This is a genomic window from Brachybacterium atlanticum (genome assembly GCF_025669985.1).
Lineage (GTDB): Bacteria > Actinomycetota > Actinomycetes > Actinomycetales > Dermabacteraceae > Brachybacterium > Brachybacterium conglomeratum.
In genome coordinates, this window is sequence record NZ_JAKJJW010000003.1 from 1 (window position 1) to 57671 (window position 57671).

The 57671-nt window shown below is 71.4% G+C and carries 48 protein-coding genes and 1 riboswitch (1 of these 49 running past the window's edge); of the genes, 27 read left to right on the forward strand and 21 right to left on the reverse strand.

From position 1 onward, the window contains the following. The 3 genes from L3K22_RS01965 to L3K22_RS01975 all read left to right on the forward strand — a co-directional run. Window positions 1-1370, forward strand: a 1370-nt coding sequence (locus L3K22_RS01965; protein ID WP_263309917.1) for a proton-conducting transporter transmembrane domain-containing protein, incomplete at its 5' end; no start/stop codon positions are given. Continuing rightward, window positions 1367-2863 carry a complex I subunit 4 family protein gene (locus L3K22_RS01970; RefSeq protein ID WP_234695638.1) on the forward strand — a complete coding sequence of 499 codons (1497 nt, stop codon included), beginning with the start codon at window positions 1367-1369 and terminating at the stop codon, window positions 2861-2863. The genes L3K22_RS01965 and L3K22_RS01970, both read left to right, overlap by 4 nt. A 15-nt stretch (window positions 2864-2878) precedes the next feature. After that, window positions 2879-4300, forward strand: a complete 1422-nt coding sequence (locus tag L3K22_RS01975) for an NADH-quinone oxidoreductase subunit N (protein ID WP_245348810.1) — start codon at window positions 2879-2881, stop codon at window positions 4298-4300. Window positions 4301-5177: 877 nt separating this feature from the next. Here L3K22_RS01975 and L3K22_RS01980 read toward each other — a convergent pair. Next, on the reverse strand, window positions 5178-5804 hold the full coding sequence (locus L3K22_RS01980; protein ID WP_263309918.1) for a TetR/AcrR family transcriptional regulator: 627 nt from the start codon (window positions 5802-5804) through the stop codon (window positions 5178-5180). Window positions 5805-6007: 203 nt separating this feature from the next. Here L3K22_RS01980 and L3K22_RS01985 point away from each other — a divergent pair, with 203 nt between their 5' ends. The 9 genes from L3K22_RS01985 (at window position 6008) to L3K22_RS02025 (ending at window position 16902) form a co-directional block, all read left to right on the forward strand. Further along, window positions 6008-7537 (forward strand): MFS transporter, encoded by a 1530-nt coding sequence (locus L3K22_RS01985; RefSeq protein WP_263309919.1) that lies wholly within the window; start codon window positions 6008-6010, stop codon window positions 7535-7537. A 124-nt stretch (window positions 7538-7661) separates the two neighbouring features. Next, window positions 7662-7874, forward strand: a complete 213-nt coding sequence (locus tag L3K22_RS01990; RefSeq protein ID WP_209886454.1) for a heavy-metal-associated domain-containing protein — start codon at window positions 7662-7664, stop codon at window positions 7872-7874. Window positions 7875-8074: 200 nt separating this feature from the next. Then, window positions 8075-8821, forward strand: a complete 747-nt coding sequence (locus L3K22_RS01995) for a DUF8832 domain-containing protein (RefSeq protein ID WP_263309920.1) — start codon at window positions 8075-8077, stop codon at window positions 8819-8821. A gap of 48 nt (window positions 8822-8869) precedes the next feature. Next, complete coding sequence (locus L3K22_RS02000) at window positions 8870-11143, forward strand: heavy metal translocating P-type ATPase (protein ID WP_373317968.1); 2274 nt, start codon at window positions 8870-8872, stop codon at window positions 11141-11143. Between the two features lie 36 nt (window positions 11144-11179). Continuing rightward, window positions 11180-11443 (forward strand): hypothetical protein, encoded by a 264-nt coding sequence (locus L3K22_RS02005; protein ID WP_263309921.1) that lies wholly within the window; start codon window positions 11180-11182, stop codon window positions 11441-11443. Between the two features lie 72 nt (window positions 11444-11515). After that, window positions 11516-12709: an NAD(P)/FAD-dependent oxidoreductase gene (locus L3K22_RS02010; protein ID WP_263309922.1), complete on the forward strand. Its 1194-nt coding sequence runs from the start codon at window positions 11516-11518 to the stop codon at window positions 12707-12709. Between the two features lie 66 nt (window positions 12710-12775). Then, entirely contained in the window at window positions 12776-14914 is a 2139-nt protein-coding gene (locus tag L3K22_RS02015) for a heavy metal translocating P-type ATPase (protein ID WP_263309923.1), read from the forward strand. Window positions 14915-14940: 26 nt separating this feature from the next. Next, window positions 14941-15270: a metal-sensitive transcriptional regulator gene (locus L3K22_RS02020; protein WP_263309924.1), complete on the forward strand. Its 330-nt coding sequence runs from the start codon at window positions 14941-14943 to the stop codon at window positions 15268-15270. 486 nt (window positions 15271-15756) lie between these two features. Further along, window positions 15757-16902, forward strand: a complete 1146-nt coding sequence (locus tag L3K22_RS02025) for a dioxygenase family protein (protein WP_263309925.1) — start codon at window positions 15757-15759, stop codon at window positions 16900-16902. Window positions 16903-17103: 201 nt separating this feature from the next. Here the strand turns inward: L3K22_RS02025 and L3K22_RS02030 are convergent, their stop codons facing one another. Continuing rightward, window positions 17104-17577 carry a DUF3592 domain-containing protein gene (locus tag L3K22_RS02030; protein WP_263310018.1) on the reverse strand — a complete coding sequence of 158 codons (474 nt, stop codon included), beginning with the start codon at window positions 17575-17577 and terminating at the stop codon, window positions 17104-17106. Between the two features lie 143 nt (window positions 17578-17720). Between L3K22_RS02030 and L3K22_RS02035 the strand changes: the two genes are divergently transcribed. The 3 genes from L3K22_RS02035 to L3K22_RS02045 all read left to right on the forward strand — a co-directional run bounded on the left by L3K22_RS02035 (window position 17721) and on the right by L3K22_RS02045 (window position 20431). Beyond that, a complete protein-coding gene (locus tag L3K22_RS02035) occupies window positions 17721-18719 on the forward strand; it encodes a dihydroxyacetone kinase subunit DhaK (RefSeq protein WP_263309926.1) in 999 nt (332 codons plus the stop codon). Window positions 18720-18730: 11 nt separating this feature from the next. Next, entirely contained in the window at window positions 18731-19402 is a 672-nt protein-coding gene (locus L3K22_RS02040) for a DAK2 domain-containing protein (RefSeq protein ID WP_263309927.1), read from the forward strand. Between the two features lie 186 nt (window positions 19403-19588). Continuing rightward, on the forward strand, window positions 19589-20431 hold the full coding sequence (locus L3K22_RS02045) for a sulfite exporter TauE/SafE family protein (protein ID WP_263309928.1): 843 nt from the start codon (window positions 19589-19591) through the stop codon (window positions 20429-20431). Between the two features lie 32 nt (window positions 20432-20463). Here the strand turns inward: L3K22_RS02045 and L3K22_RS02050 are convergent, their stop codons facing one another. Next, on the reverse strand, window positions 20464-21381 hold the full coding sequence (locus L3K22_RS02050) for a hypothetical protein (protein ID WP_263309929.1): 918 nt from the start codon (window positions 21379-21381) through the stop codon (window positions 20464-20466). Between the two features lie 111 nt (window positions 21382-21492). Next, window positions 21493-21861 (reverse strand): WCX domain-containing protein, encoded by a 369-nt coding sequence (locus L3K22_RS02055; protein ID WP_263309930.1) that lies wholly within the window; start codon window positions 21859-21861, stop codon window positions 21493-21495. Window positions 21862-22016: 155 nt separating this feature from the next. Here L3K22_RS02055 and L3K22_RS02060 point away from each other — a divergent pair, with 155 nt between their 5' ends. Next, entirely contained in the window at window positions 22017-22526 is a 510-nt protein-coding gene (locus L3K22_RS02060) for an SRPBCC domain-containing protein (protein WP_263309931.1), read from the forward strand. A 94-nt stretch (window positions 22527-22620) separates the two neighbouring features. Here L3K22_RS02060 and L3K22_RS02065 read toward each other — a convergent pair whose 3' ends face one another. Continuing rightward, on the reverse strand, window positions 22621-23208 hold the full coding sequence (locus L3K22_RS02065) for a MarR family winged helix-turn-helix transcriptional regulator (RefSeq protein ID WP_263309932.1): 588 nt from the start codon (window positions 23206-23208) through the stop codon (window positions 22621-22623). A 23-nt stretch (window positions 23209-23231) separates the two neighbouring features. Here L3K22_RS02065 and L3K22_RS02070 point away from each other — a divergent pair, with 23 nt between their 5' ends. Then, window positions 23232-25430: an MMPL family transporter gene (locus L3K22_RS02070; RefSeq protein ID WP_373317969.1), complete on the forward strand. Its 2199-nt coding sequence runs from the start codon at window positions 23232-23234 to the stop codon at window positions 25428-25430. Between the two features lie 67 nt (window positions 25431-25497). Continuing rightward, entirely contained in the window at window positions 25498-26853 is a 1356-nt protein-coding gene (gene mgtE / locus L3K22_RS02075; RefSeq protein WP_263309934.1) for a magnesium transporter, read from the forward strand. A 9-nt stretch (window positions 26854-26862) separates the two neighbouring features. Here the strand turns inward: mgtE and L3K22_RS02080 are convergent, their stop codons facing one another. The 7 genes from L3K22_RS02080 to L3K22_RS02110 all read right to left on the reverse strand — a co-directional run bounded on the left by L3K22_RS02080 (window position 26863) and on the right by L3K22_RS02110 (window position 33995). Continuing rightward, on the reverse strand, window positions 26863-27654 hold the full coding sequence (locus L3K22_RS02080) for an IclR family transcriptional regulator (RefSeq protein ID WP_263309935.1): 792 nt from the start codon (window positions 27652-27654) through the stop codon (window positions 26863-26865). A gap of 23 nt (window positions 27655-27677) precedes the next feature. Then, entirely contained in the window at window positions 27678-28643 is a 966-nt protein-coding gene (locus L3K22_RS02085) for a sugar kinase (protein WP_263309936.1), read from the reverse strand. Beyond that, window positions 28640-29293: a bifunctional 4-hydroxy-2-oxoglutarate aldolase/2-dehydro-3-deoxy-phosphogluconate aldolase gene (locus L3K22_RS02090; RefSeq protein ID WP_263309937.1), complete on the reverse strand. Its 654-nt coding sequence runs from the start codon at window positions 29291-29293 to the stop codon at window positions 28640-28642. The genes L3K22_RS02085 and L3K22_RS02090 overlap by 4 nt, the downstream gene beginning before the upstream one ends. 38 nt (window positions 29294-29331) lie before the next feature. Beyond that, complete coding sequence (locus tag L3K22_RS02095; RefSeq protein WP_263309938.1) at window positions 29332-30336, reverse strand: L-idonate 5-dehydrogenase; 1005 nt, start codon at window positions 30334-30336, stop codon at window positions 29332-29334. Continuing rightward, on the reverse strand, window positions 30336-31859 hold the full coding sequence (locus L3K22_RS02100; RefSeq protein WP_263309939.1) for a mannitol dehydrogenase family protein: 1524 nt from the start codon (window positions 31857-31859) through the stop codon (window positions 30336-30338). Before L3K22_RS02100 ends, L3K22_RS02095 begins: the two co-directional genes overlap by 1 nt. Window positions 31860-32123: 264 nt before the next feature. After that, window positions 32124-33413, reverse strand: a complete 1290-nt coding sequence (locus L3K22_RS02105) for an MFS transporter (protein ID WP_263309940.1) — start codon at window positions 33411-33413, stop codon at window positions 32124-32126. Between the two features lie 48 nt (window positions 33414-33461). Beyond that, the gene (locus tag L3K22_RS02110; RefSeq protein ID WP_263309941.1) at window positions 33462-33995 is read right to left on the reverse strand and encodes a MarR family winged helix-turn-helix transcriptional regulator; all 534 of its coding nucleotides are present in this window, start codon (window positions 33993-33995) and stop codon (window positions 33462-33464) included. Between the two features lie 326 nt (window positions 33996-34321). Between L3K22_RS02110 and L3K22_RS02115 the strand changes: the two genes are divergently transcribed. Continuing rightward, a complete protein-coding gene (locus L3K22_RS02115) occupies window positions 34322-35896 on the forward strand; it encodes an HNH endonuclease signature motif containing protein (protein ID WP_263309942.1) in 1575 nt (524 codons plus the stop codon). Window positions 35897-36146: 250 nt separating this feature from the next. On the opposite strand, the gene L3K22_RS02120 is transcribed toward L3K22_RS02115, so the two are convergent. Then, on the reverse strand, window positions 36147-37235 hold the full coding sequence (locus L3K22_RS02120; RefSeq protein ID WP_263309943.1) for a Gfo/Idh/MocA family protein: 1089 nt from the start codon (window positions 37233-37235) through the stop codon (window positions 36147-36149). 287 nt (window positions 37236-37522) lie between these two features. On the opposite strand from L3K22_RS02120, the gene L3K22_RS02125 reads away from it, so the two are divergent. Further along, window positions 37523-39094: an aspartate:alanine exchanger family transporter gene (locus L3K22_RS02125; protein ID WP_263309944.1), complete on the forward strand. Its 1572-nt coding sequence runs from the start codon at window positions 37523-37525 to the stop codon at window positions 39092-39094. Between the two features lie 132 nt (window positions 39095-39226). Then, window positions 39227-39778: a thioesterase gene (locus L3K22_RS02130; protein WP_263309945.1), complete on the forward strand. Its 552-nt coding sequence runs from the start codon at window positions 39227-39229 to the stop codon at window positions 39776-39778. Between the two features lie 12 nt (window positions 39779-39790). Here L3K22_RS02130 and L3K22_RS02135 read toward each other — a convergent pair whose 3' ends face one another. From L3K22_RS02135 to L3K22_RS02160, 6 genes are all read right to left on the reverse strand, one after another. Beyond that, complete coding sequence (locus tag L3K22_RS02135; protein WP_263309946.1) at window positions 39791-40879, reverse strand: Gfo/Idh/MocA family protein; 1089 nt, start codon at window positions 40877-40879, stop codon at window positions 39791-39793. Beyond that, entirely contained in the window at window positions 40876-41637 is a 762-nt protein-coding gene (locus L3K22_RS02140; RefSeq protein WP_263309947.1) for a ThuA domain-containing protein, read from the reverse strand. The genes L3K22_RS02135 and L3K22_RS02140 overlap by 4 nt, the downstream gene beginning before the upstream one ends. Beyond that, window positions 41634-42797, reverse strand: a complete 1164-nt coding sequence (locus tag L3K22_RS02145; RefSeq protein WP_373317974.1) for a Gfo/Idh/MocA family protein — start codon at window positions 42795-42797, stop codon at window positions 41634-41636. The genes L3K22_RS02140 and L3K22_RS02145 overlap by 4 nt, the downstream gene beginning before the upstream one ends. Before the next feature lie 100 nt (window positions 42798-42897). Beyond that, a complete protein-coding gene (locus L3K22_RS02150; protein WP_126988752.1) occupies window positions 42898-43710 on the reverse strand; it encodes a carbohydrate ABC transporter permease in 813 nt (270 codons plus the stop codon). Between the two features lies 1 nt (window position 43711). Beyond that, window positions 43712-44686, reverse strand: coding sequence for a carbohydrate ABC transporter permease (locus L3K22_RS02155; protein WP_263309949.1), 975 nt, complete (start codon window positions 44684-44686; stop codon window positions 43712-43714). A 2-nt stretch (window positions 44687-44688) separates the two neighbouring features. Further along, window positions 44689-46017: an extracellular solute-binding protein gene (locus L3K22_RS02160; protein WP_263309950.1), complete on the reverse strand. Its 1329-nt coding sequence runs from the start codon at window positions 46015-46017 to the stop codon at window positions 44689-44691. A gap of 312 nt (window positions 46018-46329) precedes the next feature. On the opposite strand from L3K22_RS02160, the gene L3K22_RS02165 reads away from it, so the two are divergent. Beyond that, complete coding sequence (locus L3K22_RS02165; protein ID WP_263309951.1) at window positions 46330-47373, forward strand: LacI family DNA-binding transcriptional regulator; 1044 nt, start codon at window positions 46330-46332, stop codon at window positions 47371-47373. 125 nt (window positions 47374-47498) lie between these two features. Here L3K22_RS02165 and L3K22_RS02170 read toward each other — a convergent pair whose 3' ends face one another. Then, window positions 47499-48662 (reverse strand): ROK family transcriptional regulator, encoded by a 1164-nt coding sequence (locus tag L3K22_RS02170; protein WP_263309952.1) that lies wholly within the window; start codon window positions 48660-48662, stop codon window positions 47499-47501. 203 nt (window positions 48663-48865) lie between these two features. On the opposite strand from L3K22_RS02170, the gene xylA reads away from it, so the two are divergent. From xylA to L3K22_RS02190, 4 genes are all read left to right on the forward strand, one after another. After that, window positions 48866-50059, forward strand: a complete 1194-nt coding sequence (xylA, locus tag L3K22_RS02175) for a xylose isomerase (protein ID WP_263309953.1) — start codon at window positions 48866-48868, stop codon at window positions 50057-50059. 310 nt (window positions 50060-50369) lie between these two features. Further along, a complete protein-coding gene (gene xylB, locus L3K22_RS02180) occupies window positions 50370-51761 on the forward strand; it encodes a xylulokinase (RefSeq protein ID WP_263309954.1) in 1392 nt (463 codons plus the stop codon). A gap of 325 nt (window positions 51762-52086) precedes the next feature. Beyond that, window positions 52087-52180, forward strand: a riboswitch (TPP riboswitch). A gap of 212 nt (window positions 52181-52392) precedes the next feature. Beyond that, window positions 52393-53196, forward strand: coding sequence for a 3-oxoacyl-ACP reductase (locus L3K22_RS02185; RefSeq protein ID WP_263309955.1), 804 nt, complete (start codon window positions 52393-52395; stop codon window positions 53194-53196). Continuing rightward, on the forward strand, window positions 53196-54566 hold the full coding sequence (locus tag L3K22_RS02190) for an LLM class flavin-dependent oxidoreductase (protein WP_263309956.1): 1371 nt from the start codon (window positions 53196-53198) through the stop codon (window positions 54564-54566). The genes L3K22_RS02185 and L3K22_RS02190 overlap by 1 nt, the downstream gene beginning before the upstream one ends. Before the next feature lie 101 nt (window positions 54567-54667). On the opposite strand, the gene L3K22_RS02195 is transcribed toward L3K22_RS02190, so the two are convergent. Then, a complete protein-coding gene (locus L3K22_RS02195; RefSeq protein WP_263309957.1) occupies window positions 54668-55585 on the reverse strand; it encodes an ATP-grasp domain-containing protein in 918 nt (305 codons plus the stop codon). Window positions 55586-56032: 447 nt separating this feature from the next. Between L3K22_RS02195 and L3K22_RS02200 the strand changes: the two genes are divergently transcribed. Beyond that, window positions 56033-57671 carry the 5' portion of a sodium:solute symporter family protein gene (locus L3K22_RS02200; RefSeq protein WP_263309958.1) on the forward strand. Its footprint extends 77 nt past the window's final position, so only the first 1639 of its 1716 coding nucleotides appear in the window; the start codon lies at window positions 56033-56035; its stop codon lies beyond the right edge, outside the window.

Genomic DNA, 57671 nt, shown 5'->3' on the forward strand with positions numbered 1-57671 from the left:
TGGGGATCGATCTTCTTCGGCATGCTGTCCATCCTCTCGGACTCAAACAGCAGCGGCATCAAACCTGGGCCGATTCACTGGGGAAGGCCGCACAGCTGCCCTTCTCGTTCTGGCTCTCCGGGGCGATGCAGGGTCCCAGCCCGGTGAGCGCGCTGCTGCACTCAGCGGCGATGGTGGCCATGGGCGGCTTTCTGCTTCTGCGCATGGAGCCGTTGTTGGCTGCGACCGGGTGGGCCGGGCCAGTGGCCGCCTGGCTCGGGATGCTCACCGCGGTGCTGATGGGCATCGTGGCGCTGGCCCAGCGGGAGCTCAAACAGCTCCTGGCCGCCTCCACGGTCGCCCAGCTGGGGTTCGTCGTTCTCGCTGCCGGCGTCGGCGCGGTCAGTGGCGGCGCGGCCCATCTGGTGGCGCACGCCTCCACCAAGGCCCTGCTCTTCCTGGCTGCCGGGGCATGGTTGACGGCGGTGGGCACCGAAGAGCTCGCGAGACTACGCGGAGTGGGGCGTCGGTGGCGGGTTGTCGGGGTCTGCGCGAGCGTGGGGGCGCTGGCCCTGGCGGGGATCGCCCCGCTGTCCCTGTGGGCGACCAAGGACGCCGTGCTGGCTGCTGCGCTCGAGGCCTCCCCGTGGCTCTATGCCGCCGGGTTGCTGGCGTCCGCCCTGTCGGCCGCCTATGCCGGCAAGGCCCTGTGGGCGATCTGGCGCCGCGGGGACGGCGCGGGAGTCCGTGCGGGCGGCACCGGCCAGGTAGGGGCCCTGGAGCAGGCGCCGCTGGTCGTGCTGGCCGCCGGCGCGGCCGGGCTCGTCGTGCTGGCTCTGCCCCCGCTCAGCCGGGCCCTCGCCGAGACACTGGGCGGGCACGGCGAGGTCTCGGCCGTCGAGCTGGCTCTCTCGGCCGTGATCGCGGCCGCCGTGCTGCTGCTGATGCTGCGGCTACGCGCCCCCGAGCCGAGATGGGCCCGTGAGTGGCTGGGGCTGGAGAGGATCGCGCATGCCGTCGCCGTCCGCCCGTCCCTGTCCCTGGCGCACGCCCTGGCTCGGTTCGATGACCACGTCCTGGACCGCACCGTGATGGCCGCCGCCGGGGCGGTGCCTGTGCTAGCGCGGATCGCCGCCCGTGCCGACGACCGGATTCTCGACGCCGGGGTCGACGCCACCGCGCACGCCGCCGACGTGACCGGTCAGCTGGCGGCGAGGGTCGATGACGACGGAGTGGACCGTGGGGTGGAGATCCTCGCCGGTCGGGTCCGCCGGCTCGGGCATCTGGCCCGGATCCCGCAGACCGGAGCCATCCACCAGTACTTCCTCCAGGCCGTCGCGGTCCTCGCGATCGGCGTCGTGGCCTGGTCCGTCTATGCCGTGATGGGATGAGCATGCTGAGTCTGATCGTTTTCCTGCCCCTGGCCGCCGCCGTCGTCCTGGCGGCGATGCCGGCGATCGGCCCTGCGGTCGCCCGCTGGGCCTGGGTCGCCGTGAGCGCGGTCGAGCTGGTGCTCGTCGGAGTGCTGTGGGTCGGTTATGAGGACCCGGGGCAAAACGCACTGGCGTACGAGCAGCAGGTGCCGTGGATCCCGGGGGTGAACAGCAGCTATCACGTGGGCGTGGATGGTCTCTCGTTACCGCTGGTGGCCATGACGACGATCGTTTTCCTGGCCTGTGCCGTCTACGCCCTGCGCCAGCCCGACCGGCCCCGGATTCAGACGGCCCTGTTCCTGTTCCTGCAGGGCGTGAGTCTGGGGGTGTTCGTGGCAGCCGACCTCATCCTGTTCTTCGTGTTCTTCGATCTCTCGATCGTGGGCATGTACTTCGTGATCGCCGGATGGGGCCATGGCAACGCTGCCCGCTCGGCCCTGAAGTTCTTCCTCTACACGTTTCTGGGATCACTGGCCCTGCTGCTGGGCTTTATCGGGCTCTACGTGGCCGCCGCACCGCACACCTTCGACATCCCCGAGCTTGTCGCGGCCACCCCGCTCGATGACAGCCCGCTGACCGGGGGGCTGGTGCTGGCGGCGATCGTGGTCGGTCTCGCGGTGAAGACCCCCACCGTTCCCTTCCATACCTGGTTGCCACCGGCCCACACCGACGCCCCGGCGACCGGTTCGGCCGTGCTGGCTGCGGTGTTGCTGAAGATGGGGACCTATGGGTTCGTGCGCATCGCCATGCCGATGCTCCCGGAGGCGTGGCGGTCCTGGGCCTGGGTGATCGTGGCGATCGGTATCGTCTCGGTGCTGTACGGAGCGTTCGTGGCGCTGGCTCAGACGGACCTCAAGCGGATGGTGGCCTACACCTCCGTCAATCATATGGGCTACATCGTCCTGGCCCTGGGTGCGGCGGGTCTGGTCGCCGAGGGCGCCGAGCAGGCCCGCTCGGTGGCGGTCACCGGTGCGGTGGTGCAGATGGTCAGCCACGGGTTGATCACCGCCGCGCTGTTCCTGCTGGCGGGGGTGATGCAGGATCGGGCCGGCACCTATGACATGGGTTCCTACGGAGGCCTGGCCGGTCCCGCGCCGCGGTATGCGGCGCTGTTCGCGGTCGGTGCCTTCGCCTCCCTGGGCCTGCCCGGGTTCTCCGGATTCATCGCCGAGTTCCAGATCTTCGCCGGCAGCATCGCGGTCGCCCCGGTCACCGCCATCGCCCTCCCGGGCATCCTGGTCACGGCCGCCCTGTTCCTGCGGGCGCTGCAGCAAGTGTTCACCGGCCCCACGGAGGGCCGATCGCCCGGGTTCGCGGATCTGCGCGTCCGGGAGCTGTGGTCGGTCGGTCCGCTGCTGGCCCTGTCCGTGCTCATCGGGGTGCTGCCTCGAGTCCTGCTCGAGGTGATCGAGCCGGCCTCCGCGGCCCTGGTCTCCTTGGTCGGGAGGTAACCGGTGGAGGCCTCGATGCAGATGCGGCCCGCCCTGCTGCTGCCGGAGATCCTCGTCTTCATCGGCGGCCTGGTGGTGCTGCTGGGCGGCTCATTCCTGCCCCGCCAGCGGCAGTGGATCGCCCGCGCCGTCGCCGCGGTAGCCCTGCTCGGTGCCACGGTCGCCGCCGCCGTGGCGATGACCGGCCCCGAACAGAGCGCGTTCTCAGGCACCTTCGCTGTGGACGTCGCCACCGGAGCCGCCCGGATAATCGCGGCCCTGACGACCCTGTTGGTCCTCGGGGTGGCCTCCGGGGAACTCGCCGGCTCGCCGCGAGAGTCCGACACCTACGCGCTGCTGCTCTTCGCCACCACCGGGGTGATGGTGCTAGCCGGAACCACCGACCTGCTCGTGCTCGTAGCCGGATTCCTGCTGGTCAGCATCCCCTTGTACGGGATTATCGGCCTGACCGGCGGCCGGGCCGGGGCCGAAGCGGCGATGAAGACCTACCTCATGGGCGCGTTGTCCGGGATCCTGCTCATGCTCGGGGTCACCGTGCTCTACGCCGTGGCCGGGGGCACCGACTACGCCCTGCTGCGGGACGTGCTACCCGGGGCCCCGGCCGCAGCCGTGGGGGTCGGCGTGCTGGGCGTGCTCGCCGGGTTGCTGTTCAAGGCCGGCGGCGTGCCCCTGCACTTCTGGGTACCCGACGCCACACAGGGCACCGGCGGCACCGCCGCGACGTTCCTGACCACGGTCCCCAAGATCGGAGCGCTGGTAGCCGTCTACCGATTCGTGGCCACGATCTCCGAAGGCGACGGCTCCTGGCTGGTCGTCGCAGGCGTGCTGGCCACGACCTCCATGGTCGTGGGCAACCTTGCCGCGTACTGGCAGACCGATCCCCGCCGGCTGCTGGGCTGGTCGACCGTGGCCCAGGTCGGGTTCCTGCTCGTCCCGGTGGCCGCGGCGGGTCGCAGTGATCTGGCACTGCCCTCATTCTTGTTCTACCTCGCCGCCTATGCCCTGGCCAACGTCGCCGCCTTCGCCGTCACCGCAGCGCTGCCCCACCACCGCGAGCTGAGTGACTACCGAGGTCTGGCCCGGTCCCGCCCCGGGCTGGCCCTGGCTCTGCTCGTCGCGCTGCTGGGCCTGGTGGGCACCCCACCGCTGGCCGTGTTCGTCGGCAAGCTCACCACCGCCACCGCAGCCTGGGACGGCGGGCACGGCTGGTTGGCGCTGGTCGTGATGCTCAACAGCGTGCTCAGCCTGTTCTACTACCTGCGCTGGTTCGCGCCCGCGTTCGCCCGTCCTACCGATAACGGCGCTAGCTTCCCCCGCCCGGGCGGAGCGGCCACCTGGCCGGCAGCCACCGCCGGGGTGGCTGCCACCGCGAGCCTGGGGCTCGGCATCCTGGCCGGTTTCCTGTGGGCGGCTCTGGAAGGACCCCTGCTGTTCTAAAGACGGTGCCGGCATGGACGTCACCATCGCTGCCGTCGGCGTGATCCTCGCGTCTGACGCGCCACGCTCGGTATGGCCTCTCGGCCACTTGGGCACGGCTTATCCCAGCGCATTCTCGAGACGTTGAGCCTCTCCCGGCTTCGCCAACCCCTCGTGGCGGCACGTGTGAATCGGCTGTAAGTGTTCGTGGTGGCCGGCCCGGGGGCTGGCTGGCAGGGTTGGGGCTGGTAGTCCGGCGCCCGTCGTGACTCCTGAATCGGCTGACCCCTACGGGGTGTCATTCCCGGGATCTGTCCGGCAGGGACCGGGTGCCGGCGCCAGCCCTGGCCCACTACGATGGCTTGATCAGAAGCATGTCCACCGTCGAGATCACGATCCCGACGGCGTGGCTCATTACAGGCCCACCTCGTAGTAACTCTCATCCTGGGCCGACGCCAGCAACGACGTCCCGTCCCAGCGATTCGAGAGGAACATCGTCATGAACACGCTGCCTGCCACTGTAGGGGACATCCACCGATAAGTCGTCGGCGTCGACACCCACGCCGCAACCCACTCCTACGCGATCATCGAAGTCCCGAACGGCGCTTTCATAGATCAGAACGTCTTCCCGATCAGCCCTGCAGAGCTGCGACGCGCCCGAGACTGGATCTCACGCCGAACCGAGGGAGATCTCGACGGTGTACTGATCGTTGTGGAAGGAACTGGCTCCTACGGAGCAGTTCTCAGCGACGTGTGGCAGCGAGCGGGGTACCGAGTCGTCGAGGCACCGACCCCGCGTCCTGACGACGTACGGTCACGCCCCTGACGTCGAGGGAGACGAAAGCGGGCACTAATGGGGCAGCGGGAGCGAGAGCCTCCTGCTGCACTCGTATGGCCTTCAGCGCATCTCGGGAACGGTGAAGGCTGGGAGCAGGGTTCCGATGATGAGTTCGGCGGCGTCCTTGAGCTCGATTCGGCCGGCGGTCACCTCTTCGGCGGCAGCGTTCATGGCCAAATGGGTGACGGCGAGCAGCCAGCTGACCGGAAGCTCTGCGCGGAACACCCCTTCACGCTGTCCGCGTTCGAAGAGACCCTGCATGCGCCCCTCGGCCACCTCATGCATCTCACGGATGCGCGCTGACGGCAGTTCGCGCTGTGCCACTACGAGCACAGAGCGGACGCGTTCCAGGAGAGACCAGCTCGACGTGATGAGGGCTTCGAGCGCTGCCACTGGGTCCCCGTCGAGGGGCACGTTCCCGAGGACGTCCTCGGCCTGCTCGAGGCTGTCCGCGAGGGTCGCATCGATCAGTGCCGCACGGTTGGCGAAGTGCCCGTACAGGGTCATGCGGCCCACGCCGGCTTCGGCGGCGATGTCGGCGACGGAAGCGTCCGGGTTCTTGCGCAGCGCGACCGGCGCGGCGGCGAGGATCTTCGCCCGGTTGCGCTGTGCGTCGGCACGCTGATTGACCCCCAGACCGCTCTTGCCGCGTTCACCTGCTGCGGTCGTGCCCTTGACGTTCGGCATCTTCCACCTCTAACTCGTACGGGAATGTATGGGTTACTCTATCCGTTGTAACCCGTACACCGATGTCTGAGTTCGGTGTTGTGGGGCCCCTCCCACGGGAACGCAGTCAAGGACGGAAGGGCCAGAGGCCATGAGAACGAAGAAGCATGAGACGAACGAGGTGCGTCATGTCTGAGTCAGATGCACCTGTGCCCCAGACGGGGGTGAAGCAGTGGTGGGGTCTTGCGGTACTCGTGATCCCCTCAACGCTGCTGTTCATGATGTTGACGATCCTGTTCCTCGCGGCCCCGAACATGGCCGCGGACCTGAGCCCGACGAGCGCACAGCTGCTATGGATCCTCGACATCTACGGGTTCGTGATGGCCGGGTTCCTCGTCGCGATGGGCGTCCTCGGCGACCGCGTCGGCAAGCGCCGGCTCATGGTGATTGGCGCCATCGTGTTCGGGATCGTCTCGATCGCCGCGGCGCTGACGACGAGCCCAGAGCTGATGATCCTCTGGCGAGCCGTTCTCGGGCTCGGAGGAGCCATGATGCTCCCCTCCACCCTCGGGCTGATCTTCGTACTGTTCGCCGACCCGAAGGCCCGCGGCATCGCGGTCGGGGTGTGGGCCGGCGGCATCTCCGCAGGCGTCGCGCTCGGCCCCCTGCTCAGCGGGCTCCTGCTCGAGGCGTTCGGCTGGCAGTCGACCTTCCTGGTCGCCGTCCCGGTGATGGCGCTGGTCGCGATCGGTGCCCCGCTGCTACTACCTGAGCACAAGGACCGTACTGCGAAGATCGACCTGTTCAGCGCACTACTTCTCGTCACTTCGCTACTCGGGATCATCTACAGCGTCAAGCGCTTCGCTACCCAGGAGCCGGTCGGACCGACGATCGGACTGCTGGTCGCCGGAGCGCTGATCGGTCTATGGTTCGTGATCCGGCAGCTGCGGGCCACACACCCTCTACTGGATGTGCGACTGTTCGCCAACCGCACCGTCAGCGGAGCGCTCACCGTTTTCCTCCTGTCGGCTGCGGCATTGGGAGGGGTGTACTCCCTGTTCACCCAGTACCTGCAACAGGTTCAGGGGCTCTCACCGATGCAGGCGGGGCTGTCGATCATCCCCGCCGCGGCGGTCCTCATCGTCGTCTCCACCCTCTCCCCGATGCTGGCCCGGAAATTCCGTCCTGGCAACGTGATCGCGCTCGGCCTGCTCACGCAGGTCGTCGGCTACGCACTGTTCACCCAGCTCGATGCCGGCACCGGTCTCGCACTCGTGATCGCGAGCTTCGTGATCACGTACCCGGGGGTTGCGCCCTCGATGGCGCTGACGACGGAACTGGTCGTCAGCTCGGTCCCGCCGGAGAAGGCCGGCGGCGCCTCCGGCTTGGCGACCACAGTGAACGACTTGGGCATCTCCCTCGGGGTGGCGGTCATCGGCAGCATTGGCATCGCCACCTACCGCGGCCAGATCACCGACACCATGCCCGACGGCATGCCAACAGAAGCAGCAGCCGCCGCGGAGACCGGCATCGACGGAGCCCTCGCCACCGCGGAACAGCTGCCCGACACGGTCGGCGCAGCTCTGACCACCGCGGCGCAACAGGCGTTCACCAGCGGGCTGAACACCGCCGGCATGGCCTCCGCCGTCATCGCCGCTCTCGCCGCACTCATTGCCGCTACGCGGTTGCGCCATATCCGACCCACCGGCGAGTCCGCTTCCGAATCGAGGTCCTCCGAGGAATCCGTGCGGTGAGTGGAGCCGGCGAGCCGATGCCCGGCACTCGTAGCCACGGGGCTTGCGTGGTACCGGGAGGGGGTATAGCCTCAATCCTGGAACGATACCCCGTGGGGGTATATAAACTGAGAGGAGCACGACCATGACGACGAACGAGTACCAGGTGACCGGAATGACCTGTGGACACTGCGAGATGTCCGTCCGCGAGGAGGTCGACGAGCTCTCCGGGGTGACTGACATTCAGGTCAGCGCCCAGACGGGTCGCCTCGTCGTCACCTCCGAGGAGCCCCTCGACGACGCACAGGTCCTCACCGCGGTCGAGGAGGCCGGCTACTCGGCGGTCAAGACCCGATGAATGCGGCGGGACGACTGATCGCCTACGGCGCTGCTCTCGCAGTGACCTTCGGCGGCGCATTCGTCGCAGCCGGCGCCGTCGTCCCGGACCGGGTCGTCGAGAGATGGTCGGCGCAGGCAGCCGACACCTCGCACGACGATCCCGACCACGGTGGAGGCGCGGATGCGCAGCCCGAGGCCGCACCGCAGAAGGGAGTATCGATGTCCTCGCAGGGCTATGTGCTGTCTGAGGTCTCCGCTCCGCAGTCCGCGGCGGAGTCCGGAGAGCTCGTCTACACGATCACCGGCCCCGACGGGAGCCCCCTCACGGAGTATCAGGAGGCACACGAGAAGGAGATGCACCTGATCGTGGTCCGCACCGACGGCACCCAATACCGCCATGTACACCCGGAGCTGGACCCGTCCACCGGGAGCTGGTCCCTGCCCTGGCAGTGGGAGGAAGCCGGTACGTACAAGATCTATGCCGACTTCGCCGCCACCGGCGATGGCGAGGACACCCTGACGCTGTCGCGGACCGTTGACGTGGCCGGCGAACTCTCGCCGGTCACCGACCATCCCCTCTCTACGAAGGACGAGGTCGACGGATTCGACGTGACGCTGGAAGGGGACCTGACTACCGGGACCTCCAGCGACCTCACGCTGAGCGTCACCCAGGACGGCGCCCCCGTGACCACCTTGGAGCCCTACCTCGGCGCCTTCGGCCACCTCGTTGCTCTGCGCGAGGGCGATATGGAGTACCTCCACGTCCACGCCGAGGGCGAGGACCCGGCTGGCGGGGAGACCTCCGGCCCGGAGATCTCCTTCATGGCGGAGGCCCCCACGGCCAGCCGCTATTACCTCTACCTGGACTTCCAGATCAACGGCGAGGTGCACACCGCGCAGTTCGTCGTGGAAGCGGAGCAGGGCACCGAGAACGAGAGCGCCGATGCGCACCCGGATGGTCACTGAACCCATGGGGCTGGATCGACCGTCAAGACAGACCGGAAAGGATCTGCAGTGAACCCCGAAACACCGCTCATCGCGGAGACCGGCATCGAGCTGGAAATCGGTGGCATGACGTGCGCATCCTGCGCGAACCGTATCGAGCGGAAGCTCAACAAGCTCGACGGCATCACCGCGACCGTCAACTACGCCACCGAGAAGGCCAAGGTGACGGCACCAGAGGGCTACGATCCGCAGCTGCTCGTCAGTGAAGTCGAAAAGACCGGATACACCGCCGCGCTGCCCAAGCCCGCCACCCGCAAGGACTCAGCGAGTACGCCTGGGGACGATCAAGAGGGCTACGACCCGGAGCTGACCTCTCTGCGCCACCGGCTGATCGGTGCGGTCGTGCTGACCGTCCCGGTCATCGCGATGGCAATGATCCCCGCTATTCAGTTCCCCTACTGGCAGTGGCTCTCGCTCGCACTCGCGGCCCCGGTCATCGTGTGGGGCGCCTGGCCCTTCCACAAGGCGGCCTGGACGAACCTCAAGCAGGGCGCAGCCACGATGGACACGCTCATCTCGATGGGCACCTCCGCCGCCTTGCTGTGGTCCCTGTACGCACTGTTCTTCGGAACCGCCGGCACCCCAGGCATGACTCATCCCTTCGAGCTGACGATCGCACCCTCCGACGGGGCAGCGAACATCTACCTCGAGGTCGGCGCGGGCGTCACGATGTTCATCCTGGCCGGCCGCTACTTCGAGAAGCGATCCAAGCGCCAGGCCGGCGCCGCCTTGCGCGCCCTACTCGAGCTCGGCGCGAAAGAAGTCTCCGTGCTGCGAGAAGGCCGAGAACAGAAGATCGCCATCGACGACCTCGTAGAGGGTGACGACTTCATCGTCCGCCCCGGCGAGAAGATCGCCACCGACGGCACCGTCGTCTCCGGCACCTCAGCGGTCGACGCCTCCATGCTCACCGGGGAGTCGGTCCCCGTCGAGGTGGGTGAGGGGGACGCCGTCACCGGCGCCACCGTCAACGCCGGCGGGCGGCTCGTGGTCCGTGCTACGCGCATCGGCTCCGACACCCAGCTGGCCCAGATGGCGAAGCTCGTCGAGGATGCCCAGACCGGCAAGGCCGAGGTCCAACGACTGGCCGACCGCATCTCGGGGATCTTCGTGCCGATCGTCATCCTGGTCGCCGCGCTGGCCCTCGGGGCGTGGCTTGGCGCCGGGTTCCCCGTCACCGCAGCCTTCACCGCCGCCGTCGCCGTTCTCGTGATCGCCTGCCCCTGCGCGCTGGGTCTGGCGACTCCGACCGCGCTGCTGGTGGGCACCGGCCGCGGAGCTCAGATGGGGGTGCTCATCAAGGGCCCCGAGGTGCTCGAGTCCACCCGTAAGGTCGACACCGTGGTGCTGGACAAGACCGGTACCGTCACCACCGGCAAGATGACCCTCACCGATGTCGTCACCGATGAAGGCACCGATCGCGCCGAGCTGCTGCGCCTGGCCGGCGCCGTCGAGGACTCCTCCGAGCACCCGATCGCCCAAGCGATCGCCAAGGGCGCCACCCAGGAGGTCGGCGAACTCCCGACACTCTCGGACTTCACCAACCTCGAGGGCAAGGGTGTGCGCGGCACCGTCGAAGGACGGGCTGTCGTCGTCGGCCGCGAGAGCCTCCTCGCCGAGACGCAGATGGCCCTGAGCCCCGCGGTCGCCGCGGCCAAGGCAGAGGCCGAAGAACAGGGCAAGACCGTCGTCGCCATCGGCTGGGACGGAATCGCCCGGGGAATCCTGGTGGTCGCCGACACGGTCAAACCCACCAGCGCTGAGGCCGTTGCCGAGATGAAAGCGCTGGGGCTGACCCCGGTGCTGCTGACCGGTGACAACGAGGCCGTGGCTCGCCAGATCGCCGCCGAGGTCGGCATCGACGAGGTCATTGCCGAAGTCCTGCCGTCGGAGAAGGTCGATGTAGTCTCCCGCCTCCAGCGCGAGGGCCGCACCGTCGCAATGGTGGGCGACGGCGTCAACGACGCCCCCGCCCTTGCCCAGGCCGACCTGGGACTGGCGATGGGCACCGGCACCGACGTCGCGATCGAGGCCAGCGACATCACCCTGGTACGTGGCGACCTCCGCAGCGCCGTCGATGCCATCCGCCTGTCCCGCAAGACGCTCTCGACCATCAAAACCAACCTGTTCTGGGCCTTCGCCTACAACACGGCCGCGATCCCGATCGCCGCACTCGGCATGCTCAACCCCATGCTCGCCGGCGCCGCGATGGCCTTCTCCAGCGTCTTCGTAGTGGGCAACAGCCTGCGCCTGCGCGGCTTCACCTCCATCGCGAAGAACTGACCCCTCCCCGCACGAAACCCCTATGGAAGGAATCCCATGAACGACACGACCGACCAGACCTCCAGCTGCTGCGGCCACACCCCCCACTCCCCCGTCGAGCCCGAAGGGCGCCCGAACCTGATGGGCGCCACGGAGGACGACATGGCCACCTGTCCGGTGATGGAAGGCAGGCCCGTCGTCAAGAGCACCGCCGAGGCCGCGGGCCTGTTCCGCGACTACGAGGGCACCCGCTACTGGCTGTGCTGCGCCGGGTGCGGACCCCTGTTCGACGCCGACCCACAGAAGTACGCCGCCGCCTGAGCACCACCGCTGATTCGGGGGGCGCGCTGCAAGCCAGTGCGCCCCCCTCGCCATTCGGATCGGAGTTCGACCATGTCCCGCTCGACACGCATTCTCGTCATCGGTGCAGGAGCAGCGGGGTCGGCCGCCATTCGTGAACTCGCCCAGCACGAAGAGATCAGCCCGACCGCGATCATCGAGACGGAGGTGGCGCCGTACAACCGCACGCTAATCAATAAGGCAGTCGCGACCGGCTTGCTCGACGCCTACCAAGCACATCTTCCGGCCCTGCCCGTCCCTTCAATCCGCGATAGCGTCCACGCCGTCGATCCTCTCGAGCAGACTCTCCGCCTCCGCTCCGGCGCCCGCCTGGACTATGACGCGCTCATCGTTGCCACGGGAAGCGCGCCACACTCCCTCCCTCCGAACACCACCAGCCCCGCCGCCCTGGACAGCGGACGGGTGACGCATCTGCACTCCCTCGACGATGCGCTCCGTGTGCGGGCCGTCCTCGAGCGCACGCGCTCTCCACGGGTTCTCATCTACGGGGCCGGAATGATTGGAGCCGAGACCGCCGGGATCCTCCGCGACGCTGGATGCAGGGTCACGCTCGCTGCCTCTTCACCCATCCCAGGGGTCAGCGCCTTCGGCTCCCAGGTCGCAGGACAGCTTTCCCAGGCACATCGGGTCACTGTCGACACGCACTTCGGTCACGCGCTGACGCGACTTGATCTCGTCGAGAGCGAGCTGCACGCCGCGTTCACCGACGGCCGTGTCATCGCCGCGGACCTGGCCATCTCCGCCCTTGGCACGCGCCCGCTCTCCCCCTCCCCATGGGGCGGAGCGATCGCTGTCGACTCTCGGCTGCGCAGTCGTGACCACGAGAACGTCTACGCCGCAGGAGGCGTCGCGGTCCACGAGACTGACGGCACGACCTGGCGCATCGATCATTGGAGCGACGCCGAGGCACAGGGCGCGCACGCCGCACGCAGCGTCCTTTCCTCGCTCGGACACGCGGACGCACCCGAACCCTACCGACCCTGCGCCCTCTACAGCGCACAGATCCACCAGCACCTCTACGTCGCTGCTGGACGTACAGGCCGATTCGGGACGACGCGCGCCCTCTCTACCTCTCCCCTCGTCCTCACCCACGGGCGAGCGGACCGGCTCGTCGGAGTCAGCGGCTTGGACGCCGGTCCCGACGTGATGGCTCTCGTGCCGCGCCTCCACACCTCGATCACGCCGATGCTGACAGCGGAATCCAACCCCTCGACAGATACCCCGTAGGGGTATATGGTCGAGTGTATGAACGCTGGCAATCCCCCACACCGTCACGACCACGGAGAACCCGGCATGCAGCACTCTCATCCTTCCCCCACGCCTCATGGCGCGCACACCGGTATTGCTGAGCACGACGCACCCGAGGCGCATCACGACCACGGAACTCACGGAGATCACGAGGACCACTCGGGACACGAGGGTCACTCAGGGCACGGGGGCCACGCCGGTCACGGGGACCACGTCGCACAGTTCCGGCGGCTGTTCTGGATCAATCTGATCATCGCCGTTCCGGTTGTCGCATTCTCGCCGATGTTCGCGATGCTGCTCGGGTACAGCGTTCCCGAGTTCCCCGGCGCTCTATGGATCGCCCCGGTTCTCGGCACCGTCATGTACGTCTGGGGCGGCCGCCCGTTCCTCACCGGTGCCGTCTCCGAGATCCGCTCTCGTCAGCCCGGGATGATGCTCCTGATCGGGCTCGCGATCACGGTCGCGTTCATCGCCTCTTGGGGTGCGACTCTCGGGATCCTCGACCACCAGCTGGAATTCTGGTGGGAGCTCGCCCTGCTGATCGTGATCATGCTGCTGGGCCACTGGGTCGAGATGCGCTCCCTCGCCCAGACGACGTCCGCGCTCGACTCCCTGGCCGCACTGCTGCCGGACATGGCAGAACGCATCGAAGGCGACGAACTCGTGAGCGTCTCGCCCACCGAACTGCAGCACGGAGACCTGGTCCTGGTGCGCCCGGGGGCGAGCGTCCCGGCCGACGGCACGATCCGGGAAGGCCGCGCCGACGTGGACGAGTCCATGGTCACCGGCGAGTCCCGCCCAGTGACGCGCTCCACCGGAGACTCTGTCGTGGCTGGCACCGTCGCCACCGATTCCAGTCTCCGCATCGAAGTCACCGCCACGGGCGACGACACCGCCCTCGCCGGTATCCAGCGCCTGGTGACCGAAGCGCAGAACTCCTCTTCCCGGGCACAGCGCATCGCGGATACCGCCGCGGCGTGGCTTTTCTGGTTCGCTCTCGGTGCCGCTGCGATCACCGCGATCACCTGGTCTCTGCTCGGCATGCCCGATGACGCCGTGGTGCGCACGGTGACGGTCCTGGTCATCGCCTGCCCCCATGCGCTGGGGCTCGCGATCCCGCTGGTCGTCTCGATCGCGACGGAGCGGGCTGCCCGCGGCGGTGTCCTGGTGAAGGACCGTCTGGCCCTGGAGGCCATGCGCACCGTTGACGCCGTCCTGTTCGACAAGACCGGCACCCTGACCAAGGGTGAGCCCGTCCTCGCCGAGATCATCACCCGCGGTGCGGACGAGACCGAGGTGCTGGCCCTGGCAGCTGCCGCCGAGGCGGAGAGCGAGCACCCGCTCGCCCGCGCCATCGTCGCCAAGGCACAGGCCGAGGGAGCGCAGATTCCTGCGGGCTCTGACGTCAGCTCCACCCCGGCACTGGGCGTGAGTGCCCAGGTCGATGGGCACGAGATCCGCGTGGGCGGTCCTCGACTGCTCGAGGAGACCGGAGTGAGCGAAGTCGACGAGGCTGAGGCCTGGCGCCAGGAGGGCGCGATCATCCTCCACGTCCTCCGCGACGACGAGGTGATCGGCGGTCTCAAGCTCACCGATGAGGTGCGCCCCGAATCTCGCGACGCCATCGATGCCCTGCACAGTTTGGGCGTCGAGGTCGTCATGATCACCGGCGACGCCGAGGCGGTCGCGAACAGCGTCGGCCGCGAGCTCGGCATCGACCGCGTCTTCGCCGGGGTGCGACCCGAGGACAAGTCCTCGAAGGTCGCCCAGCTCCAGAAAGAGGGCAAGAAGGTCGCGATGGTCGGAGACGGCGTCAACGACGCCCCTGCCCTCGCCCAGGCCGATGTCGGCATCGCCATCGGCGCCGGCACCGACGTCGCAATCGCTTCCGCCGGGGTCGTGCTCGCCAGCTCCGATCCACGCTCGGTGCTCTCGGTCATCGAGCTCTCCCGCGCCGCCTACCGAAAGATGAAGCAGAATCTCTGGTGGGCAGCCGGCTACAACCTGATCTCCGTGCCACTCGCGGCCGGAATCCTCGCCCCCATCGGATTCGTCCTTCCGATGTCCGTCGGAGCGATCCTCATGTCCCTGTCCACCATCGTCGTCGCCCTGAACGCCCAGCTCCTGCGACGCCTCGACCTCCGACCGGAAGCGACCGTCGCCGCCGTCCGGGCTCGCCACTGACCCTCCCTCACCGAATGGGATCACTCATGAACACTGCACCTGAACCCACCGAGGAACAGGCCTGCCACAGCGGACCCCACGGCTACATCCAGGACAAACCCCGCTACCTCAACCGCCTCAAGCGCATCGAAGGCCAAGCCCGCGGGATCTCCCGGATGATCGATGAAGATGTCTACTGCATCGACATCCTCACCCAGATCTCCGCTCTGAACAGCGCGCTCGAGAACGTTGCACTGGGACTGCTCGACGACCACCTCCGTCACTGCGTCCTCGATGCCGCTCGCGAAGGCGGAGATGAGGCCGAGAAAAAGCTGAAGGAGGCTTCAGACGCAGTACGGCGCCTCGTCAAGTCTTGAACCATTCCGCCACCACCGACAACCCATCGATCACCGGCACAGCCTTAGATTCGGCCAGGTTGCCCTCGGGCACCACTCACCGCCTTGAGGAATCCGACAACTTCATGAGAATTCGAGCAGGCAACCTCCTTGTCGCGCCGCAGTTCACGGCGTCGCACCCCTGACAGGTCGCGCGAGAACCTACAGGCGTTCTGCATCACAGCGCCCTCGACCTCGGCCGCTTTCCGGGACGGCGCCTCCAGCGTCTCGCCGCCGCGCTCGCCGGCCGCCGGGGACCGCGCCCCCGCCGCAGGTCAGGACCGACGTGACCGAGACTCCGCGGCCGTCTCGGTCCGGCCCCTCGCCGACGCCCCCGGGACCGCGTCGCCCATGGCTCCCAGCGAGCTCCCCGACACCCTCCCGGCAGATCACGGAAAGGTGACAGCGGCTCTACAGCCTGCGCTTCTAGCTTTCCGGCTCCACACCAGGAGACCGAGAGGACCCGTCATGGACACCACCGACCCCCGCCGCGTCGGCCGCCCCTATCCCGAGGCGCGCGAGCACACCGTCGCACATAACTCCGCCGGAGCGGTCCCCTCGGGCACCGCACCGCGCAACAGCTTCGAGGGCCGGCCCCTCCACCACCCGGCCGAGGATGTCGAGGACCAGGGCCTCGCCTTCGACGTCGGCACTCTGGTCTCCCGCCGCGGCGCGCTCGGCGTGCTCGGCGCGGGCAGCGTCACCGCCGTCCTCGCCGCCTGCACCGGCGGCTCCGCCTCCACCACCGGCGCCGCGAGCGATGGGGGAGGGGCGAGCGATGCCGGCGACTCCGGCGCTTCCTCCGAGCTCACTGAGATACCCGGCGAGACCGCCGGCCCCTACCCGGGCGACGGCTCCAACGGCGCCGACGTGCTCGAGACCAGCGGCGTGGAGCGCTCCGACATCCGCTCCTCCATCGACTCGGACACCACCGCCGAGGGCGTCCCCCTCGACATCACCATGACCATCATCGACATGGCCGGCGGCGACGTGCCGATGGAGGGCGCGGCCGTGTACCTGTGGCAGTGCGACGCCGCCGGGCAGTACTCGATGTACTCCGAGGGCGTGGAGGAGGAGACCTACCTGCGCGGCGTGCAGATCGCCGACGCGCAGGGCAAGGTCACCTTCACCTCCATCTTCCCCGGCTGCTACGCCGGCCGCTGGCCCCACCTCCACTTCGAGGTGTTCCCCGACACGGAGTCGATCGTCGACGCGTCCAACGCGATCCTCACCTCGCAGATCGCGCTGCCCCAGACGGAGGCGGACGGCGTCTACGAGCTCACCGAGTACGCGGGCAGCGCCGAGAACCTCTCCCAGCTCACCCTCGAGACCGACGGGATCTTCTCCGACGGCTACGAGCAGCAGCTCGCGGCCCTCTCCGGCGACCTCGATTCCGGCTACTCCTTCGCCATCGACGTCCCGATCGACACCACCACCGAGCCCGAGGCCGGCGGGATGGGCGGCGGCATGGGCGGTGCGGGCGGCCAGCCGCCGGCCGATGGAGAGGGCGGTCCCGGCGGTGAGGGCGGCACCCCGCCCGAGGGTGCGCCGGGCGAGGGCGGCGAACCCCCGGCGGATGCGCCGTCCGACGGCGGCGGAGACACGCAGGGCTGATCCGGCGACCTGCACGGCCCGGCGATCGCGCGGCCCGGCGCAGAGCTGACGCGGCATCGGCAGAGCTGATGCGTGCGGGCGGATCCGACGCCGGGAGGGGGATCAGCAGAAAGGGGACTCCAGCGGCACACGGCGGAGCTCAGCGCCGCGCCGTGCCGCGGGAGTCCCCTTTCTGCAGGTGCCGCCCCAGCCGGCACCGCCTCAGAAGAAGGGGAGTTGGCCGAGGATCATCCAGCCGCCGTTCACGATGATCCCGATGACGGCCAGGAACACCAGGGCAAAGCCGATCCGCATCACGGGGCCCCTTGCGGAGATGCCGCGCCCGTTCCGCGGGGCGATGAAGCGCTCGGGCCGGTCGCGGTCGTGGAGCACGGTCACGCTCATCCCGCTGCGATCCACGGTTCCGATGTCGCTGACCACCGGGTTCGCGCGGACCGTCTGCCCGCGGTCGGTCGTGAACTCGATCGTCTCGACGACCCGGCTGGAGCGGTCCTCCCGGGTGCCGCTGTAGTGCACGTGCGAGGAGATCACCCGCCCCTCGGTCCGGATGCCGCTCGAGGCCAGACGCCGCGTCCGCAGCAGGTCACGCACGGCCGAGAACATCATCCACAGCGCCACCAGCACCAGCAGCAGCGCGACCAGCCCGAAGACCGCTCCGAACGCGCCGAAGCCCATGCGCACCCCCCATGGTTCCCCCTTGCTCTCACCCGTCGGCCCCCGCCGACGTGTCCCTCCGACCGAGCGTACCGGGCACGGTGCGGCGCGGGACGGCGAGGGCTAGAGTCGGGACGGAGCATCCGCCCGCGGGAAGGACCCTCATGCGACGCAGCATCGTCAACGACCCCGACCAGCTCGTCCCCGAGGCGCTGGAGGGCTTCGTCCTCAGCCATCCGGGACGCCTCGCCCTCGACGCCGAGCACCGCTTCGTCCGACGTGCCGAGCCCGCGAGGGGCAAGGTCGGCCTCGTCTCCGGCGGCGGCTCCGGCCACGAGCCGCTGCACGCCGGCTTCGTCGGCCCCGGGATGCTCGATGTCGCGGTCGCCGGCGCCGTGTTCGCGAGCCCGACCGCGCTGCAGGTCCTCGAGGCGACCAAGGCCGCGGACTCCGGCCGCGGCGTCGTCCAGATCGTCAAGAACTACACCGGCGACGTGCTGAACTTCCGCATCGCCGGCGAGATCAGCGGCGACGACCAGGTCGAGACCGAGATCGTGCTGGTGGACGACGACCTCGCCACCGACACGGCGGACGGGGGAGGCCCGGGCCGCCGCGGCACCGCCGCCACCGTGATCGTCGAGAAGGTGTGCGGAGCCGCCGCCGAGGAGGGCCAGGACCTCGCCGCGGTCGCAGGCGTCGGCCGACGCGTCGCCGCCTCCGCCCGCACCATGAGCCTCGCACTGACCGCCGGAACCCACCCCGGCGACGAGGAGCCGCAGTTCACGCTCGGCGACGACGAGGTCGAGCTCGGGGTCGGCATCCACGGCGAGCGCGCCGCCCGGCGGGTTCCCTTCACCAGCGCCGACGGACTCACCGACCTGCTGCTGGACCCACTGCTGGAGGAGCTCGGCCTCGAGCGGGGCACCGAGGTGCTCGCGATCGTGGGCGGCCTCGGCGGCACCTACCCGCTCGAGCTGAACCTCGTCGCCCGCCGCCTCCACCACCGTCTCGACGACGCCGGCCTCGCCGTCGGCCGCAGCCTCGTCGGCTCCTACGTGACCAGCCTCGACATGCACGGCATCTCGTTGACGCTGATGCCGCTGGACGAGGAGCTGCGCCGTCTGTGGGACGCGCCCGTCCAGACCCCTGCCCTGACCTGGTGAGGAGCACTCCGATGACCGACCATGCCCTGCCCGACGACTTCGGCCGTCTCGTCGTCACGACCCTGCGCGAGACCCTCGAGGACGCCGCGCCCGCGCTCGGCGACCTCGACCGCCGCGCCGGAGACGGCGACTTCGGCGACAACGTCCGCACCGCCATGAAGAACCTCGGCCGCGAGCTCGAGGGCGGCGAGCCCGCCGACTACCGCGGCTGGGTCACCGCCATGTCCCGCGCCTGGCTCGGCGTGGGCGGCACCTCCGGACCCCTGTTCGGCATGTTCTACCGCGACCTCGCCAAGGCCGCCGGCGACGGCGAGGTCCCGGACCTCGCCGCGCTCGCCGAGGCGCTGGAGGCCGGGCAGGCCGTGATCCAGAAGTACGGCGAGGCCGAGGTGGGGGACCGCACCATGGTCGACGCGCTCGCCCCGGCCGTCGCCGCGCTGCGCGAGGCTGCCGGCTCCGGGGCCGACGCCGCGCACGCGCTCGGCGCCGCCGAGAAGGCCGCGATCGACGCCGCGAAGGGCACCGCCGAGCTCACCGCCCGCCGCGGCCGCGCCAGCTACGTCGGCGACAGCGCGAAAGGCGTCATGGATCCCGGCGCCTGCTCGATGGCGCTGGTGATCGGCGCGCTGCGCGCCGCGGTCGGGGCCGACGGGGGAGAGGTCCGCGCCGACTGGATCGGGTGAGGCCGGCGCATCGTCTCGTGCCTTACCGAGGAGCCCCGCACGGCGGGAAGGGATGGCGGGCGGCGCCGGCGCGCTTCGGGACATCTCGAGGATCTCCTGGATGAGGATCTCGTTCCGCAGGACTGTGGATGACGGCTCCGGACACCTCGCGCCCCGCAGACTCGCCCGCTGGTAGGTTCGCTCTTCGTGTCCGATCTCGCCGCCCTGCTCCCCGATCTGAGCACCAGCTCCTGGCTGCTGGTGGTGCTCGGCGCGCTCATCGTCGGCTTCTCCAAGACCGCGCTGCCCGGCGCAGCGACCCTCGCCGCGGGCGCGTTCGCGCTGGCCATGCCCGCGAAGGAGTCCACCGCCGCGCTCCTGCTGCTGCTGATCCTCGGCGACATGACCGCGCTGTGGGTCTACCGGCGGGAGCCGGACTGGCGCACCCTCGTGCGCCTCCTACCCAGCGCCATGGTCGGCGTGATCATCGGCGTGTTCTTCTTCGCCGCGGTCGACGACACCACCGTGCGCGTCACCATCGGCGTGATCCTGCTGGCGCTGGTCACCCTCACCCTCGTCCGCCGCGCCCAGGCCGCGCGCCGCACCGCGGCGGAGTCGGAGGCGTCGGACCACTCTTCTGCCCCCGGGCCCGCGACCCGCGCCGAGTCCGAAAGCGGCAGCCGCAAGGGCGCCGCCGCGACCGCGCAGGGCGTCGGCTACGGCCTGCTCGGCGGCTTCACCACCATGGTCGCCAACGCCGCCGGGCCCGTCATGTCGCTGTACCTGCTGATGATGCGGATGCCGGTGCTGACCTTCCTGGGCACCTCGGCGTGGTTCTTCGCCGTGATCAACCTGTTCAAGCTGCCCTTCTCCGCGGGGCTGGGCCTGTTCACCGCCGAGACCCTCGCGATGGACGTGCTGCTCGTGCCGGTCGTGCTGCTGGCCGCCTTCGTGGGAGCGAAGGTCGCCCGCCGCATCTCCCAGTCGGTCTTCGACAAGCTGGTGCTGGGCCTGACGGTGCTCGCCGCGATCGGCCTGCTCATCCCCTGAGCGGGGCCCGGCCGCTCGCGGAAGCCCGGCCCTCACGGGATCTCGTCGGCCGTCAGGCCGGCGGTGAAGCCCCACTCCCGCAGGTCCTCGTCGCTCGCCGCGAAGAGCACCTCCCGCACCTCGACCCGCCGCGGCTCCCCGCCGTGCTCCTCGAGCTCCGCCGTCCACACCGGCTCCTCGCGGTCGAAGTAGAGCGTCGCGGTGGTTTGGTCCAGCAGCAGCGCCGAGCCCGTGCCGCAGTGGAGCCAGGACTGCCGGCCCGCGCGGTGCTCGAGGTCGTCGCGCAGCACGGCTCCGCACTGCGTCCCGTCGGCCAGCACCACGACCAGCGGGTTCGGCATCTCCGACGCGTGGGAGGTGAAGCCGACGAGCATCGAGGAGCGGTTCCGGGCCGCGGAGCGGGTGAGCGGATCACGCACGCACAGCGCCTCCCCGGCCTGCCCTCCCTCGACGGCGCGGCAGACCAGCAGGCGCTTGTCCGCGCTGCCACAGCGGAAGTAGTCCTCGCCGACCGCCCAGTCCGTCGCCCGCGGCAGGCTGCCCGCGCAGGCGTTCCCGGGAAGGTCGACGATCTCCCAGTCCTCGTCAGGCCAGATCCTGGCCACCCGGGTGCGGGTCAGCGGCGGGTCCTCCGCGGAGGTCCTCCCGCTCACGGCGGGGTCCTCATGCTGTCCGGCCGACGGGGTCGTCGGGGACGGGTCGGGGGCGAGCGGCACCTCCTGGGGCGCGTCCTGGCGGACGGCGATCGTCGCCGGGGCGGACGTGGACTCGGTCGCCTCCGGGGCCGCAGGCCCCGCGACGCACCCTGTGAGCACGGCCCCCAGCAGCAGCGCACCGCTCAGCGCGAGGGCGCGCCCGGCGGCGGCAGGGTGCCTGGCGGCGGCGAGGAGCCGGGGCGCGGCCGGACGTCGGGACGCGGCGGGGGACGGCGAGGAGCGGCGCGGGGTCATGACGCAACGAGTCCGTTCGAAGGGTCCGCTCCCTCGGGGAGGGGCGATCCGCTGCCCGCCCCCGGGGATCACTGCCAGGATAGAGCGCGCACGCCGCAGGACACAGGGGTCCTACCGCTCGGGCGCCGGCCTGGTCGACCCCGGCCCGGCCGATGCCGCCCAGCGGCCGAGCCGCCGGATCTCCTCCAGCAGCTCGGGCGGGTCGATGACCTCCACCGGCGCGCCGATATCGGCCAGGTGCAGCGCCACCCAGGTCAGCTCGTCGGCGCCCGCGCGGAGCACGCAGGATCCCTCTCCGTCGGCCTCGAGCGTGCCGGAGCGCGCCGGGATGTGGGGTGCGATCTCGTCGTACGGGGCGAGGATCCGCACGGTGCAGGCGGTGGGATAGGCGCTGAGGGTGATCGACTCCCGCACCGCGGCCTTGTGGCGCTCGCCGCGCTCGGCTGCGTGATCGTCGGCGCGCTGCTGTGGGCCTGGCACCTGGCGGATCGCTCGCGGCGGCTGGTCGCCGCCGCATGAGCCGACCGGCCGACGGGCGTGCTCGTCGCCGCGCGGGGATCTACCCCGCTCCGTCCCCGGGCTACTGTGGTGCCGCCACCGCGCCGGCCCGGCCGCGACCGACCTCGGGAGAGCACATGAGCATCACCGGACGACTCGACGGCGGCGACCTCGTGCTGCGCCGCACCGTCCCCGCCTCGCGGACGCGGATCTGGCAGCACCTCACCGACCCGGACCACCTCGCCACCTGGTACGGGACCTATTCCGGCGATCCCGCGAGCGGCGTCGTCGAGGTGACCATGACCGCCGAGCCCGGCGAGCCCTCCACCTCCCCGTGGAGCATCCACGCCTGCGAGCGCGAGCGCCTGCTCACCGTCAGCTCCGCACTCGGGGACCAGGTCTGGAAGCTCTCGCTCGAGCTCGAGGGCGGCTCCGACGGGGCCGGCGGCGCCGCGGGCGATCTCACCCATCTCGCGCTGCGCCACCACGACGTGCCCGCCGACATGGTCGAGCACATCGGGCCCGGCTGGGAGTGGTACCTCGACCGGCTCGTCGGCGCCGTCACCGGCTCCCGGATCCCGGGCATGGACGTGTGGGACGCGGAGTACATGAGCCGCGCCCCCGAGTACGCCGCGCTCGCCGGCTGAGGCGCGCCCCGTTCGCAGGAGCCGGAGGAGGCTCCGGTCGAGCGCGAGCAGCGCCCCGGCCGCGAGCGCGGTCATCACGATCGCTGGGCGTCGATCAGAAGAAGCGCCCCAGGGCGTCGCGGAGGTCGTCGGCGGTGTGCTGGAGGAATCTGGTCACGACCTCGCGCTCGTCGGCGGTCAGGCTCGCCGCCGCGTGGAATCGTTGCGCCTGAGCCCTGCCCATCGACGCCATGGCCGCGGCCTTCGTCTGCTCGGAGAGTCGAATGGTGCGAGACCTGCGGTCGGTCGGGTGCGCCAGACGTTCGATGTGGCCACCGCGCTCGAGACGGTCGAGCAGCTTCGTCACCGAGGCGTTCGATATCCCCAGGTGCGCGGAAAGGGCGCTCGCCGTGGGGGACTCGCCCTTGTTCGCGGAGACGATCAGGAACTGGATCGCCTTCATGTCGGTGGTCCCGAGCCGCATGTACTCGCGGCCGGCGAGGGCCAGTGCCTCCTCGGCTCGGCGCAGATCAGCCATGGCGCCCATCAGGCGACCGATCTGGACGAAGTCCTCACGACTCACGTGGTCGCGGGAGACGAGCTCGGACAGCGGATCGGTCGCGTCGAGGTCGTACAGCCAGCGATGCGCCCCGTCGCCCTCGGCGACGCCGCTCGCCCCCTTGCCGTCCTCCCGATCGTCCATCCGTAAACCGTACACCAGGGCATATGTATGCTGAGCGAATAACTTCCTCAGCTAACCAGTTTCAGGAGCCCCCTGTGCCACGCTCTCTCGCCCGCTGGCTGCGGGTTCTCGTACCGGCCGTGCTGATCGTCGCCTGGCTTGCCGCGGCCGCCGTGGGTGGGCCCTACTTCGGCCGGGTCGAGGAGGTCTCCTCGAACGATCAGACGACCTTCCTGCCGGAATCGGCCGATGCCACGGTCGTCCAGAGCAGGCTCGATGAGTTCCAGGACAGCGACTCTCTGCCCGCGATCCTCGTCTTCACCTCGGACGAGAAGCTGTCGGAGAGCGCGCTCGGCGAGCTGCAGGAGAGCCTCGACCGGGCCGCCGGCGTCGACGGGGTGCTGGAGGGCGGCTCGCCGGCCATACCCTCCGAGGACGGGCTCGCCGTCCAGGCGATCCTGCCGCTGGACCCGGATGCCGAGACCGGCGAGGTGCTCGCGGAGGTCGAGGGCGCGGCCACGGAGGGCATGCCGGAGGGGGTTCGCCTCCACATCACCGGCCCTGCGGGATTCTCCGCCGAGCTGAGCGAGGCGTTCGCCGGGATCGACGGCGTGCTGCTGCTGGTCGCACTCGCGGCGGTGCTGGTCATCCTGGTGCTCGTCTATCGCTCGGTGATCCTCCCCATCGCGGTCCTGCTGACCAGCGTCCTCGCGCTCTCCGCCGCGCTGCTCACCATCTGGTGGCTCGCGAAGGCCGGAGTCCTCCTCCTCAGCGGACAGACGCAGGGGATCCTGTTCATCCTCGTCATCGGCGCGGCGACCGACTACTCCCTTCTCTACGTCGCGCGATATCGCGAGGCTCTGCGGGAGAACCGGAGCAAGCGCATCGCCACCGGCGTCGCGCTCCGCGGCACCATCGAGCCGGTGCTGGCGTCCGGCGGCACCGTGATCGCCGGCCTGCTGTGCCTGCTGCTGAGCGACCTGCGGTCGAACAGCACCCTCGGGCCGGTCGCGGCGATCGGCATCGCGTTCGCGATGCTGGCTGCTCTGACGTTCCTCCCGGCAGTCCTCTACGCGCTGGGGCGGGTCGCGTTCTGGCCGCGGCGTCCGCACTACGATCCCGAGCTGTCCGCCTCCGGCACCCAGGCCACCGCACGAGGGGTGTGGGCCGCCGTGGCACGCTTCGTGCGCCGCCACCCCCGACCGATCTGGATCATCACGACTCTGCTGCTGGTCGTCGGTGCATCCGGTCTGACGCAGCTGCGCGCCGACGGCGTCCCGCAGTCGGACGTGGTCCTCGGCGAGTCCCAGGCGCGAGATGGTCAGGTCGCGCTCGGCGAGCACTTCCCCGGAGGATCCGGTTCGCCGGTGTACGTCCTCGCTCCCGAAGAGGAGATGGAGGAGGTGGCGGGGGTGCTCGCCGGGAGCGAGGCGATCGATGGGGTGTCGATCGCGGTCGACGGCTCCTCGTCCACCACCGCGACCCTGAGCGCTGACGGCGGCATCGAGTCGCTCGTCCCCGGGGAATCCCCGGCGGCCAGGGTCTCCCAGGGTGACGTGCTGATCCAGGCCACCCTGGTGGAAGCGGCGGACTCCGAGCAGGCCGCGGAGGACGTGCGCGCGCTCCGCGGGCCGCTGCACGAGATCTCCGAGCAGGTGTACGTGGGAGGGGTCACGGCCACCGCGGTCGACACGAACGACGCGGCCGTCCACGACCGCGATCTCATCATCCCGCTGGTTCTCGGAGTGATCTTCGTGATCCTCGTGCTCCTGCTGCGCTCCCTGCTCGCTCCCTTCCTCCTGATCCTCACGACCGTGCTCTCCTTCGGGACGGCGCTGGGCGTCTCGGCGATCGTCTTCAACCAGATCCTCGACTTCCCGGGCGCGGACGCGGCCGTGCCGCTGTACGGCTTCGTCTTCCTGGTGGCGCTGGGCATCGACTACAACATCTTCCTGATGACACGGGTCAGGGAGGAGGCCAAGGCGCACGGCACACGGGACGGGATCACGCGAGGTCTCGCCATCACCGGCGGCGTGATCACGTCCGCCGGGGTCGTGCTGGCCGCCACGTTCTCGGCGCTCGCCGTCATCCCGATCCTGTTCCTCGCGCAGCTCGCCTTCATCGTCGCGTTCGGAGTGCTGCTCGACACCTTCGTCGTGCGCTCCCTCCTGGTCCCGGCGCTGGCCGACGACATCGGCAAGAGGATCTGGTGGCCGTCTCGCCTCGCGCGTGCGGACGACTAGGCGCATCGCACACCGCGCTCGAGGGGGAGCGGCGCCGGCCCTCGACCACGTCGGACACAATGGCTCCGTGACCTCCACCGCCGCCCTCGACACCGTCCTCGACCTGTTGCGCGCCGATCCGCAGAGCGAGGCCGAGCTCGAGCACCTCGCCCGAGAGGCGCAGCTCCTGCCCACCGGCGAGCTCGTCTACCTCGTCGGCGCCCGCCCCGCGACCGAGGCCGCGCTGCTCTTCCGGGTGCTGGACAAGGCCCGCGCGCTCGCCGTCTTCGAGGGCCTCAGCCCCGGCCACCAGGCCGAGCTGATCTCCGCCCTGCGCACCCCGCAGGTCGCCGAGATCATCGGCGACCTCGACCCCGACGACCGCGCCTCGCTGTTCGACGAGCTGCCCGCCTCCGTCGCCGAGCGCCTCATGCACGGCCTGGACGCCGACGAGCGGGCGATGACCACCGCGGTGCTCGGCTACCCGCGCCACGCCATCGGGCGCTACATGTCCCCGGAGGTGCTCGCGCTGCGCCCCGAGCAGACCGTCGCCGAGGCGCTCGCCGAGGTGCGCGAGCGCGGCGAGGATGCGGAGACCGTGTACCTCCTGCCCGTCGTGGACTCCTCCCGCGTGCTGCTGGGGGTGGTGGGCCTGCGCCGTCTGCTGCTGACCGATCCGGAGGAGCGCGTGGGCGACATCGCCCACGAAGCCGTCCGCGCCCTGGCGACCGACGACCGGGAGGAGGCCGCCCGGCGGTTCTTCGCCGCGAAGCTGCTGGCCATGCCGATCGTCGACGCGGAGGAGCGGCTCGTCGGCGTGCTCACCGTCGATGACGCGGTGGAGATCATCGAGCGGGAGAACGCGGAGGACTCCGCCCGCACCAGCGGCTCCGAGCCGCTGACCCGCTCCTATCTCGCCACTCCGATCCTGCGCGTGGTCCGCTCCCGCATCGTGTGGCTGCTGGTGCTGGCGGTCTCCGCGATCCTGACCGTGCAGGTGCTGGAGATCTTCGAGGACCGGCTCGATCAGGTGGTCGTGCTCGCCCTGTTCATCCCGCTGCTGACCGGCACGGGAGGCAACACCGGCAACCAGGCCGCGACCACGGTCACGCGCGCGCTCGCCGTGGGGGAGGTGCGCGTGCGGGACCTGCCGCGGGTGGTGTGGAAGGAGCTGCGCGTCGGTGCCGTGCTCGGCGCGGTGCTCGGATCCCTCGGCTTCGTGGTCTCCGGGCTCGTCTACGGCCTGTCGATCGGGATCGTGATGGGGCTGACGCTGCTGTCCATCTGCATCATGGCCGCGATCGTCGGCGGGCTGATGCCGCTGGTCGCCAAGCGGATCGGTGCGGACCCGGCCGTCTTCTCCAACCCGTTCATCTCGACCTTCTGCGACGCGACGGGGCTGATCATCTACTTCACGATCGCGACGGTGGTGCTGGGGCTGTGAGACGAGGCGTCAGCCGAGCTCCGCGACGCTGAACCCCGTCGGCGCGAGCGTCGCCAGCTGCTCCCGCAGGAGCGCTCCGACCTCTTCGCGCCGCGCCGCGTCCATCCGCTCGATCGGGCCGGTGACGCTCACCGCGACCGAGCGCCCGCCCGGCCGTACCAGCGCCACGCCGACGCAGGCGATCCCCGCCTCGTTCTCCTCGACCTCGGAGGCCCAGCCGCGCTGCTCCGCCTCGGCGATGACATCCGTGAGGTGCGCCGTCGTCACCGTGCGGCCGCCGTCGGCGCCCTCGCTCGCCCGCGCGTAGGACTCCAGCCCCGCGCCGCGGACGCCGTCGGCCGTGAGGATCGCCCGGCCCATCGCGGTGCGGGCCGCGGGGGCTCGGCTGCCCACCCGCGACCACACCCGCAGGGCGCGCTCGGGCTCGACCTTGTCGAGGTAGAGCACGTGTGGACCGTCCAGCCGGCCCAGGTGCACCAGCTCCTGGACCTCCTGCGAGATCGCGGCCAGGGCCGGCGCCATGAGGACGGGCAGATTCTCCTCCCGCTCGAAACGGCTGGCGAGCAGCGGGAGCGCCGCACCCAGGCGGTAGGTCTGGTCCGTGACGGCCTGTTCGGCGAAGCCGCGATGCATCAGCGCGCGCAGCAGACGGTGCGCCGAGGCCTTGTTCAGGCCGCTCTCGGCGGAGATGTCGCGCAGGGTCATCCCCTCGGGCCCCGCCTCGGCGAGGACCTCGAGCAGGGACAGTGCCTTGTCGACGCTGCCGACGGGGGAGGGGCCGGGGGAGGGCGTCGTCGTCATGGGGTCCATTCTCTCCGCCCCGCTCACCGCGAGACCGGATCCGCCTCCCCGCCGTGCAGGAACGCCTCCAGCGCCGCGCCGTCGGGCGCGCCTTCCCAGTCGCCGGGGGCGGTGCAGGCCAGTGCCCCGCAGGCGTTCGCGCGTTCGAGCCGGCCCGGCACGTCCTGTCCGTCCAGCCGCGCGCTGAGGTAGCCGGCGACGAAGGCGTCCCCGGCGCCGACCGTGTCGACCACGTCCACGCGATGCCCGGCCGCCTCGTGCAGTCGCCCGTCCACGAGCGCGGCCGCGCCGTCGGGGCCGAGCTTCGCGACCACCTCGCGGCCGGGCCGGGCGAGCGCGGTCAGGAGCGCGCGGGCATCGCTGCCGTCGATCTGCGGGGCCAGCAGCGCGAGCTCCTCGGTGCCGCCGAAGAGGACGTCCACGTGCTCGAGCACGTCCTCGAGCAGCTCGGCGAGATGCTCGGCGGAGCCCAGGCGGGAGCGGTGGTTGACGTCGAGGCTCACCGTGGTGCCGGCCGCGACCGCGCGCTCGACGGCGACGCGGACGGCCTCCCGTGCGGCGGGGGACAGCAGCGGGGTGATGCCGCTGACGTGCAGGATCTCCGCCTCCTCGATCATCCCGTCGGGAAGGTCCGTGGGGGAGAGGGCGGAGGCCGCGGAGCCGGCGCGGTAGTAGTCCACGCGCGTGGTCGTGCCTGTCGGGCGGGACTTCAGCATCAGCCCCGTCGGCCGCTCGGGATCCACCGCGCAGCGCACCTCGACGCCCTCGCCCCGGATCTCCCGCACCACGCGCGCGCCCAGCGGGTCGGCCCCGACCCGGCTGATCCAGGCGGCCTGCACCCCCAGGCGCTGCAGTCCGATGGCGAGGTTCGACTCGGCGCCGCCCAGGGAGATGTCGACCGACGGGAGGTGCGCGAGCGAGCCGATCGTGCTGCTGCGCAGCAGCGCCATGGTTTCGCCGACGGTCACCACGCGGGCGCGTGCGCTCATGCGCCGGCCTCTCGCGTGGTCACGGCGACGAACTGCGCCGCCCGCTCCGCGAGCGCCTCGAGGCTCCCGCCGGAGAGCGCATCGCCCAGCAGCGGTCCGCCGACGGAGACCGCGTCGGCCCCGGCGCGCAGCCAGGCCTGCGCGGCCTCGAGGTCCACGCCGCCCGAGGGCACCACGCGGATCCCCGGGAAGGGGCCGCGCAGGTCCTTCACGTAGCCGGGCCCCACGACCGAGGCGGGGAACACCTTCACCGCCGCCGCCCCCGCGGCCCAGCCCGCGTGCAGCTCGGACGGGGTCAGCCCGCCGGGGACGATCGCGATGCCGGCCTCGGCGGCCGCCTCGAGCAGGTCCGCACGGGTGATCGGGGTGACGATGTAGTGCGCGCCCTGCCGTACGGCCGTGGCCAGGTCCGACGGGTCCGTGACGGTGCCGATCCCGATGTCCATCCGGTCCCCGAAGCGTTCGAGCAGCTCCGGCAGCGCCTCGAGCGTGCCGGGCGTGGACAGCGTCAGCTCGACCGAGCGTATGCCGGCGCCTGCGAGGGTCTCGAGCACAGGGGCGTACTGGTCCGCTGCGCGGCCCCGGATCACGACGATCAGACGGGCGGCGGCGGTGCGCTCGGGGAGCGGGGGGCGGGCGGTGTCGGTCATGCGGGTCTCCTGGGAGGTCGGGTGGGCGGCGGAAGGGCTCAGAGGGCCAGCAGCACCTTGGCGGAGCGGGAGGCGTCCCGCGCGGTGGCGAAGGCCTCCTCCGCCTTCTCGAGCGGGATCGTCTGGGTGACCACGGCGTCGAAGCGCGCATCACCCTCGAGCAGCGTGATCGCCTCGTCGATCTCGGTGTCGAAGCGCTGGGTGCCGCGCAGCTGGACCTCCTTGGACACGAGCGCGGCGAGGTTCACCGGGATGTTCTTGTCGGGAAGGATCGCGACCTGCACGATGATCCCCGCGGGCCGCACGGCCTGGACCGCGGAGGACAGCGAGACCGGCGCGGCCGAGCACTCGAGGACCACGTCGTAGGAGTTCGCCTCGGGCGTCTCCTCGGTGACCAGGATCGTGCGCTGCGCGCCGAGCGCGGCTGCGCGCTCGAGCGGCTCCGGGCGCACGTCGGTGACGTGCACGGAAGCGGCGCCGCGGTGCAGCAGCGAGGCGACGGCGAGCAGGCCGATCGGTCCCGCGCCCAGCACGAGGCAGTCCTTGCCCGCCACGTCGCCGGCGATCGTGACCGCGTGCAGGGACACGGCCAGCGGCTCGGCCAGGGCGCCCCGCTCCAGCGGCAGCGACTCGGGCAGCACCCGGATGTTCTCCCGCTCGATCACGAGATGCTCCGCGGCGGCGCCCTGACGGTGCGGGGTCACCGAGGCGCTGCCCAGGTAGTCGCCGCCCGGCCACAGGTGGGGGCGGTCCTCGATGCCGGGGGCGCTGGTGCCGTAGCGGGCCGGGTGCACGGTGACGGGGGTGCCCGGGGCGAGCTCGCCGCTGGGGTCCAGGTCCACCACGGCCGAGAGCTCGTGGCCCGGGATCAGCGGCTCCGTGATGACATAGGCGCCGTTCGCCCCGTTGTAGTAGTAGTGCAGGTCGGAACCGCAGATGCCGACGTAGGCGACCTTCAGCCGCACCTGCCCCTCACCGGGCTCGACGGTCGGGACGTCCTCGAGTCGGGCGTCCTCGGCGGCGTGGATGAACAGGGCCTTCATCAGCGGTTCTCCTTCAGGGATGCGTCCAGGGCCTCGGCGGCCGCGGCGCGCGGACCCGAGGTGACGAGGGTGGTCAGCAGTGCGCCGACCAGGTCGGTGAACTCCTCGCGGGCGGCGAGCTCCTCGGTGAGGCAGCCGCTCTCGAGCAGGATCCTCGCATGCTCCGCCGGGGAGCTCGCCCGGGCGGCGATCTCCTGCAGACGGGCCTGGGCGGGGTCGGTCATCGCACGCGCCTGCTCGCCGGGATCGAACCCGCGCGGCGGGGCGACGCAGGCGAACCAGGCGGCGACGGTGAGGGCCAGCAGCGCGGGCGTGCGGCCGGCTTCGAGGTGGTGCAGTGCCGGGACGGGGATCCGCTGCGGCAACCGCATCGACCCGTCGGAGCCGACCTGGCGGGTGCGGTGGCCGAGGTCGTGGTTGTGCCAGCGGTGCGCGAGGTCCTCGAGATAGGCGTCGGGGTCGAAACCCGCGGGCAGGTCGATCGTGGGCAGCATCTCCTCGCGGATCAGGCGCATCGTCGCCTCCGCGATCCAGTCCTGGTCGAAGGACTCGGGGATGATGACCCGGCCGTCGAGCGCCCCGAGATAGGCGATCAGGGAGTGGGGGCCGTTGAGCAGGCGGAGCTTCACCTGCTCGTAGCGCTCGACCTCGGAGGCGTCGGGGGTGAGGATCGCGCCGCCTCGCTCCCAGGCGGGGCGTCCCGCGGCGAAGTCGTCCTCGACCACCCACATCGAGAAGCGCTCGGCGCGCACCGGGGCCTCGTCCCGCACGCCCAGCAGCGCGGCGACCTCGTCGCTCGTCGCCGCGGTGGTGGCCGGGACGATCCGGTCCACCATCGCGTCGGGGAAGGAGACGCGCTCCCGCACGAAGCGCAGCACGTCCTCGGGGGCGTTCGAGAGCTCGAGGAACTCCTCGACCATCCGGCGTGCGGTGCGGCCGGCGGCGGAGACGTTGTCGCAGGGCAGCACCGTGAACGGCTCCCCGCCCTCGGCGCGGGCGGCGAGGCCCCGGGCGAGCAGGCCGATCACGGTGCGCGGCGTGCCGGCGCCCTCCAGGTCCGCGCGCAGGGCGGGATCGTCCGTGTCCAGCCGGCCGGTGCGCGGGGAGACGTAGTAGCCGCCCTCGGAGACGGTGAGGGTCAGCAGGCGGCGGTGCGGGTCCGCGATCTCGCGCACCACCCGGCCCGGCTCCTCGGTCATCACGCCGAAGCCGCGATGCACGTCCACCAGGTCCGCCCGGGTGCCCGCGTCGGACATCTCGAGGACGGAGTAGATCCCGTCCTGTCGCGCCATCGGCTCGATCACCGAGCGCGAGCGGTTCGCGAAGCCGACGATGCCCCAGTCGCCCTCCTCCGCGGCGAGGGCGCGGGCGGTGTGCACGGCGGCGTGCGCGCGGTGGAAGGCGCCGAGGCCCAGGTGGATGATGCCGGCACGCGACGGGTCCAGCGGAGCGGAGGCGCCCAGCTGCGGCAAGGAGCCGAGGCGGGAGCGGTCGAGCCGGGGTGCGGGGGCGACGTCGGACACGGGACCTCCTGGTCGATGCGAGATCGCGGGGACGCCGCGATGCGGTGTCCCGACGGCGGTGAGGGCTGCTGCTCGAGCATCGCACCCCGCCCAGCGTTTTGCATAACAGAACGCATGTTTCGGAACACGCAACAGCTTAGCAAGGCGGGCGTCCGACGGGAATCTCCACCACCGACGGCCCGACGAGCGGGGCCCCGGGACGCCTCCTCGCATCCCGGGGCCCCGCCCGTCGGCCGACCCGCGCACCGGCCGGCCTGCCGGCTCTCACACCTCGTCGCCGACGGTGATCGCCTCGGCCTCCTCGGCGGCGCTCAGGTGGTGCTCCTGGCCGACCGCGGCGAGGTGCCGTCGGCCGATCATCAGCATGGCCATGCTGAGCGCGAGGGCGAGCGCCGCGAGCAGGTAGGGGGCGCCGGAGACGGTCGCCGCCGCGAGAGGTCCGGCCACGGCCGGGGCGATCGCGCCGCCCAGGAAGCGCACGCCGGAGTACGCCGAGCTCGCCACGCCGCGCGGCAGGTCGGTGGCCTCCATGACCGTCTCGGTCAACGCCGTGTTCATGATGCCCAGCAGCAGCCCGCCGATCACGATCAGCACGATCATCGCGGTCATCGAGGTGTGGACCAGGGCGAGCGCCACCATCAGCACGGTGAGCAGGCCGAGCGTCGTCAGCAGCGTCGGGATCAGGCCCAGGCGACGCGTCAGCACGGGCGCGGCGAACACCGAGGTGATCGCGAGCGCGAGGCCCCAGCCGAAGAACACCCCGCCGATGCCCATCGCGCCGAACTCCATGCCGTGCGCGGCCGCGGCGGCCTCGAGCGGGAAGGGGGAGTAGGCCAGCAGGGTGAAGAAGCCGAAGTTGTAGAAGATCGCAGTCAGCGCCAGGGTGCGCAGCGCCGGGTTCCCCAGTGCCCGCAGCGCCGCGAGCGGCGAGACGTGCGCAGGCTTCGCCTCGCGCTGCAGCAGCACCGCGATCGCGAGCGCGCCGATGCCCATCAGCACCGCGGTGCCGGCGAACGGGGCGCGCCAGGAGACCGAGCCGAGCAGGCCGCCGAGCAGCGGCCCGAGCGCCATGCCGATCCCGAGTGCCGTCTCGTAGAGGATGATCGCGCCGCCGCTCGGGCCCGCGGTGGCGCCGACGATCGCGGCGAGCGCGGTCGAGATGAACAGCGCGTTGCCGAGCCCCCAGCCCGCCCGCAGTCCGATGATCTCGTTGACCGACCCGGCGCCAGCGGCGAGCGCCGCGAAGAGCACCACGAGCACGAGGCCGATCATCAGCGTGCGCTTCACGCCGACGGCGGAGGCGAACCAGCTGGTGAAGAACATGGCGATCGCGGTGATGAAGAGATAGCTGGTGAACAGCAGCATCGCCTGCGAGGGGGAGGCGTCCAGCTGCGTGCTGATCGCGGGGAGGATCGGGTCCACCAGGCCGATGCCCATGAAGGACACGGTCGCGGCGAAGGCGATCGCCCACACCGCGCGCGGCTGGTGGAAGGCGTCGCGCAGCGTGGGCGCCGACGGGGCCGCCTGCGCGGCGGCCTGGGTGGTCGTGGTCATGCGGGACTTCTTTCCGGGGAGGGGACGGAGCGGGCGGGGTGCGGCGGCTCAGCCGTCGTGCGACTCGAGGACACGGGCCAGGATCTCGGAGGCGCGCGCGAGGGTCGCGAGATCCTCGGTCGGCAGGGGCTCGAGAAGGGAGCCGACGCCGGTGGCGAGCTGCCCGCGCCAGGCGGCCAGCTGCGCGGAGCCGGCCTCGGTGGTGCTGACCAGCGAGGAGCGGGAGTCGGTCGGGTCCGCCTCGCGGCGCACCAGCCCCTCCTCCTCGAGCCGCTTGATCACAGTGGTGGCCGTCGGGCGGGAGACCCGCTCGCGCTCGGCGATCTCGCTCAGCCGCAGCGGCCCGAGCCGCTCGATCGTCGCCACCACCCGCCAGGACACCGAGCCGACGCCGACGTCCGAGCGCCGCGCGGCGAGCCGGGCGAACTGGCTGCACACGAGCGCGAGGTGCTGGGGGAGCTCGGCGAGGACGGGATCGGCGGCCGACGGGGTCGCGGCGTCCAGTGCGGCATCGCCCTCCGGCCCCGACGTGGTGCCGGCAGGGGTCTGCGGGGAGGGGGTGGAAGGCGGTGTTCTGGTCACGACGACCGATAGTAGTTTGCATTGCTAACTATGGCAAGGGGGTGCTCGCCGCCTCGCCGCCCCTTGTCGTCCCGAGCACCCGCCTCGCCGTCCCGCACCTCGTCCCGTGCCCGCCCCCGCGACCGCTCCTCGTGGAGCGCGAAGCCGTCGGCCGTGCGTCTCGGCCTCCTTGCCGTCCGCCTTCTTCTCCTCCGCGCGAACTCGCGCCTGCGCGACCTTTCCTCCACAGCGGGCATCGATCCACATCGGCGCAGGTGGGGATGAACTCCAGGCCTGTCTCGACTGGACTGGAGGACCGCACTCCCGTCACTCGGTCGGAGGACGTCATGACCCTCATCGCCCCACCACCGCCCAGCCCCGACGTCGACCCGCCTTCGCCCGGCTCCGCTCCGCCCCCGCGGCTCGACCGCGAGCACGCCGAGCGGCTGGGCCGACGGATCCAGAACCAGGCCGCGGTGATCGCCCAGGCCACGTGCGAGTTCCTGCTGATGCTCGCGGAGTTCGACGCGCGCGAGGGAGTGCGGTTCTACGAGGGGCTGAAGTCGACCGCGCACTGGCTCGGCTGGGCCTGCTCGATGGCCGCCGGCACCGCGCGCGAGCACCTCCGCGTCGCCCGCGCGCTGCCCGCGCTGCCGCTCACCGTCGCCGAGTTCCGTGCAGGGAGGCTCTCCTACTCCAAGGTCCGCGAGATCACCCGCGTCGCGGATCGCGTCGAGGAGGAGGTCCTGGTCGAGATGGCGCGCGCGATGACCGCCTCCCAGCTCGCGCGCACGGTCTCCTCGTTCCGGGCGGTCGACGGCTCCCGCCTCGACCAGGACTCGCGGCGCGAGGCGCGCTGGCATGTGCGGGAGGACGGCATGGTCGAGATCCGCGCGGTCCTGCCCGCGGAGACCGGCGCCGAGCTCCTCACCGCCCTCGAACTGGCGCTGGACCGCGACGGCACGGCCCCGCCCTCGAGCACTGGGACGGCCGCATGCTCCGCCTCATCCTCGCGCGCCGCGGCAGAGCCCGACCACGACGGCTCCTCCGCGATCGCCGAGCGCTGCGCCGAGATCACGACCGAGGTGACCCTCGACCAGCGTCGCGCCGACGCCCTCCACGACCTTGCCCGCACCTATCTCGCCGCCGAGCCGGATGACCGCTCCGGCGAGGACCGCCATCTCGTGGTCGTGCAGGTCAACGCCGAATCGCTCTCCGAAAACGTTCCCGCGGGAACGCTTCCGCGCTGCGGAGTCGCGGGCGGTGGGCCCCTCGAGCCCCGTACCGCCGAACGCCTCGCCTGCACCGGGAAGGTCTCGCTCGCCCTCGCCGACCTCCACGGCGAGATCCTCCACCTCGGCCGCGCCCGGCGCCTCGCCTCCCGGGCCCAGCGCCGCGCCCTGCGACTCCGCGACGGGACCTGCGTCTTCCCCGGCTGCCACCAGAGCAAGCACCTCGACGCCCACCACCTCACGCCCTGGTCGGAGGGCGGGCCGACGGATCTCGACGAGCTCGCGCTGCTGTGCCGGCGCCACCACGTGATGGTCCACGAGGGCGGGCTGCGGCTGGTCCGCGCCGCCTCTGCGCCGGGCGGCGTGGGCCCCCGATTCCAGGTGCTCGATGCCGGCGGCCGGCCAGTCCAGGCGCGATGGCCCGCCATGCTCGAGCGGCTGATTCTCCGCCCGGAGGTGACGAGGAGCGTAGAGGCGCCCAGTGCTCAGGGAGGGACCGGCACGACGGCCACCGGCGGGGCCATAGGCGACGGACCGGTCGACGACGACGCCTCGGCGGATGGCAGCGCCCCGGGCACGTCCGAAAGTCGCGACCCCGAACGGATCGCGGCCACCACGGGCGGGGCAGGATTCCGCCTCGCCGACTGCGTGCAGGCGATGTGCGAGAGCGTCCTGGCCCGGGCCGCGTGAGCGCGGTGGCGACCTCGTCCTCGTCACCGAAGGCGAACAGGGCAGGCGCCACGAGCACACGCTGGCCGTGCGCCTCGCAGAGGTCGGTGTCCCGCTTGCCGGGATCCGCGCCGGCTCCTCGCGCCGGCCCTCGATCGCCGCGGGGCTCGAGGCGCTGCAGGCGGTCGCGGACAGCACACGGCCGGACGGTCCAGGAGTGCGCCGTCCGGCCCCTCGTCCGTGAGGCCCCGCGTGTCCGGGGCGAGCCTGTTCAGGCCGTGCGGCCCGTGAGCTCCTTCGCCGCCTCCTGCGCCTTCAGCGCCAGCTCGACGGCCTTGAAGGCGTGCTCCTGGGTCATCGCGTTCTCGGTGCGGTGCAGCACGTCGAGCACCAGCTCGCCGAAGAAGGGGTAGCCCACGTTCCCGTCGGCCTCGAGGCGGTGCTCGCCCTCGGAGTCCACCAGGATGACCTGGTTGGGGCCGTTGTCGGTGGTGATGTCGACGTACTTGCGCAGCTCGAGATAGCCCTCGGTGCCCACCACGAAGGTGCGGCCGTCGCCCCAGGTGCGCAGGCCCGACGGGGTGAACCAGTCCACGCGGACGAAGCCCGTCGCCCCGGAGGAGAGCGCGACGTGCGCGTCGCCGAAGTCGTCGAGCTCGGGATGCTCGGGGTGGCCGAAGTTGCCGATCGAGGAGGAGAGGATCTCCGCGTCCTCGGAGCCGGTGAAGGTGAGCATCTGCTCGAAGTTGTGCGAGCCGATGTCGGTGAGGATGCCGCCGTAGCGGGCGCGCTCGAAGAACCAGTCGGGGCGGGTCGAGGGATCGCCCAGGCGGTGTGGGCCCATGCCGGTGACCTGCAGGACCTTGCCGATCGCACCCTTCTGGATGAGCTGGGTGGCGAGCACCGCGGCCTCCACGTGGATGCGCTCGGAGTAGTAGACCATGTACTTCTTCCCGGTCCGCGCGACGGCCGCCTTCGCCTCGGCGAGCTGCTCGAGGGAGATCAGCGGGGTCTTGTCCGTGAAGTAGTCCTTGTCGGCCTCCATCACGCGGATGCCGAGCCGGGCCCGGTCCACGGGGACGGCCGCGGCGGCGACCAGGTGCACCTCCGGGTCGGAGAGCACCTCCTCCTCGCTCGTGGCGATGGTGACCTCGGGGAACTGCTCCTTGAACGCGGCGGCGCGCTCGGGCTGCGGGTCGTACACCCACTTCAGCGTGCCGCCCGCGCCGAGCAGGCCCTGGGTCATCCCGCCGATGTGGCCGTGGTCGAGATGCATCGCGGCGAACACGAACTCGCCGGGCTCGACCACCGGCTTCGGCATCGCGGCGGGGGCGTAGTTCGCGCCTTCGGAGACGGCCATCGACAGTCCTTTCGGTCGAGAGTGCGGGCTGGGACCCGGTCTTGGTCGCCATCAGTGTCGTGCATCACGAGGTGCGATGGCGCGGAGTGCCGGGGGTTGCCAGGCGCGCGGGGCGGCGCCGCCGCGCGGGCTGCGACCTCCGTCGGCCCTCCCTTCCGGCGTGACCTCGGACAACCCCGGCTCGTCGGGCACGGCCGACGGGCCTATCGTGGGCTTGAACCCCACACTGCGGTGCCCGTGCACGAGCGCGCCCGTCCCGCTCGAGGGCGGGCCCGGGAAGGACCCCCGTGATCGACGCCCTCGCGAACAGCCCCCTGCTCACGCTGTTCCTGGTCGTCGCGACCGGGGCCGTGCTCGGAGCCATCCCCTTCGGCCGGATGCGCTTCGGCGCCGCGGGCGCCCTGTTCACGGGCCTGGCGCTGTCCGCGATCGCCCCGCAGCTCGGCGACGGCATGCAGATCGTGCAGACCCTCGGGCTCGCCCTGTTCGTCTACACCGTCGGCATCTCCGCCGGCGCCACCTTCTTCGCCACGCTGAACAAGCAGCTGCCGCTGCTGGGCGCCGCGACCGTCGCCACCGTCATCGCCGCGCTCGCGACGATCCTGCTCGGCCACGCCCTCGGGATCGAGCGGGACCTGGGCCTGGGCCTGTTCACCGGCGCGCTCACCGCCGCCCCCGCGCTCGACGCCGCCTCGCGCCTGACCGGCACGGCGGGCCCGTCCGTCGGCTACTCCTTCGGCTATCCGATCGGCGTGATCGTCGGGATCGTGCTGGTCTCCATGGTCGTGAACCGTGCCTGGCCCGGCCGGGGCGACACCCCCGCGCTCGCCGGGACCAGCCTCGCCTCCACCACCGTGCTCGTCCACCGCGCCGTGAACCTGCGCGACGTGCCGCAGTGGCACCAGCAGCGGGTGCGCTTCTCCTATCTGCGCCGGGACGGGAAGGTGCGCGTGATCGTGCCCGGCGAGGACCTGCTGGCCGGGGACGAGGTGGTCGCCGTCGGGATGCCCGAGGCGGTCGAGGAGGTCGTCGCCGAGCTCGGCGAGCGCTCGACCCGGCACGTCGCCCACGACCGCTCCCTGGTCGAGTTCACGCGCATGACCGTCTCGAACCCGGACCTCGCCTCCCGCTCCATCGCCGAGCTGAACCTGCCCGTCCGCTTCGGCGCCGTGGTCACCCGGGTGCGGCGCGGGGACCTGGAGCTGCTGGCCCGCGACGACCTCATCCTCGAGCCCGGGGACCGCATCGCCGTGGTCGTGGACCGTGCGGAGCTCGACGCCGTGCACCGCTTCCTCGGCGACTCCGACCGCCAGGTGAGCGAGCTGGACGTGCTCTCCCTCGGCCTCGGGCTGATGCTCGGCGTGGGCCTGGGCATGGTCACCGTGCCGATGCCGGGCGGGAGCGCCTTCTCCCTCGGCCCGGCCGCGGGACCGCTGATCGTCGGTATGGCCCTCGGGGCGCTGCGCCGCACCGGCCCGATCGTCTGGTCCCTGCCGGGCGGTGCGAACACCACCGTGCGCCAGCTGGGGCTGCTGCTGTTCCTCGCCGCGCTCGGCCTCACCGCCGGGCCCGAGGTCGCCGCCGTCCTCGCCTCGCCGATGGCCTGGCGCGCCGCGCTGCTGTCCGTGGTCGTCTCCGCGCTCTCCTGCGTGGTGCTGCTGCTGGCCGCCCGCTGGGTGCTGGACCTCTCCGCCGCGCGCTCCGCCGGCGCCGTCGCGGGCTTCCTCGGCCAGCCCGCGGTGCTGGACGCCGCGAACTCCCGCAGGGCCGACGAGCGGATCGAGACCGCCTACGCCACACTCTTCGCCTTCGCGATGGTGGTGAAGATCCTGCTGGTCCCGGTGATCTGGAACGTGTGACATAGCGTTCGCCCATGGAGCTGTTCACCACGACCTGGTCCGCGCTGCGTCGCGCGGTCGGCGACCTGCCGGCGGGCGCCTTCGATCTTCCCTCGGGATGCCGTGGCTGGCTGGTGCGCGACCTCGCAACTCGTGATCGACGCGCAGGACGTGCTGATCACGTTGGCGACCCCGGCGGAGACCGCCCCGACAGCGGACGCGCTGAGCTGCTGGACCCCGACGCCCACCCCGCCCGACGGCTCCGATCCGCACGACGCCCTCACCGTGCGCCTCGCCGCCGCGTACGAGGATCCGGGACTGCTGCGCGACCACCTCGAGGACCTCGGCGGGGCCGCCGAGCGGGCCGCGCTGCTCGCGGAGCCGGACCTGCCCGTCGCCACCCAGGGCATGAGCCTGACCGTGCGGGACTACCTGCACGCCTACGTGCTCGAGTGGACGCTGCACCATCTGGACCTCATCGCGCACCTCGACCGTGAGGACGCGCCAGCCGGTCCGCCCGTCGAGGGGCTCGCCGAGGCCCGCGACATGGTCGAGCGCCGACTTCGGGTGCGGCTGCCTGCGGGATGGGCCGACGCCGACGCGCTGCGCCGAGCGACCGGGCGCGAGAGCCTCACCGATGCGCAGCGGGCCGAGCTCTCCGAGCTCGGCCCGCGCGGGGAGATGCTGCCGCTGTCCTTCGGGTGAGCGGCCCCGCTGTCAGCCGGCGACCACCGCGCCGTCGGCCGCGGTCAGCGGCACCGCCGCCGGGCGCTCGACGGTGCTGGTGATCTCGATGCGCGTGCCCGACGCGGCGGCCTCGAGCACCCCGTTCATCGCCTCGAGCACGTGCTGGCCGAGCTCGCCGGAGGCCCGCAGGTCCGCGCCGCGCACGGCCATGTCCTGCAGCCCGATCCCGCGCCCGGCCTGCTCGTAGCCACCGGTCACGGGCAGGGTCTCCCAGCTCTCGCCGCCGAGCGGGTGCAGGCGCACGTCCCCGTCGAAGCGGTTCGGATCCGGGACGGCGAGGGTGCCGGCGGTGCCGTGGATCTCGATCGGGTGGGCGGCGGTCGCCACCGAGTCGAAGCTCATCACGAGCGTGGACAGCACCCCTGACTCGTGCACCAGCACGCCGGTGACGTGCGTGTCCGTGGTGACGGGGATGGTCTCGCCCTCGCGGGGACCGGAGCCGATGGTGCGCTCGGTGCGCAGCCGGCTCGCCGCGCCGATCACGGCCTCGACCGGGCCGAGCAGCGTGACCAGGGCGTGGATGTAATAGGGGCCCATGTCCAGCAGCGGGCCGCCACCGGGGACGTAGTAGAAGTCCGGCTGCGGGTGCCAGCGCTCGTGGCCCGGCGTGGCCATCGTGGCGGTCGCCGCGATCGGCGCGCCGATGACGCCGTCGTCGATCACGGCGCGGGCGGTCTGGGTGCCGGTGCCGAGCACGGTGTCGGGGGCGGAGCCGGTGAGGACGCCCGCCTCCGCTGCTGCGGCGAGCACGCGGGCGCCCTCCTCGGTGGTGACCGCGAAGGGCTTCTCCGAGTAGACGTTCTTGCCCGCGGCGATCGCGCGCAGGTCCACCTCGGCGTGCGCGGCGGGGATGGTGAGGTTCAGGACGGTGTCCACCTCGGCGTCGGCGATCAGCTCGTCGACGGTCAGCACCCGCACCCCCTCGCGCCCCTCGGCCGCGGCCTCCGCGCGGGCGCGGTCGAGGTCCGCGACGGCGACCAGCTGCACGTCGGGCAGACGGTCGAAGCTCTCCAGGTACTGGCGCGAGATGACCCCGCAGCCGATCATGCCGATCTTCATCGGGTCGCCTCCTTCGCTCGGGTCCTGCCGTGGTCGCCGTAGGGCATGTCGCTGCCGCGCGCGGCCCAGAGCAGGCCCCGCTCGACGAGCGTGCGGACGTTCGGGTCCTCGAGCACCTCGACGCGGTGCCCGGGGGTGGTCACGAAGATCCGCCCCTTGCCCCACAGTCGCGTCCACAGCGCCGGGGAGGTGATCTCCCGGTGCCACGGGTCCCAGTCGCGGACCTTCTGCGTGGTGGTGGCGAGGACGTCGCAGTAGTCGTCGGCCAGCACCCAGTACTGCTCGGTGACCAGGTCGAAGTCGCTGATCCCGGCGGTGATCGGGTGGTCCGCCGCCTCCGGGAGCATGTTCACGGTGTAGGGGACGTAGTTGTCGGCCTGCTCGCCCTTGCGCTCGTCGGGGTGCTTGCCGGGGTGGCAGCCGAACTGGCCGCCGATGAGGGTGAGGTAGTCGGACTCGTTGCGGTAGCTGTCGGCGATCCCGCCGTGCCAGCCGGCCATGCCGGTGCCGGCCTCGATCGCGGCGCGCAGCCCCTCGAACTGGGGCCGCTCGATGGTGTTCATGGTGTTGCACTGGACGATCAGGTCGACCGTGGCCATGTACTCGGCGTCGGCGTAGATCGCCGGCGACTCCTCGATGCGGACGCTGAACCCGTTCTCCTCGAGGAAGGGGAGGAACATGTCGGTCGCCTCGACGGGCTGGTGGCCGTCCCAGCCGCCGCGGACGACGAGGGCGACTCGGGTGGGGGCGGTGCTCATGCGGTGGTCTCCTCGGTGGTGGGGTGCTGGGGGCCGACGGCGGTCCAGCGCGAGCCGTCGGCGTCGCTGGCCTCGACGGCGGCGAGGACGCGCTGGACGTGCAGCGCCTCGGCGAAGGACGGCGAGGGATCGGTGCCCTCGCCGATCGCGCGGACCAGGTCGGCGATCTCGTGGGTGAAGGTGTGCTCGTAGCCGAGGCCGTGGCCGGTGGGCCACCACGCCGCGGCGTAGGGGTGCTCCGGCTCGGTGGTCAGCACGCGAGTGAATCCCTGTCGGCCCGCCGGGGCAGTCGCGTCGTAGATCTCAAGCTCGTTCATCCGCTCGAAGTCGAAGGCGATCGAGCCCTTCGCGCCGTTGATCTCCACGCGCATCGCGTTCTTGCGGCCCTGCGCCATGCGGGTCGCCTCGAAGGCGCCCAGCACGCCGCCGGCGAAGCGGGCGGAGAACAGGGCGACGTCATCGACCGTGACCTGGCCGCGCTCGCCGGAGGCATCGCCCTTCCCGCCGAGGCCCTGCGCGGTCCCGGCCGCGGGACGGGTGGGGACGACGGTGGCGAGGGTGCCGGAGACCTGCTCGATCTGGGTGCCGGTGATCCACTGGGTCAGGTCGATGACGTGCGCGCCGATGTCCCCGAGCGCCCCGGAGCCGGCCTTGTCCTTGTCGAGCCGCCAGGTCATCGGGGCGTCGGCGTCCGAGAGCCAGTCCTGCAGGTACTGGGCACGCACCTGCCGGATCTCGCCGACGAACCCGTCGGCCACCAGCTGGCGCGCGTAGGCGAGCGCCGGGGTGCGGCGGTAGGAGAAGCCGCAGATCGAGCGGATCCCTCGGGATGCGGCGTCGGCCGCCGCAGCCGCCATCTCCTCGGACTCCGCGACCGAGTTCGCCAGCGGCTTCTCGCACAGCACGTGCTTGCCGGCCGCGAGCGCGGCGAGCGCGATGTCGTGGTGGGTGTCGCCCGGGGTGCAGATGTCGATGACGTCGATCGCCGGGTCCTCGATCAGGTCCTGCCAGCGGGTGGTGTGGCGGGCGAAGCCGTACTGCTCGGCGGCGTCGGCGACCGCGACCTCGGTGCGGCCCGCGATCGTGTGCAGCACCGGGGTGGCCGGCAGGTCGAAGAAGCGGTGCGCGGTGCGCCAGGCATGGGAGTGGGCGGCGCCCATGAAGCCGTAACCGATCAGGCCGACGTTCAGGGGGGTCGAGCGGGTGGGCGTCGAGGTCACGAGGGGACGTCTCCTTGCAGTTCGCGGGCGGGGTCGGGGGTCACTTGCCGGAGCCGGCGGTCATGCCGCTGACCAGGTAGCGGCGGCCGAAGGCGTACAGGATCACGATCGGGATCGAGGACAGCACCACGGCGGCCATCACGACCGGGACGTTGGTGGCGTACTCGCCCTGGAAGCTCCACAGTGCCAGCGGCAGGGTGCGCTTGTCCGGGCTCTGAGTGAGGATCAGCGGGAACAGGAAGCCGTTCCAGGACATCAGCGCCTGGTACACCGCGACCGTCACGAGCGCCGGGCGCACGATCGGGAAGGCGAGGCGCCACATCTTCTGCCACTCGGTGGAGCCGTCGACGTCCATCGCCTCGAACAGCTCCCTCGGCACATCGCGCAGGGAGTTCGAGATGATCAGGATGCTCAGCGGCAGGCCGAAGGCGATCGCGGGGATCATCAGCGCGGCCAGGGAGTCGTACATCCGCATCGAGATGATCATCAGGTAGATCGGCACGATGGTGGCCTGCACCGGGATCGCCAGTCCCAGCAGGAACAGGCTCCGCATCGGGCTGAACACCCGGCGGGTCCCGCGCACGAGGGAGTAGCTGGCCATGAAGGCCATCAGGACCAGGGGGATCACGGTGCCCACGGCGACCAGCACGCTGTTGAGCAGGTACTGGGTGAAGTCTGCCTCGAGGACCGCGGTCACGTTCTCGAACGCCAGCGGCAGCGAGGGCAGCACCGGGTTGGAGCCGAAGTAGGTCGAGATCGACTTGAGGCTGGTGATCAGCACGAAGTAGATCGGGAGCAGCACGACGGCGAGCCACAGCCAGCCGAAGGCCCCACCTATCCAGTTGCGCTTCATGTCAGGCTCCTTCCATCTGGCTGGCGGCGGAGTCCTTGCCGCCGAGACGCTGCACGCCGAGGGCGAGACCCAGCCCGAGCACCACGAGCATCACGGCGAGAGCGCTCGCGACGCCCATCTCGTTGCCGCGGAAGCCGGTGAGGTACATGTCCAAGGGCAGGATCCGGGTGGCGGCGCCCGGGCCGCCCTGGGTGAGCACGAAGATGATGTCGAAGTAGGTCAGGGCACCCACCACCATCAGTGTCGAGGAGGTGATGAGGGTGTACTTCAGCTGGGGCAGGGTGATCGAGAAGAACTGCCGCACGCGGCCCGCCCCGTCGATCTCCGCCGCCTCGTACATCGAGCGGGGGATCTGCCGCACCGCGCCCTGGTAGATCAGGGTGTGGAAGGGGATGAACTGCCACGAGATGATGAACAGCAGCACCACCCAGACCAGCACGGAGTCGCCCAGCCAGTTCTGCTTGAGCAGCGGCATGTCCAGGCCGTTCGCCAGGCCGAAGTTGGGGTCCAGCAGCGACTTGAAGGTGATCGCGATCGCCGCGGAGGAGAGCAGCAGGGGCAGGAAGTACAGGATCGCGAGCACGTTGCGGTACCGCTGCGGGCCCGCCAGGAAGGCTCCGAGCAGGATGCTCATCGGGGTCTGCAGCAGCCACGTGGCGACGATCATGAGCAGGACCAGCCCGAGGCCGTTCCAGGTGCTGGACCTCCCGAGCGCCTCGATCCAGCTGGTCAGCCCGGTGAACTCGATGGCGCCGATCCCGTTCCAGGTGGTGAAGGAGAGGGCCACGACCCCCACCAGCGGCAGCAGGGCGAACACCGCGAAGAACAGCAGCGCCGGCAGGACGAAGAGGAGGTGGGAGATCTTCACCCGGTCCTCGCGAGGACGACGGACCGACGGGGTCGAGAGCGCCGACTCCGCGCGCTCGACCCCCGCCCCGGTGGCGGGGAGGGCGGACTCCCTGGACAGCGCCGTCATGCTCAGGCCCCCTTGCCGGTGCTCATGTTCTCGGCGAACTGCTCGGCGGTGATCGCGCCGAGGAAGAGCTGCTCGGTGTTCACCAGCAGGGTCTCGGCGTCAGTGGGCTGCAGCGCCTGGTCCCAGGACTGCGTGAAGGCGGGGGCCTCCTGGATCGAGGAGTAGACCCACTGGAGGTACTCGGCGTCCTCGCTCGCGGCGAGGGCCTCGTCCTGCCCGACGATCACCGGGACCGAGCCGGCGGCGATCAGGTCGGAGGCGACCTGGTCGGACATCGCCCCGTCCTGGAGGAACGCCTTGGCGACCTCGATCTCCTCGTCGGCTGCGGCCGAGGAGAGCGAGAGGTAGTTGCAGGGGTTGCCGACCAGGTTCTTCAGCTCGCCGGCACCGCCCTCGATCGTGGGGAACGGGCCGAAGCCCAGATTGCCGCTCGGCACGAACTCCCCGCCGCTGGCCTTCATGCTGCCGAAGGTCCAGCCGCCGTGGAGCATGAGGGCGGCCTGGTCGGTCCAGAGCAGGGCCTGGTCCGTGTTGGAGTCGGCGGCCATGGACTCGAAGCCATCGGCGAAGGCCTTGATCTCGAGCAGCTCGTGGACCTTCTCGCCCATCGCGAGGACGGCGTCGTCGAGCCACGCCTCCTTGTCGCCGGCGGCGATCTTCGCGAAGACCTCGGGGCCGCCGACGCGGTCCAGGAGGTACTCGAGCCACATCATCGAGGTCCACCTCGACTGCCCGGCGAGCGAGATCGGCGCGATGCCGGCGGACTTCGCCTTCTCGACCACGCCCAGGAGGTCCTCCCAGGTCTCCGGCGCCTCGGCGCCGATGTCGCCGAGCACCTTCTTGTTGTGGAACAGGATGATGGGCTGAGTGGCGCCCTGGGGGAGGGCGTAGATCTTGTCGTCCACCGTCGCGGCGTCCCAGACGGACTCGACGAATCGGTTCTTGTAGTCCGCGTTCTCCTCGAGCCACGAGGTGACGTCCAGGACCTGCGATTCCTCGGCGTAGGTGCGCAGACCGCCGCCTCCCCATCCGTAGATGATCGTCGGCGCCTCGCCGGCACCGATCGCGGTGCGGATCTTCTGCTTGTAGGCGTCGTTCTGGAAGAACGTGACCTCGACCTGACCCGCATCACCCTCGTTGAAGGCGTCCACGGCATCGCCGTAGATCGTCTCGTTGGGCTCTCCGGACAGGGCCCAGTAGGAGGCGCTGTCGCCGCCTCCGCCGCCGCCGGCACCGCCGGGTCCGGAGGTGCCGCAGGCGCCGAGGGTGAGGGCGGAGAGCCCGGCGGTGGCGCCGAGCATGCCGCGACGGGTGAGTGAAATGTTTCGCATGACCTGCTCCTGGTGTCGACATTGACGGGGCCGTGCTTGGCGGGGGCCGTGGAGGCGTCGCCGGTAAGTAAGCGCAATTTACCAATCGGGGTGGTGTGGGTCAACAGGGTGGCCGGATCGAGACCTCGGGCGGCGGAGGCGATTCATGACCTGGTGCTATCCCGATGTCCGCGGAAATCCGCGGGCGACGGTGTGTGCCATGGCGCGTCCCCCTGCCGGCTCGGGGCGGTGATGGCCGCCGACCGCCGGGGTCGACGGGCGGGCGTGACGCGGACGGCAGAAAGTTTCTATCGCGGGAGTAGTATGCGCGCCATGGAGAGCACACGGAGGTCGCGCGGGCAGGTCACGCTCGCGCAGGTGGCAGAGGCGGCCGGGGTGTCCCTCGCGACGGCGTCCAAGGCGATGAACGGCCGCGGCACGGTCAGCGCCTCCACCGCTGAACGGGTGGCCGAGGCCGCGCAATCCCTCGGCTATGCGTTGCGCCCGCGCCGTGCGCAGGGCAGGCGCCGCATCGCCCTCCATCTCGAGGTCGCCGACAGCCCCTACGTGATGGGGGTTCTGGCCGGGGCGGAGTCCGCGGCGCGAGGCGCCGGCGCGGACCTGCTCGTGATCAGCTCCGAGAAGCAGGGGATCTCGCGGGCCTGGATGGCGCAGGCCGCCGGTGACGGGGTCGAAGGCGTCGTCGCCCTCACCACCCCGATCGACTCCCGCCACGTGCGCTGGAGTCGGAGCCTGAACCTGCCGCTGATCGTGATCGACCCGATCCTGCGCGAGGACGAGGCCGACGGACTCCTCGCCGTCTCCGCCACGAACTGGGAGGGCGGTCGCAGCGCCGTCCAGCACCTGCTCGACCTCGGGCATCGCCGGATCGGGCTGCTCAACGGCCCCGCCGGCTCCGTCCCGGGTCGCCAGCGCGCCGAGGGCTACCGCAGTGCGCTCGCCGCGGCGGGCATCGAGGTCGACGAGCAGCTGATCCACGGCGGCGACTTCAGCGCGGAGCTCGGCGAGAAGGGGACGGCGCGGATGCTCACACTGCCCGATCCGCCGACGGCGCTCTTCGCGGCCTCCGACAACCTCGCCCACGGCGCGATGCGTGCCGCCCGCGCCCACGGGCTCGAGATCCCCGCGCAGCTCAGCATCATCGGCTTCGACGACACGATGATCACGCGCTGGACCCAGCCCCAGCTCACCGCCGTCAGCCAGCCGCTGTTCGAGATGGGGCAGGTCGCGGTCGAGCGGCTGCTCGCCCTGCTCGACGACCCGCGTCGCTTCGCCCACCCCTTCGAGCTGCGCACCCGCCTGATGGTGCGGGGGACGACGGCGCGGCCGGATTCTGGGCGGTCCGAGAAGGGCTGAGGCGCGGGCCGATGGGCGGAGTCGGCGGGCGCGGTTGACGAGACGGCGGCCCGGTCGTCGCCGAGTGCTGCATGTGGACCGCTATGCGGCCGCGGTGGCGGTCCGGATGCAGCACTCGGTCGGGCTCAGCGCTCCTTCTCGATCCACGCGCCCGGCGCGTCGAACACCGGCTGCAGCGCCGCGCGCGCCGCGCCGTGCAGCGCGGGGTCCGCGAGACCGTCGGCCCGCTCGATCGCGACGGGGCCGGCCTCGGCGGCCAGGGCGTGGCGGTCCACGGTCTCCTGCACCACCAGGGTGATCTCCTCCGCGATCGGTGCGAGATAGCCCGACAGCACCACCGTGGACAGGTCCAGCACGTTCAGGGCGTTGGCGATCGCGAGGCCGAGCGAGCGGCCGATCACCCCGATCACCTCGGTGCGGCTCGAGCTGCGCGCGAGCTCCTCGACGAGGTCCTCGATCCGCACCTCGTCGGAGAGGCCGGCCTGGCGCACCAGTGAGAGGTAGGAGATGTAGGCCTCGAGGCAGCCGCGCCGCCCGCAGCGGCACTGTCGTCCGTCGGGCGCGACGACCGTGTGCCCGAACTCGCCGGCCCAGCCGTGCGCGCCCTCGAGGATCGCGCCGTCCAGCACCACCGCGCCGCCGACGCCGGTCGAGCCGCGCACGTAGAGGAACGACTCGCCGGGGCGGCGGTCGATCTCAGTGAGCACCGAGAGGCGGTTGTCGTTCTGGGCGCCGACGGGCCAGGCCGCGGGCGCCAGCAGCTCCTGCAGTCGGGAGATCACGGGGACATCCGCCCAGTCCAGGCCCGGGGCGGAGAGGATCCGGCCGTCCTCGGGGGAGAGACGGCCCGGGATCGCGGCGGTCACGCCGACCACCGGCAGCTCCGGCGCCTCCTCCCGCACCTCGTGGACCAGCTGGGCCGCGAGCGCGAGGGCGTCCTCGGCCGTGCCCTCGGCGATGCGGTGGTAGGTGGTGCGGCGCGCGAGCTCGGCGCCGGTGAGGTCGATGCCGAGGGAGGAGATGTGGTCAGCGGCGATCTCGAGCCCGATCGCGAGCAGGGTCCCGGAGGCGGGTCGCAGCGGCACCATCGGCCGCCCGGCGCCCGCCGCGACCGGCTCGCCCTCGGCCACCAGGCCCGCGCCGATCAGCTCCTCGACGAGCTTGGAGACGGTGGGTTTGGTGAGCTGCGTGAACGTCGCGAGGCCCGCGCGGGAGGTGGGGGAGGGGGCGGTCTGCAGGGCGCGCAGCACGGCGGAGAGGTTGTGCTCGCGCAGGTGGGTGGACTGCATCGGGTCCGTCCTCTCGTGCTCGTCCGTGCTCGTCGTCGTCGGCGTTCGGGGTTCGTCGGCTCCCCGGGTTGTGCGGGACAGCCTCCCATGCGTAGATTAGTAACGGAAACTTACTAAGGGAAGGGGTGCGCCCCCGCCATGGCGGACCGCCGCCGTGCGCAGCACCCCCGACGACGCCGTCGACCACCACCGAGGAGCACCCCATGACCGCACCCACCCCCACCCGTGACGACAAGTTCTCCTTCGGCCTGTGGACCACGGGCTGGCAGGCGCAGGACCAGTTCGGCTCCGCCACCCGCCCGCCGCTCGAGCTCACCGCCCACATCCGCAGGCTCGCCGATCTCGGCGCCTGGGGCTTCACCTTCCACGACAACGACGTGATCCCCTTCGACGCCACCCCCGAAGAGCGCTCGCGGATCATCGACCAGCTCAAGAAAGTCACCGAGGAGACCGGCCTGGTGATCGAGATGGTCACCACCGACACCTTCGCCCACCCCGTCTTCAAGGACGGCGCCTTCACCTCCAACGACCGCTCCGTGCGCCGCTTCGGCCTGCGCAAGGTGCTCGCCAACGTGGACCTCGCCGCCGAGCTCGGCGCCACCACCTTCGTGATGTGGGGCGGCCGTGAGGGCTCCGAGTACGACGGCTCCAAGGACCTGCTCGCCGCCCACCAGCGCTACGCCGAGGGCGTCGACACCGTGGCCGGCTACATCAAGTCCAAGGGCTACGACCTGCGCATCGGCCTCGAGCCCAAGCCCAACGAGCCCCGCGGCAACATCTTCCTGCCCACCGTCGGCCACGCGCTGGCCTTCATCGAGCAGCTCGAGCACGGCGACATCGTCGGCATCAACCCCGAGACCGGCCACGAACAGATGGCGACCCTGAACTACACCCACGGCCTCGCCCAGGCGCTGTGGAGCGACAAGCTCTTCCACATCGACCTCAACGGCCAGCACGGCCCGATGTACGACCAGGACCTCGTGTTCGGCCACGGTGACCTGATCAGCGCGTTCTTCACCGTCGACCTGCTCGAGAACGGCTTCCCCTCGAAGCCCGGCGCCTACGAGGGCGCCCGCCACTTCGACTTCAAGCCCTCCCGCACCGAGCACGAGCAGGGCCAGTACGACTCCGCGGCGGCGAACATGGAGATGTACCTGATGCTCAAGGAGCGCGCGATCGCGTTCCGTCAGGACTCCGAGGTGCAGGAGGCCATGGCCTACTCCGGCATCGAGGAGCTCTCCCAGCCCACCCTCGCCGAGGGCGAGACCCTCGCGGACCTGCTCAAGGACCGCTCCACCTTCGAGGACTTCGACGCCGATGCGGCAGGGGAGCGGAACTACGGCTTCGTGCGCCTGCAGCAGCTGGCCATGCAGCACCTCCTCGGCTTCCGCGCCTGAGGATCCAGGCCCGCGGCCCGAGGCTGGTCGGCGGGGGCCTTGCGTCAGGCCCGTGTCTTCCACTGGCGCTCAGCCCGCAGACATCGGCCAAATGCCGGGTGGCTGCGGGCTGAGCGCCACCGGATGCAGAGGCCCGGGCCCGCGCATCGTCCGGCACTGCCCCCGGGCCGCGGCCGGCTTCCCGGGGGCGGCCGGTCGCTCCTCGCCCGTACCCTGGCCTCGTGCGCGGTGCGCGTCCGCGCCCCGCCGGCCGCCTGACAGGCTCGCCCCACCTGCTCTTCCGTCCCGACCCGCTCGCAAAGGACCCCTCATGGCCCCGCTCGTCCTCGGCATCGACTCCTCCACCCAGTCCACGAAGGCGCTGCTCGTCGACGCCGAGACCGGGCAGGTGCTCGAGGAGCGTCGCGCCACCCATCCCGACGGCACCGAGGTCGACCCCCGCGCCTGGCTCCGGGCGGTCGACGAGGCGGCGGGCCCCCTGCTCGAGCGGGCCGACGCGCTCGCCGTCGGTGGCCAGCAGCACGGCATGGTGCTGCTCGACGAGGCGGGCGAGGTGGTGCGGCCTGCGCTGCTGTGGAACGACACCCGCTCCGCCGACGCCGCGACCACGCTGATCGAGGAGATGGGCGGACCGCAGGCGAGCGTCGAGGAGATCGGCAGCCTCATGGTCGCCTCCTTCACCGCGTCCAAGCTGCGCTGGGTGCGCGACGAGGAGCCCGAGAACGCGCAACGTGCTGCGCAGGTGCTGCTCCCGCACGACTTCGTCTCCCTCCACCTCGCCGAGTCCGGCACCGCCCCGTTCACCGATCGCGGCGATGCCTCCGGCACCGGCTACTACTCCACCCGCGAGGAGGCATGGAAGCCCGAGCTCGTCGAGGCCGCGCTCGGGAAGAACCTCGAGCTGCCGCGCCTGCCCTCGGCCCCCAACGAGGTCATGGCCCGCACCGCCTCCGGGGCCGCGATCGCGGCCGGCACCGGCGACAACATGGGCGCCGCGCTCGGCCTGTCGCTGGGCCCCGGCGACGTCTCCGTCTCGATCGGCACCTCCGGCGTGTGCGCGATGGTCAGTGATGCGCGTCCCGGCGATGCCAGCGGCACGGTGACCGGCTTCGCCGACGCGACCGGCCGCTTCCTACCTATGACCACCACCATCAACGCCTCCCGCATCCTCGAGGCCGGCCGCGCCCTGCTCGGCGTCAGCCACGAGGAGATGGCCGAGCTGGCGCTCGCCTCCGAGCCCGGCGCGCGCGGCGTGACCCTGCTGCCCTACTTCGACGGGGAGCGCACCCCGAACCGGCCCCACGCCCGCGCGACCCTGGCTGGCATGAGCAGCTCCACCACCCGCGAGGACGTGGCCCGCGCCTACGTCGAGGCCCTGCTGTGCTCGCTCGCCGACGGCATCACCTCCCTCGAGGAGCGCACCGGCACGGACGCGCGCCGCATCACCCTGATCGGCGGCGGCGCCCGCTCCCGCGCCGTCCAGCAGCTCGCGCCCGCGATCTTCGGCCGCGAGGTCACGATCGCGCCCGACGGGGAGTACGTCGCCCTCGGCGCCGCCCGTCAGGCCGCCTGGGCGCTCGCCGGCACCGACGAGCCGCCGGCCTGGGAGATCAGCGGCTCGCGGATCGTCGCGGCCGACGCGACGCCGCAGGTGCTCGAGGCGTACCGGGAGCTGAAGGAGCACACCGCGGACTGGAGCTGACGGCGCGAAGGCGTTCCCGCGGGAACGCCCCCGAGGCGACGTGGCAGGGTGTCAGACGGCCTCGACGGTGACGAGCCCCTGCACCTGGAAGTTACGTCCGGACGGTCGCGGACGGAAGAGAGCTGGGCCCGCCGATCGGGCTGGGGAGTCCGAGTGCTGCGTCTGGACCGTCACCCGTCTGGTGAGGCGGTCCAGATGCAGCACTCGGTGCGCAGGAGCGGACGAGGGGCGGCCGCGGGGCGGAGGAGGGTGGACGCAGCGGGGCGGGCCCACTGCGGCGCGGCGAGACGGAGACCGCCCCACCGTACGGCCATGGCTACACTCGGTGCTCGACACGGGGTGCCCCACCAGGGGCTGAGAGCACACCCGGAGAACCTGATCGAGTTCATGCTCGCGGAGGGATGTCGTCGATGCGCTGTGCGCTGTCGCCCTGCAGGCCACGGTCCTGCGGGCCAGGGCCGTGCTGGTCGCGGACCGGCACGCCGCCGCCCTGCACGCCGTCATCCGCTCTCCCGGCCCCCGTGTCGCCCCCGCGCAGCGCCGCGCCCCGATGCGGCCCTGCTCCGACCGCGACGCGTCCCTCCCGCTCGGCGGCGGGCGTGCTCGCATGCCCTGAAAGGACCGCACGACCATGACACCCTCCACCCCGACCACCCCCGCCTCCCGTCCCGCTCCCTCGCTCTCCGAGCAGGTCGTGCTCGTCACCGGGGGCGCCCGCGGTCTCGGCCGGGCCCTCACCGAGGCGTTCCTCCGCGAGGGAGCCAGGGTCGTCGTCGACCACCTCACCAGCGAGGCCGCCGCCCGGGAGATCGCCGACGCGCACCCCGGCCGGGCGATCGCCGTGCGCGCCGACGTGCGCGAGCGCGACCAGGTCGAGGCCCTGTTCGCCCGGGCCGAGGCCGAGTTCGGCGACCCCGTCGACACCGTCGTGAACAACGCCCTGGCCGGCTTCTCCTTCGACGGGGACGCCCGCGCGAAGGCGCACGAGATCGGCTACGAGGCCTTCGCGGGACAGTTCTCCGGCGCCGTGCAGGGCGCGCTGCACACCATCCAGTCCGCCCTGCCCGGCTTCGACCGCGCCGGCTCGGGACGCGTCGTCAACATCGGCACCAACCTCCTCCAGCACCCCGTCGTGCCCTACCACGACTACACCGCGGCGAAGGCGGCGCTGCTGGCCCTGACCCGCACCTTCGCCGCCGACCTCGGCCCCCGCGGCATCACGGTGAACATGGTCAGCGGCGGCCTGCTGCGCACCACCGACGCGAGCTCCGCGACCCCGGAGGCGGTGTTCGACGCGATCGCCGCGAGCACCCCGCTGCGCTCGGTGACCACTCCCGCCGAGCTCGCCGACGCCGCGCTCCTCCTCGCCTCGCCCTGGGCGCGGGCGATCACCGGGCAGAACCTCGTCGTCGACGGCGGGCTGGTGATGGACTGATGGCAACCCACGGCCACGCCCATGCCTCCGTGACCGGCGCCGCCCGCCGCCCGGTGCGACTGAACCTGTTCGCCCATGCCTGCGGCCACCACTCCGCGGCCTGGCGTGCGCCCGGCTCCTCGGTGGAGCGCCTCGCGGACATCACGTACTGGGAGGAGCTCGCCCGGATCGCGGAGCGGGGCCGGCTCGATGCGGTCTTCCTCGCCGACGGCCAGTCGATCGGCACGGCCGGCGTCGAGCGCGGCCCCGCCTGGATGCTCGAACCGCTCACCGCGCTCACCGCGATGGCCCGCGCCACGGAACGGGTCGGGCTGGTCACGACGGTCTCCAGCACCTTCTGGGACCCGTTCCACGCCGCCCGGCTGCTGGCGAGCCTGGACCACATCTCGCGCGGCCGGGCCGGGGTCAACGTCGTCACCTCGATGACCGACGAGGAGGCTCGCAACCACTCCATGACCGCCCTGCCGGGCCATGCGCAGCGCTACGCCACGGCGGGGGAGTTCCTCGAGGTGCTCCAGGGGCTGTGGAGCTCCTGGCCGATGGACAGCATCCTCGCCGAACCGGACGGCGCCTACGTCGACCCCGCTCTCCTGCGTCCGCCGCTGCATCGCGGGGAGGCCTTCGCCGTCGACGGGCCCTTGAACGTGCCGACCCCGCCGCAGGGCCGCCCGGTCCTCTTCCAGGCCGGGGCCTCGGAGCCCGGGCGCGCGCTCGCTGCCCGACACGCCGAGGGGATCTACGCCGTGGCCTGGGATCTCGCCTCCGCCCGCACCTATCGCAACGACATCCGCTCCCGCGCTGCGGCGCTCGGACGCGACCCCGACGCCCTCGCCGTCATGCCGGGGCTGGTCCCCTACGTCGCCTCGACCGAGGAGGAGGCTCGACGCCGCAAGGCCGAGCTCGACGCCCTGCTGCCCGTGCAGGACTCGCTGCGCCAGCTCTCCTTCTTCGTCGGCCAGGACACGTCGGACTGGGAGCTCGACGCCCCGGTCCCGCCGCTGCCGCCGCTGGAGGAGTTCCCCGGGCCGAAGGGCCGCTACGCCACGGTGCTGCGCATCCTCGAGACCGCCCGCCCGACCGTCCGCGAGCTGCTGGGGCTCCTCGCCGCAGGCGGCGGCCACGCGACCGTGATCGGCACCCCGGAGCAGGTGGCCGACGAGATTGAGCGCTGGGTCGACGCAGGAGCGGCCGACGGCTTCAACCTCATGCCCCCCACCCTGCCGGGCGGGATCGAGGAGTTCGTCGACCAGGTGGTGCCGGTGCTGCAACGGCGTGGGCGCTTCCGCTGCGAGTACGAGGGGACGACTCTGCGCGACCATCTCGGCCTGCCGCGGCCGCCGCAGGGGATGCCGGTGCCACCGGGAAGCTGACCGGCCCTGGCGGGCGTTGGGCCGGACGGGACCGCTGAGGGAGGGGACGGGGCCTGTTCGCAGCGTCCCCCCTCCCGCGGGAGGGGCGTCGCCCCGAGCGCTCAGAGCGAGCGCTCGGCCTGCTTCGCTTGGACCCGCCCCAGGATGGTGTCGGCGAAGAGCTCCGTCACCTCCGGGGCGAGGTGCAGGTTGTAGGTCGGCTCGAACAGCTCCGCCTCGATCAGCACCCGCCCGTGCTCGGCGGAGTCGACCAGGTCGATCCGTCCGTACAGCGGCGTGCCGAGCCCGGTCACGTCGGCGACCGCCGCGAGCACCCGCTCGGCGAAGGCCTGCTCGTCGGCGGAGGCGCCGACCAGTTGGGGGTTCTCCTGGTACTGGCCGCCGCGCAGTCCGCCTCCGCGGGCGAGCAGCGCGCCCTTCGCGACCGCATGGGTGAAGCGGCCGTCAAGGGTGTAGACCGCCTTCTCCCGGCCCTCGGAGAGCTCGGGGACCTCGGGCTGGACCATCGCGGTCTCGCCGGCGTCGAGGATCTGCCGGGCGAGGGCGAGCGCAGCGGGGTCCTCGCGCGCGAACAGGCCCGTGCGCTGGGAGCCGGCCCCGACGGCGGGCTTCACGACCACATGCGCGGCCTGCGTCGGCGACGCGAGCGCGTCGCGGACCGAGTCGAGCGCGCGGTGGTAGCTCGTCGGGATCACGGGGATGCCCGCGGCCTCGAGCTCGAGGAGATAGTGCTTGTCCATGTTCCAGCGGACCAGCTCCGGCTCGTTGAGCACGTGGGTCTGCGTCCCCGCATGCGCGAGCCACGCCGCGAACTCGGCGGGGTGCTGGGCGTAGTCCCAGGGGCTGCGGAGCACTGCGAGGTCCCAGGATGCCCAGTCGACCGACGCGTCATGCCAGTCCAGCGACGCCGCCTCGACGCCGCGGTCGCGCAGCGCGGCGACCAGCGGGGCGCAGTCGCGGTCGGGATCCGCGGAGGTGAAGGCGCCGGGGGAGGTGGTCACGATGCCGATTCGCGTCATGGTATCGAGGGTAGGACGCACGGTGGGCGGCCCGACGCCGCGTCCGCCGGCGGGGACGACTCATCTGCATCTGTATGCGACTCATGTAGCCCTAGTGTCCCGATCGCTCCGCTGTGAATGTCCGACAATCGGCAATCGCATGTGACCTGCAGAAGTTACTTGCCCGTTATCGACTGCCTGGCAATCCCCTGAGGGTTGTGCGAGTATCTATGCGACTCCACGCGTGATCGAGGGCGGGGGAGCGGCCCGGGAGGGCCCACCCGTCCCCGCCGTCAGGGCGCGCCCCATGCGGCGCTGAGGCGAGGCCTCGCCCGGGCGAGATTCGACGCGATCCGCGACGGGGTCGATCGCCGGTCGGCCCCGCGAGGGGCCCCGTCTGGCCCGATGCGCCCTGCGGCGCGGGGGACCGGCCGCACGTGACCGGTCCACCGCGACGAGAGGAAGTCCATGCCGCCCGCTCCCTCAGGCGAGATCATCCAGCTCGGAATCATCGGGATCGCCCTGCTCCTGCTCCTGTTCTACGGGGGCACGATGTGGATGTCCGTGGCGATCTCCCGCAAACAGGAGAACGCCGACGACTACATGACCGCCGGCAACCGCATCGGCTTCGGCGTCTCCGCCGCCTCCATGACGGCCACCTGGATCTGGGCGTCCTCGATGTACGCCTCGGTGACCGCCGGATACACCTACGGCGTCTCCGGCCCCATCCACTACGGGCTCTGGGGCGCGCTGATGATCCTGTTCATCTACCCCTTCGGCAAGCGGATCCGGAAGGTCGCCCCGCGAGCCCACACCCTCGCCGAGGTGATGTACGCCCGCCACGGCCGCTCCTCGCAGCTGATGCTCGCCGGCTCCAACGTGCTCGGCTCCGTCATCTCGTTGACCTCGAACTTCATCGCCGGCGGCGCGATCATCTCGATGCTCTCCCCGCTCAGCTTCGGGGCGGGCATCCTCATCATCGCCGGCGGCGTGCTGCTGTACACGCTGTGGTCAGGCTTCCGCGCCTCCGTCCTGACCGACTTCACTCAGGTCATGGCGATGCTCGGCGCGGCCGTCGTGATCATCCCGGCGGTGTTCTTCCTCGCCGGCGGGCCCTCGATGTTCGCCGAGGGGGTCGCGGCCGGGAACGTCACCCCGCAGCAGGAGAGCTTCTTCTCGTCCGACGCCTTCATGAACCAGGGCGCCCCCTACATCGCCGCAGTGCTCGCCTACGCGATCGGCAACCAGACCATCGCCCAGCGCCTCTTCGCCGTGCGCGAGGACCTGATCAAGCCCACCTTCGTCACCGCGACCATCGGCTACGGCGCGACCGTGATCGGCGTGGGCATGCTCGGCGTGATGGCGCTGTACCTGGGCGTGGAGCCCATGGGCGGCGACGTGAACAATCTGATGCCGCAGATGGTGGGCACCTACCTGCCCGTCGCCCTGGTCGCGCTCGCCTTCGTGATGATCATCGGCTCGCTGTCCTCCACCGCGGACTCCGACCTCGCGGCGCTGAGCTCGATCGTGATGACCGACGTCTACGGCCAGTCCGTCGGCCGGAAGAACGTCGACCCGAAGCTCATGCTGCTCATCGGTCGGATCACGATGATCGTGGCGACGGGCCTCGCGCTCTACTTCGCCACCGCTCGCTTCAACATCCTGGACCTGCTGGTGTTCGTCGGCGCCCTGTGGGGCTGCCTCGTGTTCCCGGTGATCGCCTCCTTCTACTGGAAGAAGGTCACCAACCGCGCCTTCACCCTCTCCGTGATCGCCGCGCTCGTGGTGTTCCTGCCGGTGCGCTTCGAGCTCCTCCCGCTCGAGGGCGCCTGGGCGCTGGTGGTCGAGCTGCTGGCGATCGTCGGCGTGGGCGTGGTGCTGGGGATCATGGCGTTCGGCTTCTTCGGGCTGCGCGCGGCGATCGTGATCGGCGCGACGGCGACCATCGCGGTGCTGCCCTTCGGGTTCGGATACCTGCGTGACTACGAGACCCTCTCGGGATCGCTCGTCGCCTACGCCGTCTCGTTCCTGGTGTGCTGGGCGCTCAGCGCCCGCTCCTCGCAGGACTTCGACTTCTCGGTGATCCGCAGGGTCACCGGGGACTTCG

Bases quoted from the DNA above. Each gene is read 5' to 3' on its own strand.
- L3K22_RS01970 (WP_234695638.1), top strand. From the start codon at position 1,367: ATGAGCATGCTGAGTCTGATCGTTTTCCTGCCCCTGGCCGCCGCCGTC.
- L3K22_RS01975 (WP_245348810.1), top strand. From the start codon at position 2,879: ATGCAGATGCGGCCCGCCCTGCTGCTGCCGGAGATCCTCGTCTTCATC.
- L3K22_RS01980 (WP_263309918.1), bottom strand. From the start codon at position 5,804: ATGCCGAACGTCAAGGGCACGACCGCAGCAGGTGAACGCGGCAAGAGC.
- L3K22_RS01990 (WP_209886454.1), top strand. From the start codon at position 7,662: ATGACGACGAACGAGTACCAGGTGACCGGAATGACCTGTGGACACTGC.
- L3K22_RS01995 (WP_263309920.1), top strand. From the start codon at position 8,075: ATGTCCTCGCAGGGCTATGTGCTGTCTGAGGTCTCCGCTCCGCAGTCC.
- L3K22_RS02005 (WP_263309921.1), top strand. From the start codon at position 11,180: ATGAACGACACGACCGACCAGACCTCCAGCTGCTGCGGCCACACCCCC.
- L3K22_RS02010 (WP_263309922.1), top strand. From the start codon at position 11,516: ATGTCCCGCTCGACACGCATTCTCGTCATCGGTGCAGGAGCAGCGGGG.
- L3K22_RS02015 (WP_263309923.1), top strand. From the start codon at position 12,776: ATGCAGCACTCTCATCCTTCCCCCACGCCTCATGGCGCGCACACCGGT.
- L3K22_RS02020 (WP_263309924.1), top strand. From the start codon at position 14,941: ATGAACACTGCACCTGAACCCACCGAGGAACAGGCCTGCCACAGCGGA.
- L3K22_RS02025 (WP_263309925.1), top strand. From the start codon at position 15,757: ATGGACACCACCGACCCCCGCCGCGTCGGCCGCCCCTATCCCGAGGCG.
- L3K22_RS02030 (WP_263310018.1), bottom strand. From the start codon at position 17,577: ATGGGCTTCGGCGCGTTCGGAGCGGTCTTCGGGCTGGTCGCGCTGCTG.
- L3K22_RS02035 (WP_263309926.1), top strand. From the start codon at position 17,721: ATGCGACGCAGCATCGTCAACGACCCCGACCAGCTCGTCCCCGAGGCG.
- L3K22_RS02040 (WP_263309927.1), top strand. From the start codon at position 18,731: ATGACCGACCATGCCCTGCCCGACGACTTCGGCCGTCTCGTCGTCACG.
- L3K22_RS02050 (WP_263309929.1), bottom strand. From the start codon at position 21,381: ATGACCCCGCGCCGCTCCTCGCCGTCCCCCGCCGCGTCCCGACGTCCG.
- L3K22_RS02060 (WP_263309931.1), top strand. From the start codon at position 22,017: ATGAGCATCACCGGACGACTCGACGGCGGCGACCTCGTGCTGCGCCGC.
- L3K22_RS02065 (WP_263309932.1), bottom strand. From the start codon at position 23,208: ATGGACGATCGGGAGGACGGCAAGGGGGCGAGCGGCGTCGCCGAGGGC.
- L3K22_RS02070 (WP_373317969.1), top strand. From the start codon at position 23,232: ATGTATGCTGAGCGAATAACTTCCTCAGCTAACCAGTTTCAGGAGCCC.
- L3K22_RS02080 (WP_263309935.1), bottom strand. From the start codon at position 27,654: ATGACGACGACGCCCTCCCCCGGCCCCTCCCCCGTCGGCAGCGTCGAC.
- L3K22_RS02085 (WP_263309936.1), bottom strand. From the start codon at position 28,643: ATGAGCGCACGCGCCCGCGTGGTGACCGTCGGCGAAACCATGGCGCTG.
- L3K22_RS02090 (WP_263309937.1), bottom strand. From the start codon at position 29,293: ATGACCGACACCGCCCGCCCCCCGCTCCCCGAGCGCACCGCCGCCGCC.
- L3K22_RS02095 (WP_263309938.1), bottom strand. From the start codon at position 30,336: ATGAAGGCCCTGTTCATCCACGCCGCCGAGGACGCCCGACTCGAGGAC.
- L3K22_RS02105 (WP_263309940.1), bottom strand. From the start codon at position 33,413: ATGACCACGACCACCCAGGCCGCCGCGCAGGCGGCCCCGTCGGCGCCC.
- L3K22_RS02115 (WP_263309942.1), top strand. From the start codon at position 34,322: ATGACCCTCATCGCCCCACCACCGCCCAGCCCCGACGTCGACCCGCCT.
- L3K22_RS02120 (WP_263309943.1), bottom strand. From the start codon at position 37,235: ATGGCCGTCTCCGAAGGCGCGAACTACGCCCCCGCCGCGATGCCGAAG.
- L3K22_RS02135 (WP_263309946.1), bottom strand. From the start codon at position 40,879: ATGAAGATCGGCATGATCGGCTGCGGGGTCATCTCGCGCCAGTACCTG.
- L3K22_RS02140 (WP_263309947.1), bottom strand. From the start codon at position 41,637: ATGAGCACCGCCCCCACCCGAGTCGCCCTCGTCGTCCGCGGCGGCTGG.
- L3K22_RS02145 (WP_373317974.1), bottom strand. From the start codon at position 42,797: ATGGGCGCCGCCCACTCCCATGCCTGGCGCACCGCGCACCGCTTCTTC.
- L3K22_RS02150 (WP_126988752.1), bottom strand. From the start codon at position 43,710: ATGAAGCGCAACTGGATAGGTGGGGCCTTCGGCTGGCTGTGGCTCGCC.
- L3K22_RS02155 (WP_263309949.1), bottom strand. From the start codon at position 44,686: ATGACGGCGCTGTCCAGGGAGTCCGCCCTCCCCGCCACCGGGGCGGGG.
- L3K22_RS02160 (WP_263309950.1), bottom strand. From the start codon at position 46,017: ATGCGAAACATTTCACTCACCCGTCGCGGCATGCTCGGCGCCACCGCC.
- L3K22_RS02165 (WP_263309951.1), top strand. From the start codon at position 46,330: ATGGAGAGCACACGGAGGTCGCGCGGGCAGGTCACGCTCGCGCAGGTG.
- L3K22_RS02170 (WP_263309952.1), bottom strand. From the start codon at position 48,662: ATGCAGTCCACCCACCTGCGCGAGCACAACCTCTCCGCCGTGCTGCGC.
- xylA (WP_263309953.1), top strand. From the start codon at position 48,866: ATGACCGCACCCACCCCCACCCGTGACGACAAGTTCTCCTTCGGCCTG.
- xylB (WP_263309954.1), top strand. From the start codon at position 50,370: ATGGCCCCGCTCGTCCTCGGCATCGACTCCTCCACCCAGTCCACGAAG.
- L3K22_RS02185 (WP_263309955.1), top strand. From the start codon at position 52,393: ATGACACCCTCCACCCCGACCACCCCCGCCTCCCGTCCCGCTCCCTCG.
- L3K22_RS02190 (WP_263309956.1), top strand. From the start codon at position 53,196: ATGGCAACCCACGGCCACGCCCATGCCTCCGTGACCGGCGCCGCCCGC.
- L3K22_RS02195 (WP_263309957.1), bottom strand. From the start codon at position 55,585: ATGACGCGAATCGGCATCGTGACCACCTCCCCCGGCGCCTTCACCTCC.